The 56,084-nt window shown below is 68.0% G+C and carries 53 protein-coding genes and 1 other RNA gene (2 of these 54 running past the window's edge); 36 read left to right on the top strand and 18 right to left on the bottom strand.

Going from position 1 to position 56,084, the window contains the following annotated elements:
- The 8 genes in view from RCO38_RS11950 to RCO38_RS11915 are tightly spaced (at most 57 nt apart) and all read left to right on the top strand, a layout consistent with a single transcriptional unit that may run on beyond the window.
- Positions 1-1,086 carry the 3' portion of an acyl-CoA dehydrogenase gene (locus tag RCO38_RS11950; protein WP_308328532.1) on the top strand. It extends 111 nt beyond the left edge of the window, so 1,086 of the gene's 1,197 nt are visible here — the last part of the coding sequence; the start codon falls outside the window, past its left edge; it ends in the stop codon at positions 1,084-1,086.
- A complete protein-coding gene (locus RCO38_RS11945) occupies positions 1,083-2,303 on the top strand; it encodes a CaiB/BaiF CoA transferase family protein (protein ID WP_308328531.1) in 1,221 nt (406 codons plus the stop codon). The genes RCO38_RS11950 and RCO38_RS11945 overlap by 4 nt, the downstream gene beginning before the upstream one ends.
- Positions 2,304-2,360: 57 nt before the next feature.
- On the top strand, positions 2,361-3,227 hold the full coding sequence (locus RCO38_RS11940) for a fumarylacetoacetate hydrolase family protein (RefSeq protein WP_308328530.1): 867 nt from the start codon (positions 2,361-2,363) through the stop codon (positions 3,225-3,227).
- A gap of 29 nt (positions 3,228-3,256) precedes the next feature.
- Positions 3,257-4,234 carry a Bug family tripartite tricarboxylate transporter substrate binding protein gene (locus tag RCO38_RS11935; protein WP_308328529.1) on the top strand — a complete coding sequence of 326 codons (978 nt, stop codon included), beginning with the start codon at positions 3,257-3,259 and terminating at the stop codon, positions 4,232-4,234.
- A 15-nt stretch (positions 4,235-4,249) separates the two neighbouring features.
- A complete protein-coding gene (locus tag RCO38_RS11930; RefSeq protein ID WP_308328528.1) occupies positions 4,250-4,798 on the top strand; it encodes a VOC family protein in 549 nt (182 codons plus the stop codon).
- Entirely contained in the window at positions 4,798-6,243 is a 1,446-nt protein-coding gene (locus tag RCO38_RS11925) for an aldehyde dehydrogenase family protein (protein ID WP_308328527.1), read from the top strand. The genes RCO38_RS11930 and RCO38_RS11925 overlap by 1 nt, the downstream gene beginning before the upstream one ends.
- 28 nt (positions 6,244-6,271) lie before the next feature.
- The gene (locus RCO38_RS11920; RefSeq protein WP_308328526.1) at positions 6,272-6,862 is read left to right on the top strand and encodes a malonic semialdehyde reductase; all 591 of its coding nucleotides are present in this window, start codon (positions 6,272-6,274) and stop codon (positions 6,860-6,862) included.
- Between the two features lie 9 nt (positions 6,863-6,871).
- Positions 6,872-7,078, top strand: coding sequence for a tautomerase family protein (locus RCO38_RS11915; protein WP_308328525.1), 207 nt, complete (start codon positions 6,872-6,874; stop codon positions 7,076-7,078).
- A 91-nt stretch (positions 7,079-7,169) separates the two neighbouring features.
- On the opposite strand, the gene RCO38_RS11910 is transcribed toward RCO38_RS11915, so the two are convergent.
- The 6 genes from RCO38_RS11910 to RCO38_RS11885 are packed head-to-tail and all read right to left on the bottom strand — an operon-like array spanning position 7,170 to position 13,808.
- Positions 7,170-8,333 (bottom strand): ABC transporter substrate-binding protein, encoded by a 1,164-nt coding sequence (locus RCO38_RS11910; protein ID WP_308328524.1) that lies wholly within the window; start codon positions 8,331-8,333, stop codon positions 7,170-7,172.
- A 39-nt stretch (positions 8,334-8,372) separates the two neighbouring features.
- Positions 8,373-10,229, bottom strand: coding sequence for an AMP-dependent synthetase/ligase (locus tag RCO38_RS11905; protein ID WP_308328523.1), 1,857 nt, complete (start codon positions 10,227-10,229; stop codon positions 8,373-8,375).
- A gap of 4 nt (positions 10,230-10,233) precedes the next feature.
- The gene (locus RCO38_RS11900) at positions 10,234-11,022 is read right to left on the bottom strand and encodes an ABC transporter ATP-binding protein (RefSeq protein WP_308328522.1); all 789 of its coding nucleotides are present in this window, start codon (positions 11,020-11,022) and stop codon (positions 10,234-10,236) included.
- Positions 11,019-11,849: an ABC transporter ATP-binding protein gene (locus tag RCO38_RS11895; protein ID WP_308328521.1), complete on the bottom strand. Its 831-nt coding sequence runs from the start codon at positions 11,847-11,849 to the stop codon at positions 11,019-11,021. Before RCO38_RS11895 ends, RCO38_RS11900 begins: the two co-directional genes overlap by 4 nt.
- Positions 11,846-12,922, bottom strand: coding sequence for a branched-chain amino acid ABC transporter permease (locus RCO38_RS11890; RefSeq protein ID WP_308328520.1), 1,077 nt, complete (start codon positions 12,920-12,922; stop codon positions 11,846-11,848). The genes RCO38_RS11895 and RCO38_RS11890 overlap by 4 nt, the downstream gene beginning before the upstream one ends.
- 10 nt (positions 12,923-12,932) lie before the next feature.
- Entirely contained in the window at positions 12,933-13,808 is an 876-nt protein-coding gene (locus tag RCO38_RS11885) for a branched-chain amino acid ABC transporter permease (protein ID WP_308328519.1), read from the bottom strand.
- A 207-nt stretch (positions 13,809-14,015) separates the two neighbouring features.
- Here RCO38_RS11885 and RCO38_RS11880 point away from each other — a divergent pair, with 207 nt between their 5' ends.
- Genes RCO38_RS11880 through RCO38_RS11865 form a run of 4 tightly spaced genes read left to right on the top strand, consistent with a single transcriptional unit; the run spans position 14,016 to position 17,377 of the window.
- Complete coding sequence (locus RCO38_RS11880; protein ID WP_308328518.1) at positions 14,016-15,416, top strand: acyclic terpene utilization AtuA family protein; 1,401 nt, start codon at positions 14,016-14,018, stop codon at positions 15,414-15,416.
- Positions 15,413-15,796 (top strand): AtuA-related protein, encoded by a 384-nt coding sequence (locus RCO38_RS11875; protein WP_308328517.1) that lies wholly within the window; start codon positions 15,413-15,415, stop codon positions 15,794-15,796. Before RCO38_RS11880 ends, RCO38_RS11875 begins: the two co-directional genes overlap by 4 nt.
- Complete coding sequence (locus tag RCO38_RS11870) at positions 15,793-16,587, top strand: crotonase/enoyl-CoA hydratase family protein (protein WP_308328516.1); 795 nt, start codon at positions 15,793-15,795, stop codon at positions 16,585-16,587. The genes RCO38_RS11875 and RCO38_RS11870 overlap by 4 nt, the downstream gene beginning before the upstream one ends.
- Positions 16,588-16,639: 52 nt before the next feature.
- Positions 16,640-17,377 carry a type 1 glutamine amidotransferase gene (locus RCO38_RS11865; RefSeq protein ID WP_308328515.1) on the top strand — a complete coding sequence of 246 codons (738 nt, stop codon included), beginning with the start codon at positions 16,640-16,642 and terminating at the stop codon, positions 17,375-17,377.
- 15 nt (positions 17,378-17,392) lie between these two features.
- Here RCO38_RS11865 and RCO38_RS11860 read toward each other — a convergent pair whose 3' ends face one another.
- Positions 17,393-17,827, bottom strand: a complete 435-nt coding sequence (locus tag RCO38_RS11860) for an acyl-CoA thioesterase (protein ID WP_308328514.1) — start codon at positions 17,825-17,827, stop codon at positions 17,393-17,395.
- Between the two features lie 37 nt (positions 17,828-17,864).
- Between RCO38_RS11860 and RCO38_RS11855 the strand changes: the two genes are divergently transcribed.
- Positions 17,865-19,691 (top strand): ABCB family ABC transporter ATP-binding protein/permease, encoded by a 1,827-nt coding sequence (locus RCO38_RS11855; RefSeq protein WP_308328513.1) that lies wholly within the window; start codon positions 17,865-17,867, stop codon positions 19,689-19,691.
- Here the strand turns inward: RCO38_RS11855 and RCO38_RS11850 are convergent.
- Positions 19,688-21,235 (bottom strand): acetyl-CoA hydrolase/transferase family protein, encoded by a 1,548-nt coding sequence (locus RCO38_RS11850; protein ID WP_308328512.1) that lies wholly within the window; start codon positions 21,233-21,235, stop codon positions 19,688-19,690. The genes RCO38_RS11855 and RCO38_RS11850 overlap by 4 nt on opposite strands.
- Before the next feature lie 118 nt (positions 21,236-21,353).
- Between RCO38_RS11850 and RCO38_RS11845 the strand changes: the two genes are divergently transcribed.
- The 5 genes from RCO38_RS11845 to htpX all read left to right on the top strand — a co-directional run bounded on the left by RCO38_RS11845 (position 21,354) and on the right by htpX (position 26,454).
- Positions 21,354-22,277: a LysR substrate-binding domain-containing protein gene (locus RCO38_RS11845; protein ID WP_308328511.1), complete on the top strand. Its 924-nt coding sequence runs from the start codon at positions 21,354-21,356 to the stop codon at positions 22,275-22,277.
- Between the two features lie 27 nt (positions 22,278-22,304).
- A complete protein-coding gene (gene pyrC, locus RCO38_RS11840) occupies positions 22,305-23,342 on the top strand; it encodes a dihydroorotase (protein WP_308328510.1) in 1,038 nt (345 codons plus the stop codon).
- 6 nt (positions 23,343-23,348) lie between these two features.
- Entirely contained in the window at positions 23,349-24,137 is a 789-nt protein-coding gene (locus tag RCO38_RS11835) for a DUF3025 domain-containing protein (RefSeq protein WP_308328509.1), read from the top strand.
- Positions 24,134-25,519 carry a glutamine synthetase family protein gene (locus RCO38_RS11830; protein WP_308328508.1) on the top strand — a complete coding sequence of 462 codons (1,386 nt, stop codon included), beginning with the start codon at positions 24,134-24,136 and terminating at the stop codon, positions 25,517-25,519. Before RCO38_RS11835 ends, RCO38_RS11830 begins: the two co-directional genes overlap by 4 nt.
- 65 nt (positions 25,520-25,584) lie before the next feature.
- Positions 25,585-26,454: a protease HtpX gene (gene htpX, locus RCO38_RS11825; protein ID WP_308328507.1), complete on the top strand. Its 870-nt coding sequence runs from the start codon at positions 25,585-25,587 to the stop codon at positions 26,452-26,454.
- Positions 26,455-26,520: 66 nt separating this feature from the next.
- On the opposite strand, the gene RCO38_RS11820 is transcribed toward htpX, so the two are convergent.
- Together RCO38_RS11820 and RCO38_RS11815 are read right to left on the bottom strand one after the other, a co-directional pair.
- Positions 26,521-27,168 (bottom strand): glycine zipper 2TM domain-containing protein, encoded by a 648-nt coding sequence (locus RCO38_RS11820; protein WP_308328506.1) that lies wholly within the window; start codon positions 27,166-27,168, stop codon positions 26,521-26,523.
- 101 nt (positions 27,169-27,269) lie between these two features.
- Positions 27,270-29,093 carry an NAD(P)/FAD-dependent oxidoreductase gene (locus tag RCO38_RS11815; protein WP_308328505.1) on the bottom strand — a complete coding sequence of 608 codons (1,824 nt, stop codon included), beginning with the start codon at positions 29,091-29,093 and terminating at the stop codon, positions 27,270-27,272.
- A gap of 119 nt (positions 29,094-29,212) precedes the next feature.
- On the opposite strand from RCO38_RS11815, the gene RCO38_RS11810 reads away from it, so the two are divergent.
- A complete protein-coding gene (locus RCO38_RS11810) occupies positions 29,213-30,589 on the top strand; it encodes an MATE family efflux transporter (RefSeq protein WP_308328504.1) in 1,377 nt (458 codons plus the stop codon).
- A gap of 20 nt (positions 30,590-30,609) precedes the next feature.
- An RNA gene (rnpB, locus tag RCO38_RS11805) (RNase P RNA component class A) lies at positions 30,610-30,979 on the top strand.
- A gap of 5 nt (positions 30,980-30,984) precedes the next feature.
- On the opposite strand, the gene RCO38_RS11800 is transcribed toward rnpB, so the two are convergent.
- The 8 genes from RCO38_RS11800 to RCO38_RS11765 are packed head-to-tail and all read right to left on the bottom strand — an operon-like array spanning position 30,985 to position 39,161.
- Positions 30,985-31,791 (bottom strand): metallophosphoesterase family protein, encoded by an 807-nt coding sequence (locus RCO38_RS11800; RefSeq protein WP_308328503.1) that lies wholly within the window; start codon positions 31,789-31,791, stop codon positions 30,985-30,987.
- Between the two features lie 18 nt (positions 31,792-31,809).
- Positions 31,810-33,510: an MBL fold metallo-hydrolase gene (locus tag RCO38_RS11795; protein WP_308328502.1), complete on the bottom strand. Its 1,701-nt coding sequence runs from the start codon at positions 33,508-33,510 to the stop codon at positions 31,810-31,812.
- Between the two features lie 54 nt (positions 33,511-33,564).
- A complete protein-coding gene (locus RCO38_RS11790) occupies positions 33,565-34,305 on the bottom strand; it encodes an aspartate/glutamate racemase family protein (protein ID WP_308328501.1) in 741 nt (246 codons plus the stop codon).
- A complete protein-coding gene (locus RCO38_RS11785; RefSeq protein WP_308328500.1) occupies positions 34,302-35,003 on the bottom strand; it encodes a GntR family transcriptional regulator in 702 nt (233 codons plus the stop codon). Before RCO38_RS11785 ends, RCO38_RS11790 begins: the two co-directional genes overlap by 4 nt.
- Positions 35,000-35,875: an ABC transporter permease gene (locus tag RCO38_RS11780; RefSeq protein WP_308328499.1), complete on the bottom strand. Its 876-nt coding sequence runs from the start codon at positions 35,873-35,875 to the stop codon at positions 35,000-35,002. Before RCO38_RS11780 ends, RCO38_RS11785 begins: the two co-directional genes overlap by 4 nt.
- 2 nt (positions 35,876-35,877) lie before the next feature.
- Positions 35,878-36,798 (bottom strand): ABC transporter permease, encoded by a 921-nt coding sequence (locus RCO38_RS11775; protein WP_308328498.1) that lies wholly within the window; start codon positions 36,796-36,798, stop codon positions 35,878-35,880.
- Between the two features lie 20 nt (positions 36,799-36,818).
- On the bottom strand, positions 36,819-38,099 hold the full coding sequence (locus tag RCO38_RS11770; protein WP_308328497.1) for an ABC transporter substrate-binding protein: 1,281 nt from the start codon (positions 38,097-38,099) through the stop codon (positions 36,819-36,821).
- Positions 38,100-38,153: 54 nt separating this feature from the next.
- Positions 38,154-39,161 (bottom strand): ABC transporter ATP-binding protein, encoded by a 1,008-nt coding sequence (locus RCO38_RS11765; protein WP_308328496.1) that lies wholly within the window; start codon positions 39,159-39,161, stop codon positions 38,154-38,156.
- A gap of 170 nt (positions 39,162-39,331) precedes the next feature.
- On the opposite strand from RCO38_RS11765, the gene dapF reads away from it, so the two are divergent.
- The 16 genes from dapF to RCO38_RS11685 all read left to right on the top strand — a co-directional run.
- Positions 39,332-40,213, top strand: a complete 882-nt coding sequence (gene dapF, locus RCO38_RS11760; RefSeq protein WP_308328495.1) for a diaminopimelate epimerase — start codon at positions 39,332-39,334, stop codon at positions 40,211-40,213.
- 22 nt (positions 40,214-40,235) lie between these two features.
- Complete coding sequence (locus RCO38_RS11755) at positions 40,236-40,916, top strand: DUF484 family protein (RefSeq protein ID WP_308328494.1); 681 nt, start codon at positions 40,236-40,238, stop codon at positions 40,914-40,916.
- 33 nt (positions 40,917-40,949) lie between these two features.
- The gene (locus RCO38_RS11750; RefSeq protein WP_308328493.1) at positions 40,950-41,891 is read left to right on the top strand and encodes a tyrosine recombinase XerC; all 942 of its coding nucleotides are present in this window, start codon (positions 40,950-40,952) and stop codon (positions 41,889-41,891) included.
- A gap of 142 nt (positions 41,892-42,033) precedes the next feature.
- A complete protein-coding gene (locus RCO38_RS11745) occupies positions 42,034-42,471 on the top strand; it encodes a DsrE family protein (protein WP_308328492.1) in 438 nt (145 codons plus the stop codon).
- A gap of 71 nt (positions 42,472-42,542) precedes the next feature.
- Entirely contained in the window at positions 42,543-43,727 is a 1,185-nt protein-coding gene (locus RCO38_RS11740; RefSeq protein ID WP_308328491.1) for a class I SAM-dependent rRNA methyltransferase, read from the top strand.
- 62 nt (positions 43,728-43,789) lie between these two features.
- Positions 43,790-44,857 carry a CobW family GTP-binding protein gene (locus tag RCO38_RS11735; protein ID WP_308328490.1) on the top strand — a complete coding sequence of 356 codons (1,068 nt, stop codon included), beginning with the start codon at positions 43,790-43,792 and terminating at the stop codon, positions 44,855-44,857.
- Positions 44,858-45,181: 324 nt separating this feature from the next.
- Positions 45,182-46,162 (top strand): RNA polymerase-binding protein DksA, encoded by a 981-nt coding sequence (gene dksA, locus RCO38_RS11730; RefSeq protein WP_308328489.1) that lies wholly within the window; start codon positions 45,182-45,184, stop codon positions 46,160-46,162.
- A 39-nt stretch (positions 46,163-46,201) separates the two neighbouring features.
- Complete coding sequence (locus tag RCO38_RS11725) at positions 46,202-48,073, top strand: STAS domain-containing protein (RefSeq protein WP_308328488.1); 1,872 nt, start codon at positions 46,202-46,204, stop codon at positions 48,071-48,073.
- 149 nt (positions 48,074-48,222) lie between these two features.
- Positions 48,223-48,768 carry an ATP-dependent protease subunit HslV gene (gene hslV, locus RCO38_RS11720; RefSeq protein ID WP_308328487.1) on the top strand — a complete coding sequence of 182 codons (546 nt, stop codon included), beginning with the start codon at positions 48,223-48,225 and terminating at the stop codon, positions 48,766-48,768.
- A gap of 3 nt (positions 48,769-48,771) precedes the next feature.
- Positions 48,772-50,100: an ATP-dependent protease ATPase subunit HslU gene (gene hslU / locus RCO38_RS11715; protein WP_308328486.1), complete on the top strand. Its 1,329-nt coding sequence runs from the start codon at positions 48,772-48,774 to the stop codon at positions 50,098-50,100.
- A gap of 323 nt (positions 50,101-50,423) precedes the next feature.
- On the top strand, positions 50,424-50,849 hold the full coding sequence (gene mraZ / locus RCO38_RS11710; protein ID WP_308328485.1) for a division/cell wall cluster transcriptional repressor MraZ: 426 nt from the start codon (positions 50,424-50,426) through the stop codon (positions 50,847-50,849).
- 8 nt (positions 50,850-50,857) lie between these two features.
- Positions 50,858-51,781: a 16S rRNA (cytosine(1402)-N(4))-methyltransferase RsmH gene (gene rsmH, locus RCO38_RS11705; protein WP_308328484.1), complete on the top strand. Its 924-nt coding sequence runs from the start codon at positions 50,858-50,860 to the stop codon at positions 51,779-51,781.
- On the top strand, positions 51,778-52,080 hold the full coding sequence (ftsL, locus tag RCO38_RS11700; RefSeq protein ID WP_308328483.1) for a cell division protein FtsL: 303 nt from the start codon (positions 51,778-51,780) through the stop codon (positions 52,078-52,080). The genes rsmH and ftsL overlap by 4 nt, the downstream gene beginning before the upstream one ends.
- The gene (locus RCO38_RS11695; RefSeq protein WP_308328482.1) at positions 52,077-53,822 is read left to right on the top strand and encodes a peptidoglycan D,D-transpeptidase FtsI family protein; all 1,746 of its coding nucleotides are present in this window, start codon (positions 52,077-52,079) and stop codon (positions 53,820-53,822) included. The genes ftsL and RCO38_RS11695 overlap by 4 nt, the downstream gene beginning before the upstream one ends.
- Positions 53,822-55,351: a UDP-N-acetylmuramoyl-L-alanyl-D-glutamate--2,6-diaminopimelate ligase gene (locus RCO38_RS11690; RefSeq protein WP_308328481.1), complete on the top strand. Its 1,530-nt coding sequence runs from the start codon at positions 53,822-53,824 to the stop codon at positions 55,349-55,351. The genes RCO38_RS11695 and RCO38_RS11690 overlap by 1 nt, the downstream gene beginning before the upstream one ends.
- Positions 55,348-56,084: the 5' portion of a UDP-N-acetylmuramoyl-tripeptide--D-alanyl-D-alanine ligase gene (locus tag RCO38_RS11685; RefSeq protein WP_308328480.1), read on the top strand. The gene runs 703 nt beyond the window's last position; 737 of the gene's 1,440 nt are visible here — the first part of the coding sequence; it begins with the start codon at positions 55,348-55,350; its stop codon lies beyond the right edge, outside the window. Before RCO38_RS11690 ends, RCO38_RS11685 begins: the two co-directional genes overlap by 4 nt.

Raw genomic sequence — 56,084 nt, 5'->3', positions numbered from 1 at the left:
GCACCGCGCGTGCTGGCGGCCTTTCGCGAGGGCCGCACCGACCCGGCCCTGTTCCGCGAAATGGGCGCCCTCGGCCTGCTCGGGGCCACGCTGCCGACCACCCACGGCGGCGCTGGTCTGAACTACGTCTGCTACGGCCTGATCGCCCGCGAGATCGAGCGCGTCGACTCGGGCTACCGCACCATGCTCAGCGTGCAGTCCAGCCTGGTGATGCTGCCCATCCACGCGTTCGGCAGCGACGAGCAGCGCCAGCGCTACCTGCCGCGCCTGGCCAAGGGTGAGCTGGTCGGCTGCTTCGGCCTGACCGAGCCGGACAGCGGCTCCGACCCGGCCAGCCTGTCCACCCGCGCCACCCGCGTGCCCGGCGGCTACAGCCTGAGCGGCGCCAAGATGTGGATCACCAACAGCCCGATCGCCGATGTGTTCGTGGTCTGGGCGCAGCTGGCCGACGAGGAGAGCGGGCGCGACCAGATCCGCGGCTTCGTCCTGGAAAAGGGCTGGAAGGGCCTGTACGCACCCGAGATTCCCGGCAAGGTGGGCATGCGGGCGTCGGTCACGGGCCAGATCGTGATGGACGCGGTGTTCGTGCCGGCCGAGAACCTGCTGCCCGGCGTGAAGGGCCTCAAGGGGCCGTTCACTTGTCTGGACAGCGCGCGCTACGGCATCGCCTGGGGCGCATTCGGCGCGGCCGAAGACTGCTGGCACCGCGCGCGCCGCTATGTGCTGGACCGGCGGCAGTTCGGCCGCCCGCTGGCGGCCAACCAGCTGGTGCAGAAGAAGCTCGCCGACATGCAGACCGAGATCGCGCTGGGCCTGCAGGGTTGCCTGCGGTTCGGCCGCATGAAGGACGCGGGCACCGCCTCGGTGGAGCTGACCAGCATGCTCAAGCGCAACAGCTGCGGCAAGGCACTGGACATCGCCCGCGTGGCGCGCGACATGCTCGGCGGCAACGGCATCAGCGACGAATACGGCGTGGCCCGCCACCTGGTGAACCTGGAGGTGGTCAACACCTACGAGGGCACGCACGACATCCACGCGCTGATCCTCGGTCGCGCACAAACCGGCCTGCAGGCGTTTGCATCATGAACCAAGAATCCACCCCTCAAGGCGGCGCGCTCTCGCACCTGAAGGTGCTCGACCTCTCGCGTGTGCTCGCCGGCCCCTGGGCCAGCCAGATGCTGGCCGACATGGGCGCCGAGGTGATCAAGATCGAACACCCCGAGCGTGGCGACGACACGCGCGGCTGGGGCCCGCCCTACCTGAAGGACGCGCAGGGCCAGCCGCTGGAGTCGGCCTACTTCCTGTGCGCCAACCGCAACAAGCGGTCGGTCGCGCTCGACATCGCCACACCCGAAGGCCAGCGCCAGATCCGCGAGCTGGCGCTGCAGTCCGACGTGCTGGTCGAGAACTTCAAGGTCGGCGGGCTGGCGCGCTACGGCCTGGACTACGCCAGCCTGAGCGCGCTCAACCCGCGCCTGATCTACTGCTCGATCACCGGCTTCGGCCAGACCGGCCCCTATGCGCAGCGTCCGGGCTACGACTTCATGGTCCAGGGCATGGGCGGGTTGATGAGCCTGACCGGGGTGCCCGATGGCGAAGACGGCGCGGGTCCGATGAAGGTGGGCGTGGCGCTGACCGACGTGCTCACCGGCCTGCACGCGGTGTCCGGCATCCTGGCCGCGGTGGCCTGGCGCGAACGCTCGGGCGAAGGCCAGCACATCGACCTCGCGCTGCTGGACGTGCAGGTGTCTTGTCTGGCCAACCAGGCACAGAACTACCTCATCACGGGCCAGTCGCCGCGCCGCCTGGGCAACGCCCATCCGAGCATCGTGCCCTACCAGTCCTTCCCCACCGCCGACGGCGAGATGATCCTGGCGGTGGGCAACGACAGCCAGTTCGCCTCGTTCTGCCAGGTCGCCGGGCGCGCAGCGTGGTCGACCGACCCGCGCTTTGCCACCAACGCCGCCCGCGTGGCGCACCGCGCCGAACTGGTGCCGCTGCTGCGCCAGGTGACGGTGCAGCGCACCACGGCGCAGTGGATCGACGCGCTGGAAGCTGCCAACGTGCCCTGCGGACCGATCAACACGCTGGAACAGGTGTTCGCCGATCCGCATGTGCAGGCGCGGGGCCTGCGCGTCGATCTGCCGCACCCCGTGGCCGGTGCCACACCGGGCGTGGCCAGCCCGCTGCGATTCTCGAAAACCCCGGTGCGGTACCGCCGTGCCGCACCGGCGCTGGGTGCCGACACCGAGTCCGTGCTGGCCGAGTTGCAGGCCGCCAGATCCCCCGATCATCCGGAGTGAGGGTGCCCAGCGCCTGAACCCTTGTGTCTCATCGTTCCTTGTCCAGAAAGAGCCCACATGAAACTTCTGTCGTTTGAATACCAGGGTCGTGTCTCCTGGGGCGCCGTCGTCGGCGAGCAGGTGGCCGATCTCGGCCGTGCCTACCCGCAATACCCCACGCTGCAGGCCTACATCGCGGCGGGCCGCACGCTGCAGGCGGGTGCCGATGCCGCCAGCGTGCCCGCCGACATCCCGCTCGCCAGCATCCGCTTCCTGCCGGTGATCCCGCAGCCGGAGAAGATCGTCTGCGCGATCCGCAACTACCACGACCACCACCGCGAAGTGGTGGCCGCCGGGCTGGACCGCGAGCTCTCGGCGCACCCCCCCATCTTCCTGCGCGTCTGGCGCTCTCAGGTGGCGCACGGCCAGCCCATCCTGCGTCCGCACTGTTCCGATTCGCTGGACTGGGAGGGCGAACTGGCGGTCGTCATCGGCAAGCCGGGCCGCAACATCCCCGAGGCCCAGGCCCACGAGCACATCGCCGGCTACTCGATCTACAACGACGCCAGCATCCGCGAGTGGCAGTTCCACGCCAAGGCCATCTGCGCTGGCAAGAACTTCGAGTCCACCGGCGCCTTCGGCCCCTGGATGGTGACGACCGACGAGATCGCACCCGACCGCCCACTCAAGCTGGTCACCCGCCTGAGCGGCGAGCAGATGCAGTCCACCACCACCGACGACATGATCTTCTCGGTGGCGCAACAGATCGCCTACGCCTCGACCATCTTCACCCTGGTGCCCGGCGACGTGATCGTCACCGGCACGCCGGGTGGCGTGGGCTGGAGCAAGAAGCCGCCCCGTTTCATGGTGCCGGGCGACGTGGTGGAGGTCGAGATCGAAGGCATCGGCACCCTGCGCAACCCCGTCGAACAGGCACCGCAGTAAGCCATCCCATACCCACAGGAGACAAGACCGTGAAAAAGAACCTGATGACGCTGTTCGGGGCCGCGCTGGCCCTGGCCCTGGCCCTGCCGCTGGCCGCTGGTGCGCAGACCTATCCCGAGCGCCCGGTGCGCGTGCTGCACGGCTTCGCCGCGGGCGGCAATGCCGACGTGGTGGCGCGCCTGGTGGCTGCCGAAATGGCCAAGGGCCTGGGGCAGCCGCTGGTGGTGGAACCCAAGGCCGGTGCCGGCGGCACCATCGCGGCGGCCACGGTGGCCTCGGCCAAACCCGATGGCCACAACCTGCTGCTGGCCACCGGAGGCCACGCCATTGCGGGTGTGCTCTACGACAAGCTGCCTTACGACACCGCCAAGTCCTTCCAGCCGGTCTCGGCGCTGACCTCGTTCCCGTTCCTGGTGGTGGTCAACGCCGCCAGCCCGCACAACAGCCTGGGGGACCTGATCAAGGCGGCCAAGGCCAAACCCAACCCCATGACCTTCGGCTCGGCCGGCATCGGCACCGGCCAGCACATGACCGGCGAGCTGCTGGCCAACCGCGCGGGCGCGGCCTTCACCCACGTGCCCTACCGCGGCGAGAGCGCGTCGGTGACCGCGCTGCTGGGCAACGAGGTCGACTTCATCGTGATCGCGCCGACCACCGCGCTGCCCCAGGTCAAGGCCGGCAAGCTGCGGGCGCTGGGCACCTCGGGCAGCGCACGCTGGAGCGGCCTGCCCGACGTGCCCACGGTGGCCGAACAGGGTGTGCCGAACTTCGAGGTGCGCTCCTGGACCGCGCTGCTGGCGCCGGCCGGCACGCCGCAACCGGTGATCGACCGCCTGAACGCGCAGGTCATCACCGCGCTGCAGGATCCCACCCTGCGCAGCAAGCTGGCCGAGGCCACCGGCGGCGACGTGCACGCCAGCACGCCCAAGGAACTGCAGGCCACCATCGAAAGCGACCTCAGGCGCTGGGGGCAACTGGTCAAAGACGCCAAGATCCAGAAAGACTGAAAGAGACCCGACACCATGAACGTCACCCGACCCACCCCGGCCCACTTCGGCTTCTTCGTCTACGACCTCGACAGGATGGTCGACTTCTACACCCAGGTGTTCAAGCTCACCATCACCGACGAAGGCCTGGGCAAGAACTTCGGCAACCGCCTGGTCTTCATGAGCGCCTCCGAAGACCAGCACCACCAGATCGTGCTGTCCGAAGGGCGCTCGGCCGAATCGAAGGTGAGCACCATCATGCAGGTGTCGTTCCTGGTGCCCGACCTGGCCGAGCTGCGCTGGAACCGCGACAAGGCCGAATCCCTGGGCGCCACCGAGCTGCGGCCCATGAACCACGGCAACGCGTGGTCGCTGTACTACTTCGATCCCGAGGGCAACCGGGTCGAGGTGTACCTGGACACGCCGTACTACGTGAACCAGCCCTACGGCACGCCGCTGGACCTCAGCAAGAGCGAGGACGAGCTGCTGGCCGAGACCTTCGCGATGGTGCGCGACGACCCGAGCTACATGCCGCTGGCCGAGTGGCAGGCGCGCTTCCGCCGCCGTGGCCCGGGGCGTGCGTGATGGTGCGGGGACACAACTTCATCGGCGGCGAGTGGGTGGCGGGCGCGCGCAGCGTGCGCAACATCAACCCGTCGGACACGCGGGACGTGATCGGCGAGTACGCCCTGGCCGACGTGGCGCAGGCGCGGGCCGCGGTGGATGCGGCCGCGGCGGCGTTTCCCGCCTGGTCGCTCTCCGGGCCGCAGCAGCGTTTCGACGTGCTCGACAAGGTGGGCAGCGAGATCCTGGCGCGCAGCGCCGAGCTGGGCGACCTGCTGGCGCGGGAACAGGGCAAGACCTTGCCCGAAGCGGTGGGCGAGGTGGTGCGCGCCGGTCAGATCTTCAAGTTCTTCGCCGGCGAGGCGTTGCGCCAGCGCGGTGAGCTGCTGGCCTCGGTGCGGCCCGGCATCGGCGTGGAGATCACGCGCGAACCGCTGGGCGTGGTCAGCCTGATCACGCCCTGGAACTTCCCCATCGCCATCCCGGCCTGGAAGATCGCGCCCGCGCTGGCCTTCGGCAACGGCGTGGTGTTCAAGCCCGCTGAACTGGTGCCGGGCTCGGCCTGGGCGCTGGCCGAGATCCTCTCGCGCAGCGGTCTGCCCGCGGGCGTGTTCAACCTGGTGATGGGCTCGGGTGCCGAGATCGGTCCCGCCCTGGTCGACGACCCGCGCGTGGCCGGCCTGAGCTTCACCGGTTCGGTGGCCACCGGGCGCCGGCTGGCCGCCGCCTGTGCGGCGCGGGGCGCGAAGTACCAGCTGGAAATGGGTGGCAAGAACCCGCTGGTCGTGCTCGACGACGCCGACCTGGCGGTGGCGGTGAACTGCGCGGTGCTGGGCTCGTTCTACTCCACCGGCCAGCGCTGCACGGCGTCGAGCCGGTTGATCGTGACCGAGGGCATCCACGACCGCTTCGTGGCGGCCGTGGTCGAGCGACTGAAGCAGCTCCAGGTCGACGACGCGCGCCGCCCGGGCACCGACATCGGCCCGGTGGTGGACGAGCGCCAGCTCGCGGTCGATCTGGACTACATCCGCATCGCGCAGGAAGAAGGTGCCACGCTGGCCTTTGGCGGCGAGCACCGCGCCACCAGTGACTCGGGTCAGCCCGGCCACTACCTCACCCCGGCGCTGCTCACCGGCACACACAACGCCATGCGCATCAGCCGCGAGGAGGTGTTCGGCCCGGTGGCCAACGTGATCCGTGCGCACGATTACGACGAGGCCCTGGCGCTGGCCAACGACACGCCGTTCGGCCTGTCCAGCGGCCTGTGCACGACCAGCCTGAAACACGCCACCCACTTCAAGCGGCATGCGCAGGCCGGCATGGTGATGGTCAATGCGCCCACCGCGGGGGTCGACTACCACGTGCCGTTCGGAGGCCGCAAGGGCTCCAGCGCCGGTCCGCGCGAACAGGGCAGCCATGCCGCCGAGTTCTACACCACGGTCAAGACCGCCTACACGGCGGCCTGATCCGCCTCAACCCCCTTCGACGAACCCCATGAGCAACCCGCCCCTGTCCCCCACCGAGCGGGCCTTTTCGGCCGCCCGCACCTTTCCGAAGTTCCGCGACGAACCCGTCTCCGACGACACACTGAAGACCTTGTGCGAGCTTGCCCAGTGGGGGCCCACGGCCTCCAACTGCCAGCCCGCGCGCTACGTGTTCGTGCGCAGCGCCGAAGGCAAGGAGAAGCTGCGCCCCTGCCTGGCACCGGGCAACGTGGACAAGACCATGAGCGCCCCGGTGACCGTGATCGTGGCCCAGGACAGCCGGTTCTACGAACACCTGGTGACCCAGTTCCCGCACATGCCCACCGCCGCCGCGCCGTATGAGAGCCAGCCCGCGCTCGCGCAGACCGTGGCGCTGCGCAACAGCAGCCTGCAGGGGGCCTACCTCATCGTGGCGGCCCGCTTGCTGGGGCTGGACTGCGGGCCCATGAGCGGCTTCGATGCCGAGGCGCTGGACCGCAGTTTCTTCCCGGACGGGCGCTTCCGCTCGAATTTCCTGATCAACCTCGGTCACGGCGACACCGCTTCCCTGCGCCCGCGGGGGCCCCGGCTGCCGTTCGAGACCGTGGCCACCCTGGCCTAGGAGACCTCCATGCCGTTCATCGACGTCAAGATCATCGAGGGCGTGTTGCCCGACGACAAGAAGCACGCACTGATCGCCGCCATCACCGAGGCGGTGGTTCAGGTCGGCGGCGAAGGCTTTCGCCCCATGACGCGCTGCGTGATCCAGGAGATCCGCAGCGGCTGGTGGGGCTCGGGCGGCAAGCCGCTGACCACCGAAGACGCCCGCCCGCGGTAGGCCTGGGCCGAAAAAAAGCCGCCAGCGCACCAGGCGTGGCGGCTTCCGCGCATGGCCTGTCAACGCAGGCGGCGCGAAGCTCTGTGACGGATCAGTTCTTCGGGTAGTCCGAGATCACCTTCCACTTGCCGTCGGTGATCTGAGACAGGCGCGAGGCGTTGCTGCCCAGGCGCTTCTGGGGGCCGAAGCTGGCGGGCGCGCTGCCGAAGATGTCGGTCGGGATGCTCATCGTGTCCATCACCTTGATGAAGCTGTCGGTGCTCAGGTTGGCGCCGGCCTTGCCCGCGGCCTTGGCGAAGGTGTCGATGATGTTGTAGCCGTAGACCGAGAACACGGTGGGGTCCTCGTTGAACTTGGTCTTGTACTTGTTGGCCCAGAAGCGCACCGGCTGCGAGGCGTCGTCCAGGTAGGGGTTCTGCACCGTCATGGTGGCGTACAGGCCGTTCATGGCGGGGCCGCCGAGCTTGTGGATCAGGTCGGTGTAGAGCGCGCTGCTGCCCATGAAGGTGGGGTTGAAGCCGAGCTTGCGGGCGGTGGCGATGGTGCCCACCGTCTCGCGGATGATGGTGCCCAGCACGACGAAGTCGCACTGCGCGGCGGCCAGCTTCTGCATCTGCGAACCGAACTCGGTGGCACCACGCTTGAAGCTGGCTTCTTCGGCCATTTCCATGCCGATGGACTTCAGGCCTTCCTTGGCGCCGCGCACCACTTCCAGGCCGAACTCGTCGTCCTGGTAGACCGTGCAGACCTTCTTGGCGCCTTTCTCTTTCACCACCACCGGCAGCGAATTCTTCATCTGGTCGAAGTAGGTGGCTGCGAAGGAGTACTTGAGCTTGTGGAAGGGCTCGTACATCTCGCGCGCGGCGGTGATGGGGAAGAAGTTGATCACGTTCTTCTGGAACTGCACCGGCATCGCGGCCATGTTCTGCGCCGTGCCGATGTGGCCGACCATCATGAAGATCTTGTCCTGGTTGACCAGTTTCTGCGCCGCCAGCACGGCGGTCTTGGGGTCGTACTTGCTGTCTTCCACCAGCAGCTTGAGCTTGCGGCCGTTGATGCCGCCCTGCTCGTTGATCTCGTCCACGCGCAGCATCATGCCCAGGCGGGCCTGCTTGCCGAAGCCGGCGAGCGGGCCGGAGAGGTCCTGGATGGATCCGAGGACGATCTCGTCCTTGCTCACGCCCTGCGACTGGGCAAAGGCGGCGCCGGCCGTCAGCGCCAGCGCGGCGGCGGTCAGAGTGAGTCGGGCTTTCATGGGGCTTGTCTCCTGGGTGAAAAAAACGGGGCGGCCGGGTCAGCGGTACATGGCCTCGATCTGCTCGGCGTACTTCTGCTGCACCAGCTTGCGTTTGAGCTTCATGGTGGGCGTGAGTTCTTCGTCCTCGGCGGTGAGCTGGGTGTCGAGCAGCCAGAACTTCTTGATCTGCTCGACGCGGGCGAATTTCTTGTTGGTGGCGTCGATCACGTCCTGGATCAGCTGCTGCACCTCGGGAGCGCGGGTCAGGCTGGCGTAGTTAGAGAAGGGCACGTCGTGGTCCTGCGCAAACTTCTCCACGTTCTCCTGGTCGATCATGACAATCACGGTGAGGTAGGCCCGCTTGTCGCCGATCACCACCGCGTCGGTGATGTAGGGCGAGAACTTGAGCTCGTTCTCCAGCTCGCTGGGGGTGATGTTCTTGCCCCCTGCGGTGATGATGATGTCCTTCATGCGGTCGGTGATGCGGAAAAACCCTTCCTCGTCGACCACGCCCACGTCGCCCGTGTGCAGCCAGCCGTCGGCGTCGATCGTCTCGGCCGTCTTCTCCGGCAGGTTCAGGTAGCCCATGAAGACGTTGGGACCACGCACCAGGATCTCGCCGGTCCGCGGGTCCAGCCTGACCTCGTTGTACTGCGCGGCCGGGCCGATGCTGCCGGGCTTGATGCGCTCGGCCGGGATGCCGGTGGACGCGCCGCAGGTCTCGGTCATGCCCCAGACCTCCAGCATGGGCACGCCCAGCGCCAGGTACCAGCGCACCAGCTCGGGCGAGATGGGGGCCGCGCCGGTGACCAGGAAGCGCGCGCGGTGGATGCCGATGAGCTTGCGCACGTTGTCCAGCACCAGCAGGCGCGCGGCGCGGAACTGCCACTGCAGGCCACCGGGCACGGCCTCGCCCTTGAGCACATGGTCGGCCACGCGCTCGCCCACGCCGATGGCCCAGGCGTAGGCGGCCTGCTGCAGCCGGCTGGCTTCCTTGAGCGCGATCATCACGCCCGAATAGAACTTCTCCCACACGCGCGGCACCGCGGTGAACACGGTGGGCGCGATCTCGCGCACGTTCTCGGGCACGGTCTCGGGGTTCTCGACGAAGTTGAGTCTGGCGCCCGTGTACATCGAAAAGTACTCGCCGCCCATGCGCTCGGCAATGTGGCACAGCGGCAGAAAACACATGCACTCGTCGTGCTGGTCGCGCGCGATCAGCGTGTTGTAGCCGCGCACGGTGTAGACCAGCCCCTGGTGCGCGTGCATCGCGCCCTTGGGTTTGCCGGTGGTGCCCGAGGTGTAGACCAGGATGGCCAGGTCCTGCGGCTTCACGGCGGCCACGCGCTGTTCCAGCGCCTGCGGGTGCTGCGCCAGGTGCTGGCGGCCGAGTTCGCGCAGGGCCTCCAGGCCGATCACCATGGGGTCGTGGAAGTCGCGCAGACCGTCCATGTCGAACACCACGATCTTCCTGAGGAGCGGTAGCAGGTGCCTAACCTCCAGCGCCTTGTCCAGCTGTTCGTCGTCTTCCACGAACAGCACGGTGGTGCCCGAGTCCTCGCTGAGGTAGTGCACCTGCTCGGCCGCATCGGTCGGGTAGATGCCGTTGGACACGCCGTTGGCGCTGAGCACGGCCAGGTCGCACAGCACCCACTCGACGTTGGTGTTGGAGAGGATGGACGCGGTCTCGCGCGCACCGAAGCCGATGGCCAGCAGGCCGTGGCCGATCTCGCGCACCGCCTGGCCGACCTGCGTCCAGGTCCAGCTGCGCCAGATGCCGAAGTCCTTCTGCCGCAGCCAGGTGTCGGGGCCGCGCTGCTGCACCGCGTTCCAGAAGATCGCGGGCAGGGTGTCGCCGGGCATGACCACCTCGGTCTGCGGGCGGATGGCGGAGAGGTCCCACAGGTAGCTCATGTGCTCATCTCCAGGTCTTCTTCTTTTTCCAGCGCCGGTCGGCGCGCACACCTTCGGCCTTCATGCCCAGGTAGAACTCCTTGATGTCCTCCTTCTCGCGCAGCCGGGCACAGGTGTCTTCCATCACGATGCGGCCGTTCTCCAGCACGTAGCCGTAGTCGGACGCATTGAGCGCCATGTTGGCGTTCTGCTCCACCAGCAGGATGGTGGTGCCGCGCTCGCGGTTGATGCGCACCACGATCTCGAAGATCTCCTTGGTCAGCTTGGGGCTGAGGCCCAGGCTGGGCTCGTCCAGCAGGATCAGATCGGGGTTGGCCATCAGCGCGCGGCTGATCGCCAGCATCTGCTGCTGGCCGCCGGAGAGCAGGCCGGCGTCCTGCGCGGCGCGCTCGCGCAGGATCGGGAAGTAGCCGAACACCAGTTCCATGTCGCGGGCCACGCCGTCGCGGTCGCTGCGGGTGTAGGCGCCCATCAGCAGGTTGTCCTTGACCGACAGCAGGGGAAACACCTCGCGCCCCTCGGGCACGTGCATCAGACCGCGCTGCACGATCAGTGCCGGGTCCTGCGCGGTGATGTCCTCGCCCTTGAACTCGATGCTGCCCTTGCGCGGGTCGATGATGCCGCTGATGGTCTTGAGGATCGTGGTCTTGCCGGCGCCATTGCTGCCCAGCACGGTGGCGATCTCGCCGCGCCGCACCTGCAGGCTGACGCCGCGGATGGCCTTGATGGGGCCGTAGGCGCTCTCGACGTTGAGCAGCTTGAGCACCGCGTTGTCGGTCACCGGAGCCGTCATGATGCCGCTCCCGCATGGTGCTCGCGGCGCAGGCTGGACACGTCGTCCACCGTGCCCAGATAGGCCTCGATCACGCCGGGGTGGCTCTGCACTTCGGCCGGCGTGCCGGTGGCGAGTTCCGCGCCCATGCTCATGGCCAGCACGCGGTCGGACACCTTGGAGACCAGGGTCATGTCGTGTTCCACCATCAGCACCGTGATGCCCAGCTCGTTCTTGATGTCGCTGATCCAGAACGCCATGTCTTCGGTTTCCTCCACGTTCAGGCCGGAGGACGGCTCGTCCAGGAGCAGCAGGCGCGGCTCGGTGCACAGCGCACGTGCCAGCTCCACCACCTTGCGCACGCCGTAGGGCAGGCCGGCCACCATCGATTCGCGGTGGTGCTGCAGGTCCAGGAAGTCGATCACCTGTTCCACCTTCTCGCGCGCGGCGATCTCGGCGGCGCGGGTCTTGCCGGTGAACAGCAGCTCGCTCCAAAGCCCGGTCTGCCGGTGCGTGTGGCGGCCGATCAGCAGGTTCTGCAGCACGGTGGCGTGTTCGAACAGCTCGATGTTCTGGAAGGTGCGCGCAATGCCCAGGCCCGCCACCTTGTGGGGCGGCAGGTCGGTCAGCTTCAGCGGGCCCTGGTGGCTGGCGAAATGGATCTCGCCGCTGGTGGGCGTGTAGATGCGGCTGATGAGGTTGAACACCGTGGTCTTGCCCGCGCCGTTGGGACCGATGAGGGTGAACACCTCGCCCTTCTTCACGTCGAAGCTCACCTTGTTGACGGCCAGCACGCCGCCGAAGCGCACGCTCAGGTCGCGGGCTGAGAGGAGGAGGTCGTCGTTCATTTCAGGCGGTCCGACTTTTGAAAACTCTTCTGCCGCTTGAACATGCCCTTGCGGTAGAACGGGAACAGCTGGAACCAGGTGCGCACCTTGAGCCAGCGGCCGTACAGGCCCATGGGCTCGAACAGCACGAAGGCGATCAGCACCGCGCCGTAGACCGTGCCCTGCAGTCCGGTGGACTGGCCGATGGCCTCGGGCAGGAAGTCCTTGGCCAGCGCGATCAGCTGCGGCATCACGATCAGGAAGATCGCGCCGAGGAAGGCGCCGTGGATCGAGCCCAGGCCGCCGATCACCACCATCAGCAGCAGGTCGATGGACTGGATGATGGAGAACTGGTCGGGCGAGAGGAACTGGATCTTGTGCGCGTACAGCGCACCGCCGATGCCGGCCAGCGCCGCCGAGAGCGCGAACGACAGCGTCTTGTAGCGGGCCAGGTGGATGCCCATGCTCTGCGCCGAGATCTCCGAATCGCGGATGGCCACGAAGGCGCGGCCGGTGGGAGCGCGCAGCAGGTTGACGATGGCCAGCGTGGCGCCCACGCAGAGCACCAGGCAGAGGAAATAGAAGCCTTCGGTGGAGTCGATGGTCCAGCCGCCGATGGCGGGCGGGTTGACCGGCAGGCCGGCGTTGCCCCCCGTCACATGTTCCCAGCGCGCCATGGCCTCTTCGACGATGAAGCCGAAGGCCAGCGTCGCCATGCCCAGGTAGATGCCCTTGACGCGCAGCGCCGGCAGGCCCACCACCATGCCCACTGCGGCCGACAGCAGGCCGGCGCAGGCGATGGACACAGGGAAGGGCCAACCCGCGTTGGTGAGCACGGCTTCGGTGTAGGCGCCGACGCCGAGAAAGGCCGCGTGCCCCAGCGAGAACAGGCCGGTGAAGCCGGCCAGCAGCATCAGGCCCAGGCCGACGATGGCGTAGATCAGCACGAAGGTCAGTTGCGCCAGCCAGTACTCGGGCAGGGCCCAGGGCGCAGCGGCGAGAAACAGGCCCAGCAGGCCGTACCAGAACACATGGCCGCCGTGCTTGGCCAGCCGGATGTCCTGGTCGTAATCGGTCTTGAAAATAAAGCGCATCGGGCCGGCCTCAGACTTTCTTGCGAAGCTTCTCGCCGAACAGCCCGTTCGGCTTGAGCACCAGCATCAGCAGCACCACGATGTAGGGCGCGATGTCCTTGAAGCCTTCGGGCAGGTAGAAGCCCGAGAGCGCCTCCACCACGCCGATCACGAGCCCGCCCACGATGGCGCCGGGCAGGCTGCCGAAGCCGCCCACCACCGCGGCCGGGAAGGCCTTGAGGCCGATGAAGCCCATGTTGGCGTGCACGAAGGTGATGGGAGCCAGCAGCAGGCCGGCAATGGCTGCGACGCCGGCCGCCAGGCCCCAGACCAGACCGTTGAGCCGCTTGACCGGGATGCCCATGTAGTAGGCCGCGAGCTGGTTCTGCGACGAGGCCTGCATGGCGATGCCCAGCTTGCTGTACTTGAACATCGCGAACAGTCCGCCGCAGAGCACCGCGGTCACGCCGATGATCACCAGCTGCTCGGCCGCCAGCACCAGGCCGCCCATGTTCAGCACCTCGCCCGCGTAGGGCACGGCCAGCGAGTGGGTGTCGGTGCCGATGTTGGGGATCATGGTGATCACGCCGCGCAGCACATAGCCCACGCCGATGGTCAGCATCACGATGGAGAAGGCCGGCTGGCCCAGGATGGGGCGGATCACCATGCGCTCCAGCAGCACGCCGAACAGCCCCATGCCGACGACGGCCGCCAGCACCGAGACCCAGAACGGAAACCCCAGCAGCGTCATGGTCAGCAGGCCGCCGAAGGCGCCCACCATCATCAGGTCGCCCTGCGCGAAGCTCACCGTCTCGGTGGCCTTGTAGATCAGCACGAAACCCAGGGCGATGAGTCCGTAGATGCACCCCTGGGCCACACCGCCGATCAGCAGTTGCAGCAGTTGCACGCACTGTCTCCTTTGTTGTTGTGGACACGGTGCGCTCCGATCTCTGTGGCGCGGGGTCCGGCTGTCGTGCGGGTTTTATATCGGCCTTGCCGCAAACCGGCGTCAGGGTAGACCCGAGCCCGAGTCGCGCAGGCGGCAGCATTTCATGGCTTTATTTTCAGCAAGCATATGCTTGGCAAAAATAGGGATTGCCCTTATGCTGACCGCATGAAGTCCATCCGCATCGGCGCCGGCCTCGGCTTTTATGGCGACCACTGGGAACCGGTGGTCGCGAGCATCGAACGCGGCGGGGTGCAGTTCATCGCCAGCGACCACCTGGCCGAACTCACGCTGGCCATCCTGCAGAAGGACCGCCAGCGCGACCCGGCGCTGGGCTACGCGCGCGATGTGGTGCCCATGCTGCTGCGGCTGTGGCCGCTGATGCAGGCGCGCGGCGTGCGCTTCGTGTGCAACGCGGGTGGTCTCAACCCGCTGGGCGCTGCGAAGGCGGTGCAGGCCGCGCTGGCGGCCAGGGGCATGGCGCCGCGCATCGCGGTGGTGACCGGCGACGACGTGCTGCCGCGGCTGCTCGACACCTCGGTGCCTGGCACCGCGCTGGCCCACCTGTTCACCGGCGAGCCGGTGTCGGCGGTGCGTGAGCGGCTGGTGTTTGGCAACGCCTACCTGGGCGCCGCGCCCATCGTGCGGGCGCTGGACCTGGGCGCGGACATCGTGATCACCGGCCGCGTGGCCGACGCCGCGCTGTTCCTCGGCCCCATCGCGCACCACCTGGGCTGGGACCTGAACGCCACCGGCACGACGGGGCTAAACAAACTGGCCCAGGGCCTGACCGTGGGCCACCTGCTCGAATGCTCGGGCCAGGGCAGCGGCGGCAACTTCGGCAGCCAGGGGGAGTGGAAAGACATCCCCGATCTCGCGCACATCGGCTACCCCATCGCCGAGGTGTGGGACGACGGCACGGCCCTGATCACCAAGGCGCCGGGCACCGGCGGGCGGGTCAACTTCGACACCGTGCGCCAGCAGCTGCTGTACGAGGTGCACGACCCGCACGCCTACCGCTCGCCCGACGTGGTGCTGGACATGGGGGGCATCCACCTGCACGACGAGGGCCAAGACCGCGTGCGCCTGACCGGTGCGCGCGGCGCTCCACCGGGCGACCGGCTCAAGGTGGTGGCGGGCTTTCGCGACGGCTTCAAGGCCGAGGTGACCTGGGGCTTCTCATGGCCCGATGCCTGGGACAAGGCACAGGCGGCCATCGACACCATCCGCAGCCAGCTGGCCGAGCGGCGCGTGCCGCACGAGGAGCTGTACATCGAATACCCCGGGCTGAACTCGGCGCACGGCCCGCTGGCCCCGCTGCCGCCGCCGGAACAGCTCCACCAGATGAACGAGGTCTGGACCCGGCTGGTGCTGCGAACGAACGTGAAGGCGGCCGCCGATGGCTTTGGTCGCCTGTTCCCCTGGATCGGCCTGAGCGGCCCGGCCTACACCTGCGGCTTCACCGCCCTGCACCACACCAGCGAGCTGCTGGGCATCTGGCCGACGCTGGTGCCGCGGGTCGAGGTGGAGCCGCAGGTGCAGGTCCGGTTGCTGGAGAACATGCCATGAACCGGGTGCGCATTCCTCTGGTCCGCATCGCCCACGCGCGCAGCGGCGACAAGGCCGACTGGGTCGACTTCGGGCTGTTCGCCTGGAACGCCGCCGGCTACCGAATTCTCGAACGCGAGGTGACGGCCGAACGGGTGCGCCAGCATTTCGCGCCCTGGCTGCCGGGCGAGGTGGACCGCTGGCCGCTGCCCAACATCCTGGCGCTCAAGCTGTTGCTCAAGGGCGCGCTGCAGGGCGGCGGCGCACGCAACCTGCGGCTGGACAACCTCGGCAAGGCGATGGCTGGGGCTTTGTTGCGGATGGAGATTGAGATATCCGAGGACGAGCTGCAGACGGCTCTGAATGAACGCCGGATCGGCTGGTGGGGAGATCTGTCATGAGCCCCGTCATCACCGAAATCGTCGACGACCTGCACATCGTCACGCTCAACCGCCCCGATGTGCGCAACGCCGTCGACGGCGACACCGCGCAGGCCCTGCACGCCGCCTTTCTCGCCTTCGAGGACGACCCGGCCGCCAGGGTCGCGGTGTTCCACGGCGCGCACGGCCACTTCTGCGCCGGCTGGGACCTGCAGCACGGCGCGCGGCTGGCGGCCTCGGGTGGCGCGTCGGGCCTGGGCACGCTGGACTTTCGTAGCGGCGACGCCCGCGCCATCGGCCCCATGGGCCCCTCGCGCCTGCGCCTCTCGAAGCCGGTCATCGCCGCGGTGGCCGGCGCGGCGGTGGCCGGCGGCATGGAGCTGGCGCTCTGGTGCGACCTGCGCGTGATGGAAGAGGACGCGTACTTCGGCGTCTACTGCCGGCGCTTCGGCGTGCCGCTGATCGACGGCGGCACGGTGCGCCTGCCGCGCCTGATCGGCATGGGCCACGCGATGGACCTGATCCTCACCGGCCGCCAGGTCGGGGCGGCCGAGGCGCTGCAGATGGGGCTGGCCAACCGTGTGGTGCCGAACGGGCGGGCGCGCGAAGCCGCGATCTCTCTCGCGCGCCAGTTGGCGGCGTTCCCGCAGGCCACGATGCGCGCCGACCGCGAGAGCGCGTACGCGCAGTGGGACCTGCCGCTGGGCGAGGCGCTGCAGCAGGAGTGGCAGCGGGGCCGGGCGCGCATCCCCGATGCGCTGGAGGGTGCGACGCGCTTCGCCAACGGCGAGGGCCGGCACGGCACCTTCTGAGCCGCGCCGATTGGCTCCCCGTCGGGCCGGCCGGCTGGCCATCATCCCGGCCATGAACGATCCGACTTCCCACGGCGCCGAGGTGCTGGTGCTCCAGCACCTGCACGAAGACGGCCCCGGCCACCTGGGCGACTGGCTGAATGCCCAGGGCGTGACCTGGCGTGTGCTCTGCACCGAGGCGGGCGAGGCCTACCCCGCGTCGGTGGCGGGCATCCGCGGGTTGGCGGTGCTCGGCGGCGCCTGGAGCGCCAACGACGACCGCCCTTCGCTGCGTCAGGCCGAGGCGCTGATCCGCGAGGCCGACGCGCTGGGCATTCCGGTGATCGGCCACTGCCTGGGCGGGCAGCTGATGGCGCGCGCCTTCGGCGGTCGTGTGCAGACCTTGGACACGCCGGAAATCGGCTGGCTGCCCATCCGCCACGACGGCAGCGATGCGGCGCGGGACTGGCTGGGTGGGGCGCCGGACGCGGTGGTCTACCAGTGGCACCACGACGGCTTCACCGAACTGCCGCCGGGCGCCCGGCCCATCGCCGGCTCGGCCGCCTGTCCGCACCAGGCCTTCGTGCTGCGCCAGCACCTGGCGATGCAGTTCCACATCGAGATCACCGAGCGCAAAGTGGAGGACTGGATCGCCGCACCCGGTGAAGGTTACGCACCGGCCTGCGCCGCGCATCCCGCCACCGTTCAGGCGCCTGCGGCCATGCGCACAGGCACCGGTGCCCACCTGGCCGCCAGCCAGGCGCTGGCAAATCGCATCTACGGCCGCTGGCGCGAACGCTGGCCGCGCTGAACAGCCTGTTGGCGCTCAGGCCATGCCGGCGGGCAGGCCCTCGCGCGGGATCGGGCGCGGGCGGCCTTCGTGGTCGATGGCCACGTAGGTGAGGCTGGCCTCGGTCACCTTGACGTACTGGCCCTGGGCCGAGAAGCGTTCGGCGAATACCTCCACCTGCACCGTGATCGAGGTGTTGCCCACGCGGGTGACGTGCGAGTAGAAGCTCAGGATGTCGCCCACGCGCACCGGCTGTTTGAAGATGAACTGGTTGACCGCCACGGTCGCCATGCGGCCCTTGACGTAGCGCGCCGGCAGCACGGCACCGGCCAGGTCGACCTGGGCCATGACCCAGCCGCCGAAGATGTCGCCGTTGCCGTTGGTGTCGGCGGGCATGGGGATGACCTTGAGCACCAGCTCGCGGCCTTGGGGCAGTTCGGTGTGGGGGCGGGGGCTTGATTCGGTGGACATGGGCACAATCTCTGGAAAACTCCCACGATTGTCCCGCATGCGCCCCTCGTCCGTCTCCCGGGCCGGCTACTCCCTGCCCGCCGCCGACAGCAGCCCCAAGACGCCCCGTTCCGACTGGGCGACGCTGCGCCGCCTCTTCCCCTACCTGTGGCAGTACAAGTGGCGCGTCGTCGCCGCGCTGGCCTTCATGGTGGCGGCCAAGGGCGCCAACGTCGGCGTGCCGCTGCTGCTCAAGGAGCTGGTGGACGCGATGACTATCCAGCCCGGCAGCGCCCTGGCGCTGCTGGTGGTGCCGCTGGGCCTGATCGTGGCCTACGGCCTGCTGCGCCTGTCCACCAGCGTGTTCACCGAGCTGCGCGAACTGGTGTTCGCCAAGGCCACCGAAGGCGCCACGCGTTCCATCGCGCTGCAGGTCTTCGGTCACCTGCACGCGCTCTCGCTGCGCTTCCACCTGGAGCGCCAGACCGGCGGCATGACGCGCGACATCGAGCGCGGCACCCGCGGCGTGCAATCGCTCATTTCGTATTCGCTCTACAGCATCTTCCCGACCCTGATCGAGGTGGTGTTCGTGCTCACGCTGCTGGGCACGAAGTTCGACATGGGCTACGTCTGGATCACGCTGGTGGCGCTGGTGCTTTACATTGCCTTCACCGTGGTTGTGACCGAATGGCGCACCAAATACCGCCGCGAGATGAACGAGCTGGAATCGACCAGCCAGACCAAGGCCATCGACTCGCTGCTCAACTACGAAACGGTCAAGTACTTCAACAACGAGTCCTTCGAGGCGCGGCGCTACGACGACGCGCTGGAGAAGCTGCGCAAGGCGCGCATCAAGAGCCAGACCACGCTGTCTCTGCTGAACACCGGCCAGCAGCTGGTGATCGCGGTGGCCCTGGTGCTGATGCTCTGGCGCGCCACCCAGGGCGTGGTGGACGGCCACATGACCCTGGGCGACCTGGTGATGGTCAACGCCTTCATGATCCAGCTCTACATCCCGCTGGGCTTCCTGGGCGTGCTCTACCGCGAGATCAAGCAGAGCCTGACCGACCTGGACAAGATGTTCGTGCTGCTGGAGAAGGAGCGCGAGATCGCCGACGCGCCGGACGCCTTGCCGCTGGTGCTGGACGGGCCGCCCGCGGTGCGGTTCGAGAACGTGCGTTTCGCCTACGAGCCGGCGCGCGAGATCCTGCACGGCATCAGCTTCGAGATTCCGGCCGGCAAGACAGTGGCGGTGGTCGGGCCTTCGGGCTCGGGCAAAAGCACGCTCGCGCGCCTGCTCTACCGCTTCTACGACGTGTCCGGTGGCGAAATCTCGATCAACGGCCAGGACATCCGCCGTGTCACCCAGTCCAGCGTGCGCCAGGCCATCGGCATCGTGCCGCAGGACACGGTGCTGTTCAACGACAGCATCGAATACAACATCCTCTACGGCCGGCCTGATGCGGGCCACGACGCGGCGGTGGAGGCGGCCAAGGCCGCGCACATCCACAGCTTCATCGAGAAACTGCCCAAGGGCTACGCCACCACGGTGGGCGAGCGCGGTCTGAAGCTGTCAGGCGGCGAGAAGCAGCGCGTGGCGATTGCGCGCACGCTGCTGAAGAACCCGCCCGTCATGATCTTCGACGAGGCCACCTCGGCACTCGATTCGGCCAACGAGCGCGCCATCCAGGCCGAGCTCAAGAGCGCGGCGCGCAACAAGACCTCGCTGGTGATCGCGCACCGGCTGTCGACGGTGGTCGATGCGCACGAGATCCTGGTGCTGGTGCACGGCGAGATCGTCGAGCGCGGCACACACGCCGATCTCGTTGCTAAGGGAGGCACCTACGCCGGCATGTGGGCGCTCCAGCAGTCGGGCGCCGATTAAGGCAACATCTTCCCGGTCTGTTCGTACCGGCTGTGCCAGCTCAGTGCTTCTTCCAGCAGGTGCGGCGTGTGCATGCCCGCGTGGCCGGCCTTGGCGTGGGCCTCGCTGCGCTCCACGTAGTCGAGCAGCGCGGGCTTGAAGTCGGGGTGGGCGCAGCGTTCGATGATCAGGCGCGAGCGCTGGCGAGGTGAGAGACCGCGCAGGTCGGCCAGGCCCTGTTCGGTCACGACGATCTGCACGTCGTGTTCGGTGTGGTCCACGTGGCTGACCATGGGCACGATGCAGCTGATGCTGCCGCCCTTGGCGGTGGACGGCGTCATGAAGATCGAGAGGTAGGCGTTGCGCGCAAAGTCGCCCGAGCCGCCGATGCCGTTCATGATGCGCGTGCCCATCACGTGGGTGGAGTTCACGTTGCCGTACAGGTCGGCCTCGATCATGCCGTTCATGGCGATCAGGCCCAGGCGGCGGATCACCTCGGGGTGGTTGCTGATCTCCTGCGGCCGCAGCACGATGCGCTCGCGGTAGAAGTCCAGGTTTTCGGTGAACTCCTTCATCACCTCGGCCGAGAGCGAGATCGCGGTCGACGAGGCCATGCGCATCTTCCCGCTCTTGAGCAGCGCGAGCATGCCGTCCTGCAGCACCTCGGTGTAGCCCTGCAGCCCGGTGAACGGGCCGTCGTTCAGGCTTTCCAGCACGGCGTTGGCGATGTTGCCCACGCCCGATTGCAGCGGCAGCAGGTCCTCGGGCAGGCGGCCTTGCCTGACTTCGTTCTGGAAGAAGTCCATCAGGTGGCCGGCGATGCGGCGTGAGGCCTCGTCGGGCGCCGAAAAACGGGTGTCGCGGTCGGGCAGATTCGTTTCCACCACGGCGATCACCTTGGCCGGGTCGCAGTGCAGGTAGGGCGTGCCGATGCGGTCGCCAGCGTGCAGCATGGGGATCGGCTTGCGGTGCGGCGGGCGCTCGGTGCCGTAGTAGATGTCGTGCATGCCTTCCAGCGCCAGCGGATGGCCGTGGTTGACCTCCAGGATCACCTTGGCGGCCTGGTCCAGCCAGGTCTTGTTGTTGCCCACCGAGGTGGCCGGTATCAGGCGGCCGTCTTCGAGGATGCCGGCGACCTCGATCACCGCGACGTTCAATTTGCCGAGGAAGCCGAACCACACGTACTGCGCCACGTGCGAGAGGTGGATGTCGGTGTAGGCCATCTCGCCAGCGTTGATGCGGGCCCGGCAGGTCGGGTCGGACTGGTAGGGCAGGCGCATGTCCATGCCGCCCACCCTGGCCAGGGCGCCGTCGAGTTCGGGCGCTGTGGAGGCGCCTGTCCACAGGCCGATGCGGAACGCCTGCCCGGCGTCGTGCTGCTGCTGGATGTGCCGGGCCAGGGCCTGCGGCACCAGCTTGGGGTAGCCCGCGCCGGTGAAGCCGCTCATGCCGACGTGGTCACCGTGGTGGATGAGGGCGGCGGCCGCGTCGGCCGACATGATTTTCTGGCGCAGGCCGGCATGGGCGATGCGGGACGGGTGGACGGCGGGCGGGTTCTGGGTCATGGGTGTGGTTTATTAGGGTAAACCCTAGTTTTGTCTATCGTAACGGAAGAGGGACTCCGGCGATCCTCGGAAAAACAGGGGGATGTGCGCTCATGCACGGCGCGCATAATCCGCCGCCATGGAAACCAAGTGGCTGGAAGATTTCGTGAGCCTGGCAGAGACGCGCAGCTTCAGCCGCTCTGCGCAGCTGCGCCACGTCACGCAACCCGCGTTCTCGCGCCGCATCCAGTCGCTCGAAGCCTGGGCCGGCACCGACCTGGTGGACCGCTCGTCCTACCCCACGCGCCTGACCGCAGCCGGCCAGGTGCTGTACGAGCAGTCGCTGGAGATGCTGCAGTCCCTGCAGAGCACGCGCGCCATGCTGCGCGCCCACACCGCGGCGGCGCAGGACGTGATCGAGTTCGCCGTGCCGCACACCCTGGCCTTCACCTTCTTCCCGGCCTGGCTCTCCAGCCTGCGCGAGAGCTGCGGGCCGATCAAGAGCCGGCTGATCGCCATGAACGTACACGACGCGGTGATGCGCCTGGTCGAGGGCAGCTGCGACCTGCTGATCGCCTACCACCACGCCTCGCAGCCGATCCAGCTGGATGCCGCCCGCTACGAGATGCTGCCGCTGGGCCGCGAGACCCTCTCGCCCTACGTCAAACCCAACGAGCAGGGCGAGCCGATGTTCCGCCTGCCCGGCACCACGCCGCACCCGCTGCCCTACCTGGCCTATGCGCCGGGCGCCTACATGGGTCGCGCGGTCGAGCAGGTGCTCAAAAGCAGCCCGACACCGGTGCACCTGGACCGCATCTACGAAACCGACATGTCCGAGGGCCTGAAGGCCATGGCGCTGGAAGGCCACGGCATCGCCTTCCTGCCGGCCAGCGCGGTGCGGCGCGAGCTGCGCGCCAAGCGCCTGGTGAGCGCGGGCGAGGGGCTGGACACGACGCTGGACATCCGCATCTACCGCGAGCGCCCCGGCACGCGCAAGGCCAAGGGCTCGGTGGACGCGTTCTGGAACGACCTGGAGCGCCACCTGGCGACCCACAGCAAGTAGTCCGCGCGGGGGTGGGAAAATCGGGGGATGACCACCGAAACGATCACCATCACCCGCCCCGACGACTGGCACCTGCATGTGCGCGACGGCGCTGCCCTGAACACCGTCGTGCCGCACACGGCGGCCCAGTTCGGCCGCGCGATCATCATGCCCAACCTCAAGCCGCCGGTGACCACCGCGGCCCAGGCCACGGCCTACGCCGCGCGCATCCGCGCCGCCGTACCGGCCGGCGTGGCCTTCGAGCCGCTGATGACGCTGTACCTGACCGACAACCTCCCGGCCGACGAGATCGCCCGGGCCAGAGACGCCGGCGTGGTGGCCTGCAAGCTCTACCCGGCCGGTGCCACCACCAACAGCGACGCGGGCGTGACCGACATCCGCAAGACCTACAAAACCCTGGAAGCCATGCAGAAGGCCGGCGTGCTGCTGCTGGTGCACGGCGAAGTCACCAGCCCCGACATCGACCTGTTCGACCGCGAGGCGGTGTTCATCGAGCAGCAGCTCGAGCCGCTGCGCAAGGACTTCCCGGGCCTGAAGATCGTGATGGAGCACATCACCACCAAGGAAGCGGCGCAGTACGTGGCCGAGGCCGACGCCAACCTGGGCGCCACCATCACCGCCCACCACCTGCTCTACAACCGCAACGCCATCTTCACCGGCGGCATCCGCCCGCACTACTACTGCCTGCCGGTGCTCAAGCGTGAAACCCATCGCCAGGCCCTAATGGCCGCGGCCACGGGAGGCAATGCCAAATTTTTCCTCGGCACCGACAGCGCGCCACACCCGGCCCACCTGAAGGAACACGCCACCGGCTGCGCCGGCTGCTACACCGCCCACGCCGCGATCGAGATGTACGCCGAGGCCTTCGAGGCCGCGGGCGCGCTCGACAAACTCGAAGCCTTCGCCAGCTTCAACGGCCCGGCCTTCTACGGCCTGCCGCGCAACACCGGCACCATCACCCTGCGCAAGCAGAGCTGGACGCCGCCCGAGAGTTTTGCGTTTGGCGAGGCCGAGCTCAAGCCGCTGCGCGCAGGCGAAGCGCTGCCCTGGCAACTGGTGGGCTGAGCGGGCATGTGCGCCGTCGGCAACGCCGTCGCCGGCTGGCCCGCGCCCGACTGGTCGCAGCCCTGGAACGCGCCTTTTGCCCATGACGGCGCAGCGGTGCGCGCGACCTGCGAGCAGGGTGCGCCGCTGCCGCAAGCACTGACGCGGCACCTCGGTGCGGCCGGCCCGTGCTTCGTGCCGCAGTCTGAACTGCCAGAGGGGCTGGCCTACGAGCAGTTCATTTTTGAGCATGGTGCTGTGCCCACGCGCGAGGGCCTGCACGACTTCTTCAACGGTCTGGTCTGGGCGCGTTTCCCCGACACCAAGCGCCTGCTCAACCGCCTGCAGGCGGCCCAGATCGCCCAGGCCGGTGTGGGCCAGGTGCGCGGACCGGTGCGCGATGCGATCACGCTGTTCGACGAAAACGCCGTGCTGCTCCAGGCACCCGACGCGATCTGGGACGCGCTGACCGCGCGCGAGTGGACCCGGCTGTTCGTGGATCTGCGGCCCCTGTGGGCGCAGGTCCGGCTGGTAGCTTTCGGGCACGCGCTGCTGGAGAAGCTGGTGTCGCCCTACAAGTCCATCACCGGGCATGTCTACCGTGCGCCCGTGCCCGCCGCCCTGGGGGCCGATGTGGTGGCCTGGGACCGCTGGCTGGCGGCGCGCCTGACTGCGGCCGAACTGGCCTCCAAACCCTTCACCCCGCTGCCTGTGCTGGGGGTGCCGGGCTGGTGGCCGGCGAACCAGGACCCGGCGTTCTACGACGACGCCTCCGTGTTCCGGCCACCCCGAAACGCCACCGCCCATCCGACATGACTCTTCCTGCCGCGCCCTCCTGGTCCCATCTGAACCTCGCGCAGGGCGCCGACCGCGCCACCCTGGCCGCGCACTTCCGCGAGACCGGCGTGCGCGACGTGGAGTGCCTGTTCGCCGACGTCACCGGCTACCCGCGCGGCAAGCTCATGCCCGCCGCGAGCTTTGCCGGCGGGACCGAGCTGCGCATCTGCCAGGCGATTCCCATGCAGTGCGTCACCGGCGACTACAGCTACGACCCCATCTTTCCCGACAGCGACCCGGATGTGCGCCTGGTGCCCGACCTGGCCACGCTCAAGCGCTCGCCCTGGGCCAGCGTGCCGCGCTACCTGGCGGTGCACGACTGCCTGGAACTGGACGGCAGCCTGTGCGAGTTCGCGCCGCGCTCGGTGCTGAAGAACGTGTTGGCGCGCTATGCGGCCAAGGGCCTGAGCCCCGTGGTCGCGCCCGAGATCGAGTTCTATCTGACGGCTGCCATGAGCGACCCGGCGCAGCCGCTGGCCTCGCCCACCGGCCGGGGCGGGCGGCCCGAGGTCGGCCAGTCGGCCTTCAGCCTGAATGCGCTCAACGAACTGGCGCCGTTCTGGGACGCCTTCCACGCCGCCATCGACGGCCTGGGCATCCGCGCCGACACCTGGCTGCACGAGGTGGGCGAGAACCAGTACGAGATCAACCTGCTGCACGGCGACCCGGTGGCGGTGGCCGACCAGGCCTTCCTGTTCAAGACCGCGGCGCGCGAGATCGCACTGCAGCATGGCCTCAACGCGGTCTTCATGGCCAAGCCCATCGCAGGGCAGGCCGGCAGCTCGATGCACCTGCACCAGAGCGTGGTGGACCCGCAGGGCCGCAACGTGTTCAGCAACGCCGACGGCTCGGCCAGCGAGGCCTTCTTCCACTACATCGGCGGCCTGCAGGCCTGCACGCCCGACCTGATGCTGGTTTACGCGCCCACCGTCAACAGCTACCGCCGCTACGTGGCCGGCAGCCAGGCGCCGACCAATGTGCAGTGGGGCCACGACAACCGCACCGCCGGCCTGCGCGTGCCGGTCAGCGGGCCGGCCGCGCGCCGGGTGGAGAACCGCCTGGCCGGCGCAGACGCCAACCCGTATCTCGCCATCGCGGCCACGCTGGCGGCCGGGCTGGCCGGCATGGAGGAACGGCTGGCGCCGTCCGAGCCGGTGGTGGGCAACGGCTACCACCAGGCGCGCAGCCTGCCGCGAACCTTTGACGCCGCGCTGGATCAGATGGCGCACAGCCGGCACGCGGTGCGGCTGCTGGGCGAGCGCTTCGTGCGCGGCTACCTCGCGGTCAAGACGCTGGAATACGACCATTTCCTGCGCGAAGTCACGGCCTGGGAACGGCGGTACCTGCTGCCCCAGGTCTGAACACATCTTGAAACGGGGCCGGCCCACCCCCACTATCATCCGACCCTCTTTCCCACGGAGCCTCCATGAAACGCATCTTCCTGTTCGTTCTGACCAACGTCGCCGTGATGGCGGTGCTGATGGTCACCTCGCGCCTGTTGGGTGTGGACCGTTACCTCACGGCCAATGGCCTGAACATGACGGCGCTGGCGGGCTTCTCGCTGATCATGGGCTTCGGCGGCGCGACCATCTCGCTGCTGATGAGCAAGACCATGGCCAAGATGAGCACCGGCGCGCGCGTGATCAACCAGCCGCAGACCGCCGACGAGGCCTGGATCGTGCAGACGGTGCAGAACTTCGCACAGAAGGCCGGCATCGGCATGCCCGAAGTGGCCATCTACGACGGCGCGCCCAACGCCTTCGCCACCGGTGCCTTCAAGAACTCCGCCCTGGTCGCCGTGTCCACCGGCCTGCTGCAGAACATGACGCGCGAAGAAGTCGAGGCCGTGATCGGCCACGAGGTGGCGCACGTGGCCAACGGCGACATGGTCACCATGACCCTGATCCAGGGCGTGATGAACACCTTCGTCGTGTTCCTCAGCCGCGTGATCGGCTACGCGGTCGACAGCTTCCTGCGCCGCGGTGATGATCGCGACAGCGGCCCCGGCATCGGCTACATGGTCACCACCATCGTGTTGGACATCGTGCTCGGTTTCGTGGCGGCCATCATCGTGGCCTGGTTCTCGCGCCAGCGCGAGTTTCGCGCCGACGCCGGTGCGGCCCAGCTGATGGGGCGCAAGCAGCCGATGATCAACGCCCTGGCCCGCCTGGGCGGCCTGTCCGCCGGCGAGCTGCCCAAGACCATGCAGGCCTTCGGCATCACCGGCAACCTGGGCAAGCTGTTCTCCACCCACCCGCCGATGGAAGAGCGCATCGCTGCTCTTCAAAATCTGTGACCGCCAGTCATTGGTCCAACAAAAAACGCGACCCGAGGGTCGCGTTTTTTGTTTTGGGCGGGTGCTTCAGCGGTAGTAGCGGTCCCACTGCTCGTCGTCGCGGTCGCGCCAGTGACGGTTGTCGTGACGGTACGGGCGCTGGCCGCCGATGCGCACCACTTCCGGCGCGTTCGACGCCTGCGGGCGGTAGCCGGAGCCATAGCCCGGGCCATAGGCCGGAGCGGCGCCCACCGGCATCACGCTGACGGGCACCCAGCGGCCCGGGTCCTGGGGCATCTGGGTGCTGTACTGTCGGCCCGCATATTCGTAGACCACGTTGTAGGCCACGACGCGGTTTTCCATCACGTTCTGCGTGCTGCACTCCTGCACGGTGCGGGTGTGCGACTGCCCCTTGCCTTCGATCTTGTTGCCCAGGATGGCGCCGCCGAACAGGCCGATGGCGGTCGCTGCGGCGCGGCCGTTGCCGTCACCGATGGCGTTGCCCATCGCACCGCCGGCGATCGCGCCCATGATGGCGCCGGCTCCGGAGGTGCGGGCCGGCTCCCGCACGGTCACGTTCTGGCAGACCTGCTGCGGCACGGCGACTTGCTGGATCACCGGGGTGCTGCTGAGCACGCGGCCTCGTTCGTCCTGCGCCTGCGCGGCGCTGGTGCCGGCGAGGGCCATCACGCCGGACAGGACGGGGATCAGGAGGGAACGGGGGGAGGAGTTCATGGAGGTCTCCGTGGGTTGAAGGAGCCTCCACTGTGCGGGGCTTGTGTCAAGCCGCACCGCACCCGGTGTAAAGCTGGCGAGCCAGTTGTAACCAGCGGTGTTCAGCCGCCGAGGATGGCCTGGCCGACCGCTTCGGCGACCTTGATGCCGTCCACCCCCGCCGACAGGATGCCGCCCGCATAGCCCGCGCCTTCGCCGGCCGGGTACAGGCCGCGCGTGTTCAGGCTCTGGAAGTCCTCGCCGCGCGTGATGCGCAGCGGCGAGCTGGTGCGGGTCTCCACGCCGGTGAGCATGGCGTCGGGCATGTCGTAGCCCTTGATCTTGCGGCCGAACGCCGGCAGCGCCTCGCGCATGGCCTCGATGGCGTAGGCCGGCAGGGCCGGGGCCAGATCGCCCAGCTTCACGCCCGGTTTGTACGAGGGCAGCACCTCGCCGAAGGTGGTGGACGGTGTGCCCGTGAGGAAGTCGCCGACTTTCTGGCCTGGCGCCTCGTAGCTCTGTCCGCCCAGCTCGAAGGCTCGGGCCTCCAGCCGGCGCTGCAGCACGATGCCGGCCAGCGGGTGGGTCTGTCCTTGGGCGGCCAGGGACTCGGCCTCTTTCGCGAAGCGCGCGCCGTCGGCGTCGCCGAAGGCGGCGGTCCACATCGGCAGGTCCTGCGGGAAGTGCGTCGGGTAGTCGGCCAGGTCGATGCCGACCACCATGCCGGCGTTGGCGTTGCGCTCGTTGCGCGAATACTGGCTCATGCCGTTGGTGACCACGCGGCCGGGCTCGCTGGTGGCGGCGACCACGGTGCCACCCGGGCACATGCAGAAGCTGTAGACTGCGCGGCCGTTCTTCGCGTGGTGCACCAGCTTGTAGTCGGCCGCGCCCAGCAGCGGGTGGCCGGCATGCCGGCCCCAGCGCGCACGGTCGATGACGCTCTGCGGGTGTTCGATGCGGAAGCCCACCGAGAAGGGCTTCGCTTCGAGGAACACGCCCGCGTCGTGCAGCATGGCGAAGGTGTCGCGCGAGCTGTGACCCAGCGCGAACACCGCGTGGCGCACCGGCATGTCGATGGTGTCGCCGGTGTCCAGCCGCCGCACACGCAGGCCGGCCAGTCGCTGCACGCCATCCCCGGACGGTGCCAGCGCCACCCCCGTCACCTGGTGCTGGAAGCGGATGTCACCGCCCAGCGCCACGATCTTCTCGCGCATTGCCTCGACCACTTTCACCAGCTTGAAGGTGCCGATGTGCGGGTGCGCCTGGTACAGGATTTCCGGCGGCGCACCAGCGTCGACGAACTCGTTCATCACCTTGCGGCCGATGAAGCGGGGGTCCTTGATCTGGCTGTAGAGCTTGCCGTCGGAGAAGAGGCCCGCGCCGCCCTCCCCATACTGCACGTTGCTCTGCGGGTTGAGCACCTTCTTGCGCCACAGACCCCAGGTGTCCTTGGTGCGTTCGCGCACCGGCTTGCCGCGCTCGAGCACGATGGGCCGCAGGCCCATCTGGGCCAGCGCCAGCGCGGTGAACAGGCCGCAGGGCCCCAGGCCGATCACCACCGGGCGCTCGGTCTCGTCGGCCGGCCAGCCCGCGGGTGCATGGCCGGGCGGGTGCCAGGCCATGTCGGGCGTGGGCTGGATGTGCGGGTTCTTCTCGTGCGGGGCCAGCAGGTGCGGCTCCTGGGAAGGGTCGGCCAGCGCCACGTCCACGATGTAGACCGCCAGCAGGTCGGCCTTGCGCGCGTCGAAGCTGCGCTTGAACACCGACAGCGTGGCGATGGCCTCGGGCGCCACCTTCAGCGCCTGGGCGGCCAGGCGTGTGAGGGCGGCCACCGGGTGTGGCGGCGGCACCCGGTCCTGGTCGGTTTCGGTGGGGGCGTCGGCGGCGCGGCGGTGCTCGGCGGGCACCTCGGCCAGAGGCAGTTTGAGTTCGGCGATGCGGATCATGGTCTCGTGGGGCTTGTGTTCATCAAGCAGCGAAGGCCGTTATTGTCGCTGGGCGCCTGACCACAATCGCTGTCGCTTAATTTACCCGGGTAAAATAATTTATCCGGGTAAAATAAACCATGTCCCAGACCTTCGACTCCTCCCATCCGCCGGCCACCAAACCCCTGTGGCGCATCTACCTCGTGTTCCTGGTGCCCATGGTGCTCTCGAACATCCTGCAGGGCCTCTCGGGCACGCTCAACGGCATCTTCATCGGCCAGATGCTGGGCACCCATGCCTTGGCCGCGGTCTCGGGCATGTTCCCCATCGTGTTCTTTTTCATCTCGCTGATCATCGGCCTGGGCGCCGGCGCCTCGGTGCTGATCGGCCAGGCCTGGGGCGCGCGCGAGCCGCACAAGGTCAAGGCCATTGCCGGCACGGCGATCACGCTGGGCGCAGTGATCGGCCTGGTGGCTGCGGTGGCCGGCACGGTGTTCGCGCGCGAAGCCATGGTGGCGCTGGGCACGCCGGCCGATGTGCTGGACGACGCGGTCTCCTACGCCCGCATGATGATGCTCTTCATGCCGCTGCTGCTGGTGTTCATCCTGCTCACCCAGTTGCTGCGCGGGGTCAGCGACACGGTTTCGCCGCTGCTGGCCCTGCTGCTGTCCACCACGGTGGGTCTGGCGCTGACGCCGCTGCTGATCAAAGGCTGGATCGGCCTGCCGCCCTTGGGCATTCGCAGCGCAGCACTGGCCGGCTTCGTCTCCACCGCCGCCGCGCTCCTGTTCCTGGGGCTGCGGCTGCACCGTCTCGGGCATGTGCTGGCGCCCGACCGGGAACTGCTGCACGCGCTGAAACTGGACCGGGTCATCCTGGGGAAGGTCATGCGCATCGGCCTGCCCACAGGCCTGCAGATGGTGGTGATCTCGCTGTCGGAACTGGTGATCCTGGCACTGGTCAACGGCCATGGCTCACAGGCCACGGCCGCCTACGGCGCGGTGACGCAGATCGTCAACTACGTGCAGTTCCCGGCGCTCTCGATCGCCATCACGGCGTCCATCCTGGCCGCGCAGACCATCGGCGCGGGGCGCATTGAACGCCTGACACCCATCCTCAGGACCGGGCTGGGCCTGAACGCCGCGCTCACCGGCGGCCTGGTGCTGCTGGGCTATGCCATTTCGGGCTGGGCGCTGGGTCTGTTCCTCACGCAGGACAGCGTGCATGCGCAGGCGCAGCACCTGCTGCACCTGATGCTCTGGAGCATTCTGGTGTTCGGCTTCCAGGCCGTGGTCGGCGGCATCATGCGGGCCAGCGGCGACGTGCTGGTGCCGATGGCGATCTCGGTGTTCTGCATCCTGGGAGTGCAGCTGCCGGTGGCGTATCTGCTGGATGCGCGCCTGGGTCTGGAGGGCATCTGGATCGCGTTTCCAGTGGCCTATGTGACCATGCTGGTGCTTCAGAGCGGCTATTACCAGGCGGTGTGGCGGCGCCGCAAGATCAGAAAACTGATCTGAACAGGGATAATCGCGTCCGTGAAGCGCGCCAGACCGCCGCTGGCACGAGACCCGAAAGGGTGTGCTGGAGGAACGTCCGGACTGCACAGGACAGCGTAGGAGGTAACACCTCTCCACCGACCAGCCTGACGGGGCAACCCGAAGGGCCCTAAGGTGAGGATCAGAGCAACAGAGACGAGTCCGGTGGGAGTGCCGCAAGGCAGACCAGCCGGGGTGAAACGGGCAATCTCTACGCGCAGCAATACCAAATAGGCCAGCGTTGATGTGGTTCCGCGGAGCTGGCGGGTAGGTAGCACCGAGCCGGGTGGGCGACCCCCGGCCCAGAGGAATGGCGGTCACATCCGGGGCAACCCGGGTGCACAGAATCCGGCTTATCGGCGCGCTTCACACTTTATTCATTGGCCCAGCCGAGGCATCCGGCCCGTGCGCAAGGCATGCGACCAATCTGCGCGCTGGCGCAGGTCGGCCTGCTGCGCAGCTGACTCGTGGTCATAGGGCACGCTGACCAGTTCGCAGAACCACCGGCCGTTCCGCTTGTCGACGATGGCGTAACGCGCATCCGGACTCCCGTTCTCGATGCGGTGGTAGTTCGACTGCGGATATGGGTGGTCGTCGTCGTAGGCGGGCAGGCCCACGCTGCCCGGGTTGACGATGAGCAGGCCACGGTCGGTGCGAACCGACCGGGGCACATGGGAATGCCCGCAGGCCAGCAGCGTGATGTGTTGCGGAATCCGGCCGTCCAGGCGTTCCCGGACCTCGCCGGGCGTGGCCAGCCGCGCCTCTTCTCCCACCGGGGTTTCCAGCAGGTACTCGATGTCGCTGCGCGGACTGCCGTGGCACAGGGCCACGTCGCGGCCCACGCGCTCGGGCCAGACTTCGCCGCGGTGCAGGCGGGGATCGCACGGGTCGGCGTGGCTGGCCAGCCAGGACTTGTCGGCTTCGGCCAGCTGACCGCTGGTGTAGGCGTCCGACGCGTTCTGGCGCGCCAGCGGCTGGCGCAATACCTGCCGTTCGTGGTTGCCGGCCACATGCAGCCAGGGCAGGGGCCGCAGGCGACGGGCCGTCTCCTGCGGCAGGAGCGGGCCGCTGAGCGTGTCCCCCAGGTTCACGACCTCATCGACCTGGCGACGGGTGATGTCGTCGATGACAGCGTCGAGCGCGGCCAGGTTGCCGTGGATGTCGGAGACGAAGGCGATGCGCATGGGTGGCTGTGTTCTGGTTCAGGCGTTGAAGCCTCCCAGGCTCTGGATGTGTTCGACGTGCGCCAGCATGGAGCGCTTGGCCACCGGCCACAGACGCTCGGGCACGTCGTCGTAGGCGATCTTCACCCAGTCGTCCATGGTGCCGGCGGGCAAGGCCTGCATGGCGCGGGCCACCTTGGCTTCGCGCGCCAGCCGGTGGGCCTTGAGGTGGGCGATGGCCGCGCGCGCGCCGCCGTGTTCCGGCGCGGCGGGGTTGTCGGTGCTGCGCGGGTGGTCGCCCAGCACGTAGCCGTGCGCGGGCAGGATGAAGTGCACGCCGTGCTGCGCGCACAGGCGGTCCAGTTTGTCGAGTGAATCGAGGTAGTCGCCCATGTGGCCGTCGGGCGGGTCGATGACGGTGGTGCTGCCGTTGAGGATGTGGTCGCCGCTGAACAGCAGTCCGTCTTCTTCGAGCAGCAGGCAGAGGTGGTTGGCGGCGTGGCCGGGCGTGTGCACCACCTGCAGCGTGTGGGTGCTGCCGTCCTGGCCCTGCAGCACCAGGCGTTCGCCGTCGGCCAGCGCGCGCTCGGGCGTGAAGCGGCTGTTCTCGCGCGAGGTCGGGGCGCTGGGCAGGCCGAGGATGGGCGGACGGTCGCGGCCGGCGCCGGCACACAGCGCCTGCAGCCGGGGGGCGCCGGGCGAATGGTCGGGGTGCGAGTGGGTGCAGACGATGGCGCGGACGTCGCCGCCCGCGGCGCGCCACAGGCGTTCGATGTGCGCCGGCTCGTCCGGCCCGGGGTCGATCACGATGTGGCCGGTGGCCGGGTCGCCGACGATGTAGCTGTTGGTGCCGGGGCCGGTCATGACGCCGGGGTTGGGTGCGGTCAGCCGCATCACGTTCCGGAGCAGCGGTACCGGCCGCTCGGTCTGCCAGGCCAGCTCGTGCACGATCTGGCCGTCCGGGCTGACCAGGGCCAGTTCGCCGAAGGGTTGCTCATGCTCCATGTGGCGCGATTCGTGGCCGTTCATCAGGCCGGCACGCGGACAGCTGGTGAACAGCGGTTCATCGTTGACTGCACAAGCCTGCAACACCGAGTCCACCGTGGCATAGGCCTGCAGGCGTTCCAGCGTGCGGATGGTCGGGAAGATGATGAAGAACTGGCCGGCCGCATGGCGCGCCAGCGCGTCGGCCGGGCGCACCCACAGCGGCTCGAACTGCTCGGACTCGTCGGCCACAGGTCCCTGGCCTTCGGGCATGCGCGCGACCAGGAAGGGCACGTCGAAGCGGCGCGGCAGGTCGCGGTCGGTGACCCAGTGGGCGAGCACGAAGACCTCGGCGCCCGAGAGCGTCAGGCCTTGCCCGGCGCACTCCACGGCGAACGGGGCTTGGCGGTCGAGCGCGGCGATCTGCGCGGTGTTCAGGTGCGTGCCGTCGGACCGGCGCGCGAGCAGGATGCCCAGTTCCTCGAAGCTCTCGCGGATGGCCGCGATGGCCTGCGTCAGGTGCAGGTCGCTCTGCGTCGGTCGCCGCGTCGACCGGGCGTGGCTCTGCGCGTCGGCGGCGTCGATGCCGCCCCCGGGGAAGACGTAGGCACCGGGCGCGAAGCTGGCCGTCATCGAACGGCGCGTCATCAGCACCTCGATGCCTTGCGGTGTGTCGCGCAGCAGCAGCACGGTGGCGGCGGGGCGCACCGGGGCGGGTACGCGCTGGGGGTGGAGCAGTTGGGTGGGGCGGACCATGCGCACATTGTGCGGCGATGGCGCGGCAGGCGCTGTCGCGTCGGCCTCCCGGGTCTATGGGCCGGGTGCGAGCGCCGACATTTCGGCGGACAGACCCTGCCAGGCGATGTCGAAGCCCGGCGTCTGGCGCTGCGGTGGCAGCGGCGGCGTGCGCAGGGCCCAGTGGGTGCCGGCGACCACGCTGTCGATCACCGGCACGGGCACCTGGCTTTGCACGGCGGCGGCCATGCCGGCCAGGCCGGCGCCTCCCAGGATCACGGCCTGCACGCCGAGCTGGTGGGCGGCGTCGCGGCAGGCCTGGGCCAGCAGGCGGTGGGCGGCTGCGGGGTCGGCCGCGAGCTGTGCGCCGGTGGGAGCCACGGTGTGGATGCCGGCCAGCTGCTGCGCCTGGCCCAGGGCCTGCGCGAGTCGCTGCAGCATCGGTCCCCAGCGCTCGCCGCCGGTGACGATGGCGTAGCGGCCGTGGCGCGCGGCCTCGATGAAGGCGGCTTCGGCCAGGCCGGTGACGGGCGCGGGACTGGACTCGCGCAGCGCCATCAGGCCGGGGTCGCCGAAGCAGCCGATCAGCACCGCATCGGGCTTGGCGTCGGTGTCCGCCAGTGCTGCGGCCCAGGCGTCGAGCGCGGCGTGCGCGGCCACCGCATAGCTGGCTTCGTCGGCGATGTAGGGCGCGCCGAAGCGGGCGGTGATGGTGTGCACCGCCACATGCGATCCGGCCGCCGCCTGCACGTGCTGCTGCAGCAGCGCGCTGACCCGCTCCGAGGTATTGGGGTTGATGACCAGCAAACGTTTCATGAACCGAACAGCTCCAGCAGGTCCGGCGCGGCCTCCGGCGTGGACGTGAAACTAAGTTGTGACTCCAGCCGCTCCAGGTGCTCGCGCATCAGGCGCGCGGCTTCCTTGCCGTCGCGCAGCTGGATCGCGGCGAGCAGGGCGCGGTGTTCCTGGCAGCCGCAGGCGGTGGCGTCCTCGCGCACCTGGGCGTGCGGCGTGCTGTAGGCCATGAGGATGAGCGAGGTGCGGGAGACCAGCTCGCGCAGGATGCCGCCCAGGGTCTGATGCCCCGCGTGTTCGGCGATCTGCAGGTGGAAGTCGCCCGAGAGCCGGATCGCGCGGCGCATGTCGCCGGCCTTGCGTGCGGCCTCTTCGTCGCGGATGCAGGCCTTGAGCGCCTGGATCTGGGCGGCGGTGGCCTGGGCGATGAAGCGCTCCACCAGCAGCGGCTCGATCATGCGCCGCACCTCGAACACCTCGTGCGCCTCCTGCTCGCTGGGCTCCGCGATCGATGCGCCGCGGTTGGGCGTGAGCGTGACCACCTTCTCGTTGGCCAGCCGCACCAGCACCGGCCGGATGCGCGTGCGCGAGACACCGAAGGCCGCCGCCAGCCGGTCCTCCACCAGCTTGGTGCCGGGCGGCAGCTGGTGGTCGAGGATGGCCGAGACCATGCGCTCGTAGATCGCCTGGTCGGTGGGCGGCGCGGCAGCGGTCTTCATTTTTTCTTCAGCCACATGGCGAGGCCGACGGTAACGCCCATCACCGCGAACGAGACGACCGTCGTGACGGTGCCCAGTGCATAGATGGCCGGCGTGGTGACGGTGGCCGTCAGGCCCTGCAACTCCAGCGGCAGGGTGTTGACGTCGCCGATGGCCTGCGAGGTGCGGGCGATTTCGTCCCAGCTGAGTGTGAAGCCGAACATGCCGACGCCGACCACCGAGGGGCCGATCAGCGGCAGCACCACGTGGCGGAAGGTCTGCCAGGGCGTGGCGCCCAGGTCGCGGGCGGCCTCTTCATAGGCCGGGTTGAAGCGGTTGAACACCGCGAACATGATCAGCAGGCCGAAGGGCAGGGTCCAGGTGAGGTGCGCACCCAGTGCCGAGGTGAACAGGCCCAGCGCAGTGCCGTATTCCTCCAGCATGGTGGTGGCGCCCACCGCTTCCAGCAGCCATTTGAGTCCGCCGTCGAGCAGGCGGAACTGCAGGCCGATGCCCAGCGACACGATGATGGACGGCATGATCAGGCTGGCCACGGTCACGTAGAACAGCGTGTTGCCTCCGCGCAGCTTTTTGCGGAAGGCCAGGCCGGCCAGCACGGACAGCACAACGGTGAAGGCCATGACCACCGCGCCCAGCATCAGCGAGCGGGTGAAGGCGGCACCGATGTCCACCGTGCCCAGGCCCTCGGCGAGCTGGCGGAACCAGTGCAGCGACCAGCCGCGCATGGGGAAGGTGAGGCCGCCTTCCGGCCCCTGGAAAGAGAGCACGAAGATGACGGCCATCGGGCCGTACATGAACAGCACGAAGAGGGCAAAGACCACCGCCAGCGGCCAGAAGCCGGCGGCACGCGCATCGGAGACTCGGGCTTGCATGGTCAGAGTTCCTTTCTGATGTCCACCAGCCGGGTCAGGCCCCAGATGATCATGAGCACCACCGCCAGCAGGATCACCGCGTTGGCCGCGGCCAGCGGGAACTGCAGGTACGAGGTCTGCACCTGGATGATCTTGCCGACCGAGGCGATCTGCTGGCCGCCCATGACGCCGATGGTCACGAAGTCGCCCATGACGATGGTGATGACGAAGATCGAGCCGATGATGATGCCGGTCTTGCACAGCGGCACGATCACGTTCCACAGCGTCTGCCAGGCGCTCGCTCCGGCGTCGCTGGCGGCTTCGAGCAGGCTGCGGTCGATGCGCATCATGCTGTTGAAGATGGGCACGATCATGAACATGGTGTAGAGGTGCACGAAGGCCAGCACCACCGAGAAGTCGGAGAACAGCAGCCATTCGACGGGCTGGTCGATCAGTCCGATGCCCTGCAGGCTCTGGTTGACCAGGCCGTTGCGGCCCAGCAGCGGCACCCAGGAAATCATGCGGATGACGTTGGACGTCCAGAACGGCACGGTGCAGAGCACGAACAGGGCGGTCTGCATGCCCGAGGACCGCACGTGGAACGCCAGGAAGTACGCCACGGCAAAACCCAGCACCAGCGTGATCAGCCAGACCAGGAAACTGAACTTCAGCGTGGACAAATAGGTCGAGAGCGTGACGCAGAAGTCACCGTGTTCGGTGAGCGTGGAGCAGCCCTCGAAGATGGACAGGTAGTTGCGGACCGTGAAGGCTGGCAGCAGTTCGTACTCGTTGAAGTCCCAGAAGCTGACCATCAGCACGAGGCCGAGCGGGATCAGGAAGAACAGCACGAACACCAGCGTGTACGGCGTGGCCTGCCACCAGGCGGGCACGGTGCGGTTGGGGCTGTCGGTGACGGTGACCGTCACGGCGGTGTTCGTGCTCATGGGCTCAGAGGGCGGGGTGATCAGGCCGCGACGAATTCATTCCACTTGCGGACCATGTACTCGTTCTCGTCCATGACCGCGTTCCAGCAGGCGATGCCGCCCATGCGCTGCTCGTAGCTGCCGCCGTCGCGCACCGCACCGGCCTTGGCCAGCACGTCGCCGTTGGGGCTCTTGATGTCCTGCGTGGCGGCCTTGCCTTCCATCCAGTAGGCCCACTCGTAGGCTTCCATCTTGGCCTTGGCGGTCTCCAGCACGGCGCTGTAGTAGCCCTGGCGGTTGAGGTAGGCGCCGGCCCAGCCGTCGAGGAACCAGTTGATGAACTCGTAGGCGCCGTCGAGCTTGCGGCCCGACAGGGTGGCCGGCAGGCCGAAGCCGGCGGCCCAGGCGCGGTAGCCTTCCTTGAGCGGCTGGAAGTTGCACGCGATGCCCTTGGTGCGCACGGCGGTCACGGCCGGGCTCCACATGGACTGGATCACCACCTCGCCCGAGGCCATCAGGTTGACCGACTCGTTGAAGTCCTTCCACAGCGCGCGGAACTGGCCGGCCTTCTTGGCCTCGATCAGGGTCTTGATCGTCAGGTCGATCTCGGCCTTGGTCATGTTGCCCTTGTCAGCGTACTTGTGGATGCCCATGGCTTCCACCACCATGGCCGCGTCCATGATGCCGATGGACGGAATGTTCAGGATCGCAGCCTTGCCCTTGAACTCGGGGTTGAGCAGTTCCTTCCAGCTTTCGATCGGGCGCTTGATCAGGTCGGGGCGGATGCCCAGCGTGTCGGCGTTGTACACGGTGGGGATCAGGCTCATGAACTGGGTCGGGCTCTTGGCGAAGACCTTGCTCTTCTCGCCTTCCAGGAAGATCACCTTCTTGGGCGCGGTGCCCTGGTCGCCCACGGCCTTGCCACCCACCGTGCCGGTGGTGAACAGCGACGTGATCTTGTCCGCGTTCTTGATCTTCTTGACGTCGATGCCCTTGAGGTTGCCGGTGGGCACGATCTTCTTGAGCGAGAAGTACTCGGTGTCGATCAGGTCGAAGCTGTTGGGCGCGGTGACGGCACGCTTGGTCACGTCGTCGGTGGTCACGGCCACGTACTGGATCTTGATGCCGGTGTCCTTCTCGAACTTTTCGGCGATGGTCTTGTCCTGGTTCACCGCGGTGCCCAGGTAGCGCAGGGTGATCTTCTCCTGCGCGTGCACGCTCGGGGCGAGGCCGCTGGCCAGGATGCCAGCGAGGCCGGCGGTGCCTTGCAGCAGGCTGCGGCGCGACAGGCCTTCTTGCGGGAGATCGGTGGGATCGGACATGGAGAACTCCTTGGGTTCAGGTGGTGAGGGACGGGGAAAGGGAAACGGGCGGGCTCAGGCGGCCAGGGCATGCGCCTGGGCCGGATTCCAGCTCAGGTCGGCGCGCTCGCCGGTGGTCCAGGGACGGTCGACGAAGCTGGCTTCGGGCAGCATCACGGACACACCACGGTCGGCGCCGTCGCCGTCAAGCTGCAGGCCCAGCAGCACGTAGGTGCCCTGGTACTCCACGTCGCTCACGGTGGCGGTCCAGCCGGTGCTGCCGGCCTCGGTCAGGCGGATGTGGTCGTTGCGCACGGCGACCTTCCCGTCGGCGGTCTGCAGCACGTTGTGGCCGCCCATGAAGCGGGCCACGAACTCGCTGGCCGGCCGGTTGTAGACGGTGTGGGGCGGTCCGGCCTGTTCGATGCGGCCGTGGTTCATGACCACCATGGTGTCGGCCAGCGCCATCGCCTCTTCCTGGCTGTGCGTGACGTGAATGAAGGTCAGACCGAGTTCGCGCTGCCAGTGGCGCAGCTCGGCGCGCATCTGGATGCGCAGGAAAGGGTCGAGCGCGGAGAGCGGCTCGTCCAGCAGCAGCACGCGCGGTTGGGTGATGAGGGCGCGCGCCAGGGCCACGCGCTGCTGCTGGCCACCGGAGAGCTCCCCCGGCTTGCGGTGCGCCAGGTGCCCCATGGCCACGCGTTGCAGCAGGTCCTGTGCGCGGGCATGGCGCTCGGCCTTGGCCACGCCCTTCATCTTGAGGCTGAAGGCCACGTTGTCCAGCGCCGAGAGGTGGGGGAACAGCGCGAAGCTCTGGAACATCATGGCCGTGCCGCGCGCCGCGGCCGGCAGGCTGGTGATGTTGCGGTTCTCCAGCAGGATGTCGCCGCTGCTGGTGCTCTCGTGGCCCGCGATCATGCGCAGCGTCGTGCTCTTGCCGCAGCCCGAAGGGCCGAGCAGGCAGCAGTAGCTGTTGGCGGCGATGCGCAGGTTGATGGCGTCGACCGCGGTGGCGCCCGGACCATACTGTTTGGTCAGGGCGATCAGTTCGACGGCGGCAGGGGCGGTGGTGTCAGCATCCATGCCGGTCTTGTTGCACGAGCCGTGCCAGGCGTTTTGTATGCAATCCGCACAAGATTGCATACAAAACAGCACCGGCTTTGTGCGCAATGGGTCCTGCGGAGTGCGCCGCAATCCGTGGCGGTGCGCGTGCACCGCCACGGCGCGCACCGGGGTGGGCGGATAATCGAACCATGCGAGTGCACTTCACCAAAATGCAGGGCGCGGGCAACGACTTTGTCGTGCTCGACGAGACCCGCGGCCGCCTGGGCCTGAGCGCGGCCCAGTACCGTTTCCTGGCCGACCGCCACTTCGGCGTCGGCGCCGACCAGATCCTGTCGGTGCGCCCTGCGCCGTCGGACGGCGTGGACTTCGAATACGTGATCCACAACGCGGACGGCGGCGAGGTCGAACACTGCGGCAACGGCGCGCGCTGCTTCGTGCGTTTCGTGCGCGACAAGGGCCTGACCGAGCGCAACCCTGTGCGTGTGAAGGTGAAGCACGGCGAAATCAGCCTGGCGCTGAACGACGACGGGCGTGTCACCGTGGACATGGGCGCGCCGATCTTCGACCTGGCGCGCGTGCCCTTCGACGCCGCCGGCCTGACGCCAGCGCCCATGGGGAACTTCGAGCGCTGGTCGCTGCCGCTGCCGCTGGCCGGCGGTGATGTGGCGCCGGTGGCCGTGCTGTCCATGGGCAATCCGCACGCGGTGCTGCTGGTGGACAACGTGGACACGGCCCCCGTGCCCACCTGGGGCCCGCAGATCGAGCGCCACGCGCAGTTCCCGGCGCGCGTCAACGCCGGCTTCCTGCAGGTGGTGGACCGTGCGAACGTGCGCCTGCGCGTGTATGAGCGCGGCGTGGGCGAGACCCTGGCCTGTGGCACCGGCGCTTGCGCCGCGGTGGTGGCCGGCATCCGCCTGGGCCTGCTGGACGAGCGCGTCGATGTCGAGACGCACGGCGGCCGCCTGACCATTGCGTGGCGCGACAATGCGGCCCACGACGCACCGGTCTTCATGACCGGACCGGCCACCTCGGTGTTCGAGGGCGACATCGACGTCCCCGAGCTGGCCTGAACATCAGGATCGACACACCCCCATGACCGACCCGACCATCCCCCCGATCACCGAAGACGACATCGCCAACTACCTGGCCAACACACCCGACTTCTTCGAGCGCCACGCCGGCGTGCTGGCGGCGGTGCAGCTGAGCAGCCCGCACGGCCAGCGCGCGGTGAGCCTGCAGGAGCGCCAGGCCGAGATGCTGCGCGAGAAGATCAAGGGTCTGGAGCTGCGCTCGGCCGACATGATCCGCCACGGCCAGGAAAACTCCGCCATCGCCGACCGCCTGCACCGCTGGACCCGCGAGCTGCTGACGACCCGCGAGACGCAGGACCTGCCCCTGGTGGCGGCGCGCGAGATGGCGGCCCAGTTCAATGTGCCGCAGGTGGCGATCAAGCTGTGGGGTGTGGCGGACGACTTCTCCGGCCAGTCCTACGCCCAGGGCGCCAGCGACGATGTGCAGGCCTTTGCCTCGTCGCTGCCGCGGCCGTACTGCGGCGCCAACCCGGGCCTGGAGGCGGCCGGCTGGCTGGTCGACCCGGGCGCGGTGGCCTCGCTGGCCCTGATTCCGCTGCGCGCCGGCGCCGGTCAGGACGCGTTCGGCCTGCTGGTGCTGGGCTCGCCCGATCCGCAGCGCTTCGCCGCCGACATGGGCACCGAGTTCCTGGAGCGCATGGGCGACCTGACCGCTGCGGCCCTCTCGCGCTTGCGCCCCTGACCTGGCCCCGCGGTGAGCCACGGCGCCGAGCCCATGAACCCTGGTGACGACGCGGCGCTGGTCGAGGCCTACCTGGCGCACGTGCGTGTCGACAAGCGGCTGGCGGCGCGCACGGTCGAGCTCTATACCGGTGACCTGGCACGGCTGGCGCAGAACGCGCAGTCCGCAGGCGTCGGCCTGCGCCAGGTGCAGAGCGCCCATGTGCGCCGCTGGGTGGCGCAGATGCACAGCGCCGGCCGCAGCGCCCGCGGCATCGCGCTCATCCTCTCGGGCTGGCGCGGGTTCTATGCCTGGTTGGGGCGCCAGGGCCTGGTGACCCAGAACCCGGTGCAGGACGTGCGCGCGCCCAAGGCCGGCAAGCCCCTGCCCAAGGCGCTGGGCGTGGACGAGTCGGTGCAGCTGGCCTCGCACGTGGAAGAGGGCGACGACCCGGCTCTGGAGGCGCGCGACGCCTGCATCACCGAACTGCTCTACGGCTGCGGCCTGCGCATCGGCGAACTGGTGGGTCTGGACGTGGCTGCCAGTGGCACGGCGCGCGGCTGGATCGATCTGCAGGGGGGCGAGGCCCATGTGCTGGGCAAGGGCTCCAAGCGGCGCAGCGTGCCGGTGGGCCGTGCAGCGATGGAGGCGCTGCAGCGCTGGCTGGCGGCGCGCCCCGCCATTGCCGGTGAAGACCCGGCGCTGTTCATCGGACGACACGGCACCCGCCTGACCCCGCAGCACATCCGGGTGCGGCTCAGGCGCCGGTCGCTGCTGGCCGGCCTGTCGACCCCGGTCCATCCGCACATGCTGCGGCACTCCTTCGCCAGCCACGTGCTGCAGAGCAGCGGCGACCTGCGCGCCGTGCAGGAGCTGCTGGGGCACGCCAGCATCGGCACCACGCAGGTGTATACGAGGCTGGACTTCCAGCACCTGGCCCGGGCCTACGACGCAGCCCACCCGAGAGCCAAAGGGCGCGGGCCCGCCAAGTCCTGATAGTGGATCTGGCGTGACCGGGAATACCCGCTGAAGGAAGAGGGCGGGGACTGGAAAAACTTTGCTTGCAAATATCATTGCATGCTTCTTTCTGTCGCCAGCTTCTGGCGCACCACCACCACCACCATCTCCGGAGACACCCATGCCCCGACTGCTCCTGGCCTTCAAGGCCGCCCTGCTGGCTCTCTTCCTCACAGCGCTGACACCCTCGCACGCGGCCGATGACGTGATCAAGACGGTCTACCACATGAGCGAAGGCATCCCCCAGGCCTCACGCGCCATCAACAACATCCGCAACCACCTGGCGGCCGACCCCAAGGCCAAGATCGTGGTGGTCACGCACGGTCTGGGCATCGACTTCCTGCTGGAGGGCGCGACCAACCAGATGGAGCAGCCCTTCGCCGGCGCCATCGGCGAGCTGGCAGCCAAGGGCGTGGAATTCCGCGTCTGCAACAACACCCTGGTCTCGCGCAAGATCGACGGGTCCAAGGTGGTGATGGAAGCCAAGATCGTGCCGTCGGGGGTCGCCGAGGTGGCCCGTCTGCAGGCCCGCGAAGGCTTCGTTTACCTGAGACCTTGACTCCCTTCCCCCGCGCCGCCTGCGGTGCAGAGGGGGCGTCCTCACTGCGGCGCGCGGGGGACAATAGTCCCATGAAGATCATTCGACTCAAGCCCGGCAAAGAGCGCTCGCTCCAGCGCCACCATCCCTGGGTGTTCGATGGCGCGATCGCCAAGGGCGGCGCCGATGCCGGCGAAACCGTGCGCGTGGACAGCGCCGAAGGCCAGTTCCTCGCCTGGGGCGCGTATTCGCCCAGCTCCAAGATCCGCGTGCGCGCCTGGAGCTTCGACCAGGCCCAGCGCATCGACGCCGCCTTTTTCCGCGAGACGCTGCGCCGCGCCCTCGCTCTGCGCGAACGCATGGGCATCGCCAGCAACGGCCTGCGCCTGGTGCACGGCGAGTCCGATGGCCTGCCGGGGCTGGTGGTGGACCGCTACGGCAACACCCTGGTGGCGCAGTTCGGTGCCGCGGGTGTGGAGCGCTGGAAAGACGTGATCGCCGATGCGCTGGTCGAGCTGACCGGCTGCCCGCGCCTGTACGAACGTTCCGACGCCAGTTCGCGCGCGCTCGAAGGCCTGCCCGAGGTGACCGGCTGGCTGCGCGGCGACGGCGCCACGGCCTTTGAGTTGCAGGAACATGGCTGGCGCCTGGGCCTGGACATCGCCCTGGGGCACAAGACCGGCTATTACCTGGACCAGCGCGACAGCCGGCTGGCGTTGTTCGAGTACACCAAGCGCCTGAAGTTTGCCCAGGTGCTCAACTGCTTCAGCTACACCGGTGGCTTTTCGGTCGCCGCGTTGGCGGGTGGGGCCGGGCACGTGACCAGCATCGACTCGTCCGGCCCGGCGCTGGAACAGGCGCGCTCCAATCTGTTGCTCAACGGACTGGACCCGGCCCAGGCCACGTTCATCGACGGCGACGTCAACGCCTCGCTGCGCCAGTTCGTGGCCGAGGGCCGCCAGTTCGACGCCATCGTGCTCGATCCGCCCAAGCTGGCGCCTACGGCGGCGCATGCCGAGCGGGCCGCCCGCGCCTACAAGGACATCAACCGCCTGGCGTTCAAGCTGCTGCCACCCGGCGGTGTGTTGTTCACGTTTTCGTGCTCGGGCGGCATCGGTGTGGAGCTGTTCCACAAGATCGTTGCCTCGGCCGGTCTGGACGCCGGGGTGGACGGCGCCATCCTGCAGCGCCTGGGCGGCGCCTGCGACCACCCCATGACCATCAACTTCCCCGAGGGCGAGTACCTCAAGGGCCTGGTGGTCATGAAAAAGCTCTGACCGCGCGAGGGTCACACCGCTGCACTACACTCCCGGCCTGCTTTTTGCATACGGAACCCGCCATGTCGCTCATCCCCGCCACCATCCTCACCGGCTTTCTCGGCTCGGGCAAGACCACGCTGCTCAAGCGCGTGCTGACCGAAGCCCACGGCCAGAAGATCGCCGTGGTGGAGAACGAGTTCGGTGAAGAGAACATCGACAACGACATCCTGGTCTCGGACACGCAGGAAAACATCATCCAGATGAGCAATGGCTGCATCTGCTGCACCATCCGCGACGACCTTCGCGCCACCCTGGCCGACCTGGCGCAGAAGAAACGCAAGGGCGAACTGGAATTCGAACGCGTGGTGATCGAGACCACCGGCCTGGCCGACCCCGGCCCGGTGGCGCAGACCTTCTTCATGGACGACGAGGTGGCCGAGCAGTACCTGCTGGACTCCATCCTGACCCTGGTCGACGCCAAGCACGCCGCGCAGCAACTCAACGACCGCCAGGAAGCCCGGCGCCAGGTGGGTTTTGCCGACCAGATCTTCATCAGCAAGGCCGACCTGGTGAGCCAGGAAGACGTGGACGCGCTGATCCACCGCCTCAAGCACATGAACCCGCGCGCGCCCATGCGCACGGTGCACTTCGGTGAGGTGGCGCTCAAGGAGGTGTTCGACCTGCGCGGCTTCAACCTGAACGCCAAGCTCGACATCGACCCGGACTTCCTGAGCGTGGACGACCACGACCACGGTCATGAGCACCACGACCATGACCACGAACACGGCGAGCACTGCAACCATCCCTCGCACCAGCACGGGCACGACCACGGCCACCACCACCATCACGACGACGATGTGAAAAGCTTTGTCTACCGGGCCGACAAACCTTTCGACCCGGCCAAGCTGGAAGACTTCCTGGGCGCCATCGTGCAGGTCTACGGGCCCAAGATGCTGCGCTATAAGGGGGTGCTGAACATGCTGGGCACCGACCGCAAGGTGATCTTCCAGGGCGTGCACCAGCTCATGGGCAGTGACCTGGGACCGCTCTGGGCGGAGGGCGAGGCCCGCAGCAGCAAGATGGTGTTCATCGGCATCGACCTGCCCCGGGACATCCTGGTCCAGGGGCTCGACCAGGCGCTGGTCTGAGCGGACGGATGCGCCCGGGAAAGCGGAAACGGAGCCCTCATGCTGTTTGTCTCGCTTCTCCAACGGCTGGGTTTTCCCTCGGATCCCGCGTCAGTGTCCTCGGGGGCTGCGTCGTTACAATCGCCGCCCAAGTCGGCAGCCCCCCGCCCATCCCGGTCGTCTGCCCGCCAGCAGACGCAGGCCGGTGCTTCCGACGTTCGCAAACGGGGTATAACCACAAACCGGCCGGTTTCGGCCGAAAGAGGCGATGCGGTCAGGGTCTCCACCCCGTCCAGCGCACCACCCCGCCACCAGGCAGCGTCAGGCACTGAGAGGAAATCCGTTGTGAAAGCCCAGGCCACCCCCACCGCGAAGACTCGCAAACCCGCCGCATCGGTCGGCAAGGGGCGGTCCGCGACTGCTGTGGCCACGGTGTCCAAGGTGCCTGCCAAGACCGCGGCCAAGACGGCCGGTGCGAAGGTCTCCGTCGGCAAACCTGGCGCCAAGACCGCTCAGCCTGTGCCCAAAAAAGCGACCTCGCCCAAAGTGGTGGCGGTTGCCAAGCCCGTGGTCCCCGCCAAGGCCGCAGCAAAACCGGTCAGCAAACCGGCTCCCGTCAAGGCGCCGGCGCCACCGGTCAAAGCGTTGACCAGCCAGAAAGTGCCGTCTGCTGCGCCTCCGGTCGCTGCTCCGGCACCCATCGTCATCGAACCGACCCCGCGCCCCCTCGGCAAGCGGGCGGCCAAGAAAGTGATGATGGAACAGATGACCCAGGCTGCGGTCGTTCCGACCCATGCTCCCAACGCCGCCAAGGCGACCTTCTCCTTATCGAACGAACGTGTGATGACTGCTCCCGCGCCCACCGCCATCCAGAAAGACCCGAAACGCGCCAACAACTGGAAGTCCCTGCCGGTCGACAAACTGACCGACCAGGACGTTCAGTCCATGCCCGACTCGGAGTACATGAACGACGTGCAGCTCGCCTTCTTCCGTCGAAAGCTGACCCAACTCAAGGAAGACATGCTGGCCAATGCTGGCGAGACCACCGAGCACCTGCGCGAGGACACCGTCGTGGTGCCAGACCCTGCCGACCGTGCGACGATCGAGGAAGAGCATGCGCTGGAACTGCGCACCCGCGACCGCGAACGCAAGCTGCTCAAGAAGATCGAGCAGGCCATCGCCCGCATCGACTCGGGCGACTACGGGTACTGCGAAGAAACCGGTGAGCCCATCGGTGTCGGTCGCCTGATGGCGCGCCCGACGGCCAGCCTCTCGCTGGAGGCGCAACAGCGGCGCGAACTCAAACAGAAGATGTTCGGCGACTGATTGCGACCCGTCCACCGGAACCCCCTCCTAACCTGATCCATGTCCAAGGACGATTCCAACGGCGGCTTTCTGTCCAAAGTGGTGAAGTTCGTGCGCCATCCGACCACGAGCTGGTCGGATCTGGACACCCGCAGCGCGGACCGCGAGAGCGAGTACAACAAGGCGGCGCTCAAGGAGATGATCGAGCGCAAGCGCCGCAACGACTTTGTGCGCAAGCGGGAATTCGACATGCTGCGCAAGATCCGCAGCCGCGAAGGCTCCGTCGACGGAGCCCAGGGTGTACGGCCTTCTTTCTTCCAGAGCAGTCTTCCTTCCAAGCCCGACGACCGGGCGATGACGCTGAAGAAGATCGACGAGATCGAAGCCCAGATGTCGATGCAGTGGTGGAAGACCAAGGGCCCGGACTCGCTGGTGACAGGCGGGCCCAACTCCGGCGCCCACTCCACCGGAGGCACGCCCCTGGATCGCAAGGCGGAAAAGCCGGTCCCCCCCCGGGAGACGGCCGAGCAGAAGCGCCTGAAGGCACAGTACAACGAGACCGAAGCGGCGTCTTTGAACGATGGTGAGGCCTCCACCTCGCCGCAGCCCCCGATTTCTGCACCGGCGGTGGCAACGTCTGCGCCGGGCACCGTTCCGGTGCTCAGAGAAACGGTGCCTCCTCCGAAGGCCGCACCGGAATCCACACCGGCGTCGTCGACAGCGCGCACCGGACTGATGGCGCCCACATCGGGTGCACCGCTCGCCGGGCCGGCGCGTGGGAGATCGGGTCCGGGTTTCTCTGCCTCGCACTTTTACGAGCTGGATGTGCACGAAATTGCCCAGGACCCGGAGGTCGAGGAGGCCGCCATCCGGTTCGCCAACGGGGACGATGCGGGCGCTGAACAGGGCCTCAAGGACACCATCGCGGAAGGCGGGCCACGCGAAAACCAGCTGGACGACTGGCTCGCACTGTTCGATCTGTACCGGGCCACGGGGCAGATGGCGCCGTTCGAAAGCCGTGCCGTGGATTTCGTGAACCGCTTTGGGCGCTCCCCCCCGCAGTGGTACGACATGCCCGAGCTGGTGTCGTCCATGACCGGCAAGGCGTTCAAGCCGTCGGTCACGCCGACCCGCGCGGCGTGGGCCTGTGATCCCGAGCTGGATGCCCATGCGGTGGGCACGCTGCAGAACGTGCTGCTGCGGGCACCCCAGCCCTGGGTGCTCGACTGGTCGGAACTGGAGTCCATCGACGTCAAGGCGGCGCGAGCGCTGCTGGGCATCTTCACGCTCTGGGGTGACCAGGAGGTGGAGATTTCCTTTATCGGCGCGCCCCATCTGCGCGATGTGCTCAAGCAACTCACGCCATCGGGGCGCCGGGACGTCGAGCAGCTCTGGTGGGAGCTGCGCATGGCCGTCCTGCGGGTGATGAACCGACCGGACGAGTTTGAGCTGACGGCGCTGGACTTCTGTGTCACCTACGAGGTGTCCCCGCCGGGGTGGGAGCGTCCACGCTGTCATTTCAAGGCCATGACCAATGGCACCGTGGATCCGGACGAAGGTGCTTCCGTGCTGGGCGAGGTGGTGCGGGAAACGGTCGCATCCGGTTACTCGACGGAGCCGGGCGCCGAGGGGCCCTCGACGGAGTTCAATCACCTGGGGCTGGTCGAGCTGTCCGGTGAGATCCGTGGCGACCCTCAGACCACTCTGGAAGACCTGGAGCGCCGTCTGCAGGGCGCCGATGTCATGATCATTTCCTGCCGCAACCTGATTCGTGTGGACTTTTCCGCGGCCGGCACGCTGTTGAACTGGGTGGCCGGTCACCATGCGTCGGGCCGTCTGGTGCAGTTCGTCGATGTGCACCGACTGGTGTCGGCCTTTTTCAACGTCATCGGCATCACCGAATACGCCAAGGTCGTTGTCAGGAACGACTAGCTTAGGCTCCCTTGCGCCGCCTGAGGCGTCTCCCCTTGGAGGGCGGCGCTGGCGGCCCGGCAAAGCCGGTTCCGCGGCGCCCTGGAGCGACTTCCCTTCTTTTTTGTTCCGGCTTGAGAACGGCCGCACTGTCTCCACTTTCATCTTCTATGGAAACTTTTCACGGAACGACCATCGTCTGCGTGCGCCGCGAGACGCCGGAGGGTGTGCAGGTCGCCATTGGCGGTGACGGTCAGGTCACCCTGGGCAATGTGGTCGTCAAGGGCACCGCACGCAAGGTGCGCAAGCTGTACCGGGACCAGGTCCTGGCGGGTTTTGCTGGTGCCACGGCGGATGCCTTCACCCTGTTTGAGCGTTTCGAAGCCAAGCTGGAAAAGCACCAGGGGCATCTGGTGCGCGCGGCCATCGATCTGACGCGGGACTGGCGCACCGACCGCGTGCTGCGCCGGCTCGAAGCCATGCTGGCAGTGGGCGACCGCAGCGCGGCACTGATCATCACCGGCAACGGCGATGTGCTGGAACCTGAGCACGGCGTGGTCGCCATCGGCTCGGGCGGCGCCTACGCGCAGGCCGCGGCCCGGGCGCTGGTGCAGCACACGGCGCTCAGCGCGGAAGACGTGGTGCGGCAGTCGCTGGCCATCGCGGGCGAGATCTGCATCTACACCAACATGAACCACACCGTCGAGGTGCTCTGAGCCATGTCCTCAATGACCCCGCAGGAGATCGTCTCCGAGCTCGACCGCTTCATCATCGGCCAGAAAGGTGCCAAGCGCGCCGTGGCCATTGCGCTGCGCAACCGCTGGCGTCGCCAGCAGGTCGATGAGAAGCTGCGACCGGAAATCACCCCCAAGAACATCCTGATGATCGGCCCGACCGGCGTGGGCAAGACGGAAATCGCGCGCCGCCTGGCCAGGCTGGCCGATGCGCCCTTCATCAAGGTCGAGGCCACCAAGTTCACCGAGGTGGGCTATGTGGGCAAGGACGTCGACAGCATCGTGCGCGATCTGGTCGAGATCGCGGTGAAGCAGACGCGCGAGGCCGACATGCGCAAGCAGCGCATGCGCGCGGAGGACGCCGCCGAGGACCGCATCCTCGATGTGTTGCTGCCGTCGCCGCGCGGCATGTCCGGGGAGCCGCAGCCCAACCCCGACAGCACGGCGCGCCAGACATTCCGCAAGAAGCTGCGCGAGGGACAGCTGGACGACCGCGAGATCGAGATCGACCTGGCCGAATCGGCGCCGGCCATGCAGGTCATGGGGCCGGCCGGCATGGAGGAAATGGCCGAGCAGCTGCGCGGCATGTTCAGCCAGATGGGGCAGGAGCGCCGCCGCAAGCGCAAGCTCAAGATCGCCGAGGCGATGAAGCTGCTGATCGACGAGGAGGCTGGCAAGCTGGTCAACGAAGAAGACGTGCGCACGCGCGCGCTGCACAACACCGAGCAGAACGGCATCGTCTTCATCGACGAGATCGACAAGGTGGCTTCGCGCAGCGAGGCCGGTGGCGCCGAGGTGTCGCGTCAGGGCGTGCAGCGCGACCTGCTGCCCCTGGTGGAAGGCACCACGGTGTCGACCAAGTACGGCATGGTCAAGACCGACCACGTCCTGTTCATCGCCAGCGGCGCGTTCCACCTGGCCAAACCCAGCGACCTGATCCCCGAGCTTCAGGGGCGTTTCCCGATTCGGGTGGAACTGCAGTCGCTGTCGGTGGACGACTTCGAAGCCATACTCACCAGCACCCACGCCAGCCTGGTCAAGCAGTACCAGGCGTTGTTGGCTACCGAGGGCGTGACGCTGGAGTTCAAGCCTGATGGCATTCGCCAGCTGGCGCAGATCGCCTGCGACGTGAATGAGCGCACCGAGAACATCGGAGCCCGCCGGCTGGCCACGGTGATGGAGCACCTCCTGGACGAAGTCAGCTTCGGCGCCACTGCCCTGCAGAACAGCGCGGTGGTGATCGACGCCGCGTATGTGAACGGCCGTCTGGCCGAGCTGAGCCGCAACGAGGATCTGTCCCGCTACATCCTCTGACGGCGCGTTCCAGCGCCCGGTCCCCGGGCCCCTGAGGGTGGCCGGGATTTTTCCTGGGCCCCGCGCAGGGTCAGCGCCCGGGCGTTTGGCCGTCTGTCGTCACCCTGTATGTAACAGGGTTTTCAACCATCACATTCACAGCACGTCGTAAGTGCTTGCTTTTGCTGCGTATTTTGAAGTTGAAATTGCTTCAAAATGTGTTCTAAGTGATTGATTTCATTGAAAAAAAACGCCCGGCCGAGGCTTGCAGCCACCGCTTTTCCTGCTACAGTGGAAAAAAGTGCAATTAAGTGGTGAAAAGTGTTTTAGCAGGGTGATTTTCGGTGTTTCAAGGCGCTTCCTCTCTCAGTCTCGATGCCAAGGGTCGGCTCTCCATGCCGACCCGGCACCGCGACGCCTTGAGCACCCAGTCCGGTCAGCTGACCATCACCAAACATCCTCACGGCTGCCTGATGGTATTCCCCCGCGACGAGTGGGAGAAGTTCCGGGCCCGCATTGCCTCGTTGCCGATGGATGCGCAGTGGTGGCGCCGCATCTTTCTGGGCAACGCCATGGACGTTGAAATGGATGCCTCGGGCCGGATCCTGGTCTCGCCCGAACTGCGGACAGCCGCCGGCATCAGCCGCGAAGCCGTGCTGCTGGGCATGGGCTCTTATCTGGAGTTGTGGGACGCGCAGTCCTATGCGGCCAAGGAGGCCGAGGAAATGCAGAAGCCCATGCCCGATGTCCTCAAGGACTTCAGTTTCTGAGGCGCGCGGTGACAGACACATGGGTACACCACACCGTCCTGTTGAACGAGGCTGTGGACGCACTGGAGGTCCGGCCGGACGGGCGCTACGTGGACGCCACGTTCGGCCGCGGCGGCCATTCGCGCGCCGTCCTGGGCCGGCTTTCGCCCCAGGGCCGGCTGACCGCGTTCGACAAGGACCCGCAGGCGATCGCTGTGGGCGAGGCGCTGGCGGCGGCCGATCCGCGGTTTGTCATCCGGCATCAGGGGTTCCGGCAGCTGGGCGAGCTGGGGCCGCAGAGTGCGGACGGGGTGTTGATGGACCTGGGCGTGAGTTCTCCCCAGATCGACGACCCCGAAAGGGGTTTTTCTTTTCGTCACGACGGTCCTCTGGACATGCGCATGGACACCACGCGCGGACAGAGCGTCGCCCAATGGCTGGAAACGGCCGATGTGTCCACCCTGTCGGAGGTCATCCGTGAATACGGCGAAGAACGGTTTGCTCAACAGGTTGCAAAGGCGATTGATCGTCGCCGACAGGAACGGGGCCCTCTTCGAACCACCCGCGAGCTGGCCGAAGTCGTGGCTGGCGCGGTCAAAACCCGCGAGCCGGGCAAGGACCCTGCAACGCGCACATTTCAGGCTTTTCGGATTTTCATCAACGCCGAGCTTGAAGAGCTGCAACAAGCGCTAGAGGACAGCCTGCATGTCTTGCGTCCCGGAGGTCGACTGGTCGTGATCAGCTTCCACTCGCTGGAAGACCGCATGGTCAAACAGTTCATGGCGCGCCATTCGCGCACCGTGGTGGACCGGCGCGTGCCCTTCGCCGAGCCGGCGCCCACGCGCCTGGCCGAGGTGCACCGGGTGATGCCGTCGCAGGCCGAAGTCGAGGGCAATCCGCGGGCGCGCAGCGCCGTGATGCGTGTGGCCACGCGCACGGAGGTGCCCGCATGATCCGGCTCAACCTCATGCTGCTGGCCGCCGTGATGGCGAGTGCCTTCTATCTGGTGCACACCCAGTACGAGTCCCGCCGCCTCTACACCGCGATCGACAAGGCCAATGCCCAGGCGCACCGCCTGGCAGCCGATCACGAGCAGCTGCAGGTGCAGAAGCGCGAGCAGGCGACGCCGGCCCGGGTGCAGCAGCTGGCTGTGCGCCAGCTGAAGATGCGCCCGGTGTCCCCGGGAATCACCGAGTACGTCACCATCAACGAGCCGGCAGCCACCGCCGGTGCGTCGGAGGGGGCGCGATGAGCAAGTCCGGACGTCGCGCCATCAACTACAGCGCCAGCCCGCTGCTCGCGAGCAAGACGCCGGTATGGCGCAGCAAGTTCGTCGTGGCGCTGCTGGCGCTGGCGTTCGCCGGTCTGGGCGCGCGTGCAGCCTACGTGCAGGTGTTCGGCAACGAGTTCTTCCAGCGCCAGGGCGAGGTGCGTTTTGCCCGCACGCTGGAGTTGCCGGCCAACCGCGGCCGGGTGCTGGACCGCAACGGCCTGATCCTCGCCTCCAGTGTGGTGGCACAGAGCATCTGGGCGATTCCGGAGGACGTGGACAAGTCGGAGCCCAAACTCAAGGACCTGGCCAAGCTGCTGGACATGCCGCTGAGCGACCTGAGGAAGAAGCTGGCCAACGAGGACAAGACCTTTGTCTGGGTCAAGCGTCAGGTCGATGAGCCGGTGGCCAAGGAAATCGCTGCTCTGGGCATCAAGGGCATCTACCAACGCCGCGAATACAAGCGCCAGTACCCCGAGGGTGAAGCGGCGGCGCACGTGGTGGGTTTCACCAATGTGGAAGACCGTGGCCAGGAGGGTGTCGAGCTGGCCTTCAACTCGCAACTCGCCGGCAAGGCGGGCTCGCGACGGGTGATCAAGGACCGTCTGGGCCGGGTGATCGAGGACGTGCGCGACGTGATCCCCCCGGTCGACGGGCCGGACTTGCAGCTCTCCATCGACAGCAAGGTCCAGTTCTTCGCCTACGAGAAGCTGCGTGAGGCGGTCAAGAACAACAAGGCCAAGGCCGGCAGCGTGATCGTTCTGGATGCGCAGACCGGCGAGGTGCTGGCGCTGGCCAACTTCCCCAGCTACAACCCCAACAAGCGCGTCAATCTCAGCGGCGAACAGCTGCGCAACCGCGTGCTGACGGACAGCTTCGAACCTGGCTCCACGATGAAGCCCTTCATCGCGGCACTGGCGCTGGAGAAGGGTTTGGTCCGGCCCACCACGCAGATCCAGACTGCGCCCGGACGCGTCACCATCGGCGGCTCGACCATCAGCGATGCCCACCCGCACGAGGTGCTGACGGTCAACGAGATCATCCAGAAGTCGAGCAACGTCGGCACCGTCAAGATGGCGATGCAGATGCATCCGCGCGAGATGTGGGAGACCTACGCCCAGGCCGGTTTCGGCCAGAAGCCTCAGGTGCCATTCCCCGGTGCCGTGTCCGGCCGACTGCGGCCCTACAAGACCTGGCGCCCCATCGAGCAGGCCACCATGAGCTATGGCTACGGCCTGTCGGCGTCGCTGTTCCAGCTGGCGCAGGCCTACACCATCTTCGCTCGCAACGGCGAACTGATCCCCGTGAGCATGCTCAAGACCGACACGCCCGCCACCGGTGTGCGGGTGTTCAGCGAGCAGAACGCGGTGGCGGTGCGCAAGATGCTGGAGCTGGCCACCGGTCCGGGCGGTACGGCGCCCAAGGCCCAGACCATGGGCTATTCGGTGGGCGGCAAGACCGGCACGGCCCACAAGCAGGAGGGCAAGGGCTACGCCGCCAACAAGTACCGCAGCTGGTTCGTGGGCATCGCGCCCATTGAGCAGCCGCGCATTGTGGTGGCGGTGATGATCGACGAGCCGTCCAACGGGGTCTATTTCGGTGGCCTGGTGGCGGCGCCGGTGTTCAGCGAGACGGTGCAGCAGACCTTGCGCATCCTCGGCGTGCAGCCGGACATGAACGTCAAGCCCCAGATCGTGACCGAAGTGGTCGAGGAGTCCTTTTGATGCCTCATCGCAGCGATCCCCGGGACATTGCACGCTGGTTGCGCGAGCGCGTGACCGGCGAGCTGCAGTGCGACAGCCGCCGTGTGCGCCCGGGCGATGCGTTTGTGGCCTGGCCGGGTTTTGCGACCGATGGCCGCCGGTTTGTGCCGGCCGCCCTGGAGGCCGGGGCCTCGGCGGTGCTGGTCGAGGCCGATGGGGCGGAGGCCTTCGGACTCAGCGACGAACGCGTGCGGGCGGTGCCCGGGCTCAAGGCCCTGGCCGGCCCGATCGCCAGCGCCTACCACGGCGACCCCAGCGCCTCGCTGGACCTGGTGGCCTTCACCGGCACCAACGGCAAGACCTCGTCGGCCTGGTGGATGGCGCAGCTGCTCAACGCTTTGGGGCGTGGCTGCGCGGTGGTCGGCACCCTGGGCATCGGCCGCCCCCCGGCACCCGGTGAGCGCAGCCACACGATCATTGCCACCGGCCTGACCACGCCCGATCCGGTGCTGCTGCAGGCGCGGCTGCGCGGCATGGTCGATGAGGGGCTCTCGGCTTGCGCCATCGAGGCCTCGTCCATCGGCCTGGTCGAAGGGCGGCTCAACGCCTGTCAGATTCGCGTCGCGGTGTTCACCAATTTCACGCAGGACCACCTCGACTTCCACCGCAGCATGGCCGACTACTGGGAGGCCAAGTCACGGCTGTTCCACTGGCCCGGACTGACGCACGCCGTGGTGAATGTCGATGATGACCAGGGCATGGCGCTGGACCAGGCCCTGGCCGGTCGCCCGTCGCTGAGCCGCTGGAGCGTCGGCATCGAGCGCACGGCGCGCCTGATGGCACGCGACATCCGCTACACCGACCACGGCATGCGCTTCGATGTGGTCGAGCACGACGCCCATGGTGCCGAGGTGGATCGGGGTGCTCTCGCACTGGACCTGATCGGGCACTACAACGTGTCGAACCTGCTGGGAGTGGTCGGCGCCGCACGCGCCCTGGGGGTGTCGCTGGCCGAGGCCCTGCGAGCCTGCGCCGTGCTCAGCCCGGTTCCCGGGCGCATGGAACAGGTGCCGGCCGTGGCCGGCCAGCCACTGGTGCTGGTGGACTACGCCCACACGCCGGATGCGCTGGAGAAGGCGCTGCGGGCCCTGCAGCCCATGGCCCGCCAGCGCGGAGGCGCCCTGTGGGTCGTCGCCGGTTGCGGCGGCGACCGCGATCCGGGCAAGCGGCCGCTGATGGCGGCCGTGGCAGAGCGCGAGGCCCAGCAGGTGGTGCTGACCAGCGACAACCCGCGCACCGAAGACCCCGCCGAGATCCTCCGCCAGATGGCAGGCGGTCTGCTGCATCCGGCGTCGGCGCGGATCGTGGCCGACCGCAGCCAGGCGATTGCGCAGGCGGTGACCGGGGCCGGGGCGCGCGACGTGCTGCTGATCGCGGGCAAGGGCCACGAGGACTACCAGGAGGTCATGGGCGTCAAGCGCCCGTTCTCCGATCTGGAGCAGGCGCGCCAGGCCCTGGCAACGCGCGTGGCGACAGGGGGTGCTGCATGAAGGCGCTGCAGCAACTGCTGCCCCGCCTGACCGGTGCGCGCGCCGTGGGCGAGGTGCCATCGTCGATCCTCCGCGTGCACACCGATACCCGCAGCCTTCAGCCGGGCGATCTGTTCGTGGCGCTGCGCGGCGAGCGTTTCGACGCCCACGACTTCCTGCCGCAGGCCGCCGCCGCGGGAGCCGTCGCGGGCATCGCGCAGACCGGTCTGGCGAATGCCCGCCTGCCGGGCGTGGAAGTACCGGACACCCGCCTGGCGCTGGGCGAGTTGTCGCGGCTGTGGCGCGAGCAGTTGGCTCTGCCGCTGATCGCCGTGACCGGCAGCAACGGCAAGACCACGGTGACGCAGATGATTGCGTCCATCCTGCGGACGGCCGCGGGCGATGCCGCCCACGCCACGCAGGGCAACCTGAACAACGACATCGGGGTACCGCTGACCCTGCTCAAGCTGCGGGCCTCGCACCGCCTGGCCGTGATCGAGCTGGGCATGAACCACCCGGGCGAGATCCCCTACCTGGCCGCGCTGGCCCGGCCGACGGTCGCCCTGGTCAACAACGCGCAGCGCGAGCACCAGGAGTTCATGGGCACGGTAGAGGCGGTGGCGCGCGAAAACGGCGCGGTCATCGAGTCTCTGCCGGCCAGTGGTGTGGCCGTGTTTCCTTCCGACGACGAGCACACCGCCCTGTGGCGCCAGCTGGCGGACCGGCGCCGCGTGCTGACCTTCAGCGACACCGA

The sequence above is a fragment of the Hydrogenophaga pseudoflava genome (assembly GCF_031020795.1).
Lineage (GTDB): Bacteria > Pseudomonadota > Gammaproteobacteria > Burkholderiales > Burkholderiaceae_C > Hydrogenophaga > Hydrogenophaga pseudoflava_A.
This window is presented reverse-complemented; position numbering and strand designations above follow the sequence as displayed.

Bases quoted from the DNA above. Each gene is read 5' to 3' on its own strand.
- RCO38_RS11945 (WP_308328531.1), top strand. From the start codon at position 1,083: ATGAACCAAGAATCCACCCCTCAAGGCGGCGCGCTCTCGCACCTGAAG.
- RCO38_RS11940 (WP_308328530.1), top strand. From the start codon at position 2,361: ATGAAACTTCTGTCGTTTGAATACCAGGGTCGTGTCTCCTGGGGCGCC.
- RCO38_RS11930 (WP_308328528.1), top strand. From the start codon at position 4,250: ATGAACGTCACCCGACCCACCCCGGCCCACTTCGGCTTCTTCGTCTAC.
- RCO38_RS11925 (WP_308328527.1), top strand. From the start codon at position 4,798: ATGGTGCGGGGACACAACTTCATCGGCGGCGAGTGGGTGGCGGGCGCG.
- RCO38_RS11920 (WP_308328526.1), top strand. From the start codon at position 6,272: ATGAGCAACCCGCCCCTGTCCCCCACCGAGCGGGCCTTTTCGGCCGCC.
- RCO38_RS11915 (WP_308328525.1), top strand. From the start codon at position 6,872: ATGCCGTTCATCGACGTCAAGATCATCGAGGGCGTGTTGCCCGACGAC.
- RCO38_RS11910 (WP_308328524.1), bottom strand. From the start codon at position 8,333: ATGAAAGCCCGACTCACTCTGACCGCCGCCGCGCTGGCGCTGACGGCC.
- RCO38_RS11905 (WP_308328523.1), bottom strand. From the start codon at position 10,229: ATGAGCTACCTGTGGGACCTCTCCGCCATCCGCCCGCAGACCGAGGTG.
- RCO38_RS11900 (WP_308328522.1), bottom strand. From the start codon at position 11,022: ATGACGGCTCCGGTGACCGACAACGCGGTGCTCAAGCTGCTCAACGTC.
- RCO38_RS11895 (WP_308328521.1), bottom strand. From the start codon at position 11,849: ATGAACGACGACCTCCTCCTCTCAGCCCGCGACCTGAGCGTGCGCTTC.
- RCO38_RS11890 (WP_308328520.1), bottom strand. From the start codon at position 12,922: ATGCGCTTTATTTTCAAGACCGATTACGACCAGGACATCCGGCTGGCC.
- RCO38_RS11880 (WP_308328518.1), top strand. From the start codon at position 14,016: ATGAAGTCCATCCGCATCGGCGCCGGCCTCGGCTTTTATGGCGACCAC.
- RCO38_RS11875 (WP_308328517.1), top strand. From the start codon at position 15,413: ATGAACCGGGTGCGCATTCCTCTGGTCCGCATCGCCCACGCGCGCAGC.
- RCO38_RS11870 (WP_308328516.1), top strand. From the start codon at position 15,793: ATGAGCCCCGTCATCACCGAAATCGTCGACGACCTGCACATCGTCACG.
- RCO38_RS11865 (WP_308328515.1), top strand. From the start codon at position 16,640: ATGAACGATCCGACTTCCCACGGCGCCGAGGTGCTGGTGCTCCAGCAC.
- RCO38_RS11860 (WP_308328514.1), bottom strand. From the start codon at position 17,827: ATGTCCACCGAATCAAGCCCCCGCCCCCACACCGAACTGCCCCAAGGC.
- RCO38_RS11855 (WP_308328513.1), top strand. From the start codon at position 17,865: ATGCGCCCCTCGTCCGTCTCCCGGGCCGGCTACTCCCTGCCCGCCGCC.
- RCO38_RS11850 (WP_308328512.1), bottom strand. From the start codon at position 21,235: ATGACCCAGAACCCGCCCGCCGTCCACCCGTCCCGCATCGCCCATGCC.
- RCO38_RS11845 (WP_308328511.1), top strand. From the start codon at position 21,354: ATGGAAACCAAGTGGCTGGAAGATTTCGTGAGCCTGGCAGAGACGCGC.
- pyrC (WP_308328510.1), top strand. From the start codon at position 22,305: ATGACCACCGAAACGATCACCATCACCCGCCCCGACGACTGGCACCTG.
- RCO38_RS11835 (WP_308328509.1), top strand. From the start codon at position 23,349: ATGTGCGCCGTCGGCAACGCCGTCGCCGGCTGGCCCGCGCCCGACTGG.
- RCO38_RS11830 (WP_308328508.1), top strand. From the start codon at position 24,134: ATGACTCTTCCTGCCGCGCCCTCCTGGTCCCATCTGAACCTCGCGCAG.
- htpX (WP_308328507.1), top strand. From the start codon at position 25,585: ATGAAACGCATCTTCCTGTTCGTTCTGACCAACGTCGCCGTGATGGCG.
- RCO38_RS11820 (WP_308328506.1), bottom strand. From the start codon at position 27,168: ATGAACTCCTCCCCCCGTTCCCTCCTGATCCCCGTCCTGTCCGGCGTG.
- RCO38_RS11815 (WP_308328505.1), bottom strand. From the start codon at position 29,093: ATGATCCGCATCGCCGAACTCAAACTGCCTCTGGCCGAGGTGCCCGCC.
- RCO38_RS11810 (WP_308328504.1), top strand. From the start codon at position 29,213: ATGTCCCAGACCTTCGACTCCTCCCATCCGCCGGCCACCAAACCCCTG.
- RCO38_RS11800 (WP_308328503.1), bottom strand. From the start codon at position 31,791: ATGCGCATCGCCTTCGTCTCCGACATCCACGGCAACCTGGCCGCGCTC.
- RCO38_RS11795 (WP_308328502.1), bottom strand. From the start codon at position 33,510: ATGGTCCGCCCCACCCAACTGCTCCACCCCCAGCGCGTACCCGCCCCG.
- RCO38_RS11790 (WP_308328501.1), bottom strand. From the start codon at position 34,305: ATGAAACGTTTGCTGGTCATCAACCCCAATACCTCGGAGCGGGTCAGC.
- RCO38_RS11785 (WP_308328500.1), bottom strand. From the start codon at position 35,003: ATGAAGACCGCTGCCGCGCCGCCCACCGACCAGGCGATCTACGAGCGC.
- RCO38_RS11780 (WP_308328499.1), bottom strand. From the start codon at position 35,875: ATGCAAGCCCGAGTCTCCGATGCGCGTGCCGCCGGCTTCTGGCCGCTG.
- RCO38_RS11775 (WP_308328498.1), bottom strand. From the start codon at position 36,798: ATGAGCACGAACACCGCCGTGACGGTCACCGTCACCGACAGCCCCAAC.
- RCO38_RS11770 (WP_308328497.1), bottom strand. From the start codon at position 38,099: ATGTCCGATCCCACCGATCTCCCGCAAGAAGGCCTGTCGCGCCGCAGC.
- RCO38_RS11765 (WP_308328496.1), bottom strand. From the start codon at position 39,161: ATGGATGCTGACACCACCGCCCCTGCCGCCGTCGAACTGATCGCCCTG.
- dapF (WP_308328495.1), top strand. From the start codon at position 39,332: ATGCGAGTGCACTTCACCAAAATGCAGGGCGCGGGCAACGACTTTGTC.
- RCO38_RS11755 (WP_308328494.1), top strand. From the start codon at position 40,236: ATGACCGACCCGACCATCCCCCCGATCACCGAAGACGACATCGCCAAC.
- RCO38_RS11750 (WP_308328493.1), top strand. From the start codon at position 40,950: ATGAACCCTGGTGACGACGCGGCGCTGGTCGAGGCCTACCTGGCGCAC.
- RCO38_RS11745 (WP_308328492.1), top strand. From the start codon at position 42,034: ATGCCCCGACTGCTCCTGGCCTTCAAGGCCGCCCTGCTGGCTCTCTTC.
- RCO38_RS11740 (WP_308328491.1), top strand. From the start codon at position 42,543: ATGAAGATCATTCGACTCAAGCCCGGCAAAGAGCGCTCGCTCCAGCGC.
- RCO38_RS11735 (WP_308328490.1), top strand. From the start codon at position 43,790: ATGTCGCTCATCCCCGCCACCATCCTCACCGGCTTTCTCGGCTCGGGC.
- RCO38_RS11725 (WP_308328488.1), top strand. From the start codon at position 46,202: ATGTCCAAGGACGATTCCAACGGCGGCTTTCTGTCCAAAGTGGTGAAG.
- hslV (WP_308328487.1), top strand. From the start codon at position 48,223: ATGGAAACTTTTCACGGAACGACCATCGTCTGCGTGCGCCGCGAGACG.
- hslU (WP_308328486.1), top strand. From the start codon at position 48,772: ATGTCCTCAATGACCCCGCAGGAGATCGTCTCCGAGCTCGACCGCTTC.
- ftsL (WP_308328483.1), top strand. From the start codon at position 51,778: ATGATCCGGCTCAACCTCATGCTGCTGGCCGCCGTGATGGCGAGTGCC.
- RCO38_RS11695 (WP_308328482.1), top strand. From the start codon at position 52,077: ATGAGCAAGTCCGGACGTCGCGCCATCAACTACAGCGCCAGCCCGCTG.
- RCO38_RS11690 (WP_308328481.1), top strand. From the start codon at position 53,822: ATGCCTCATCGCAGCGATCCCCGGGACATTGCACGCTGGTTGCGCGAG.